The sequence below is a fragment of the Serratia sp. (in: enterobacteria) genome (assembly GCF_051654945.1).
Classification (GTDB): Bacteria; Pseudomonadota; Gammaproteobacteria; order Enterobacterales; family Enterobacteriaceae; genus Chania.
Window position 1 is genome coordinate 1 of sequence record NZ_JBOFZA010000092.1, and the last position, 57,671, is coordinate 57,671.

Genomic DNA, 57,671 nt, shown 5'->3' on the forward strand with positions numbered 1-57,671 from the left:
TCGGAGAAAAATTTCTGGCAAACTGTTTGTAAAGGCACGATGAGGTCTCTTCTGTTTTGTTAGCGCAACCAGTAGATCACACTTTATCGTGCCTTTCACTTTTTTCTGGGGATACCTCAGCCCTGTGGGAGAGGGTTAGAGTGAGGGGTAATTACTTTATTTTCAAGCTGCTACCGTTGCTGTGGATCACATCGCGATACCAATAGAAACTCTTCTTGCGGCGGCGCTCCAGGCTACCGTTACCCGCATCATCGCGATCAACATAGATAAAGCCGTAGCGCTTCGCCATCTCCGCTTTGGAAGCGCTGACCAGATCGATCGGCCCCCAACTGGTGTACCCCATCACTTCAACCCCATCGTCGATCGCTTCCGCAACCTGCACCAGATGGTCGTTGATATAGTCAATGCGGTAATCGTCGTTGATGCTGCCGTCGGCCTCGATGCGGTCTTTCGCCCCCAGCCCGTTCTCGACGATAAACAGGGGTTTCTGATAGCGGTCATAAAGCACGTTGAGCAGATAGCGTAGCCCCACCGGGTCGATCTGCCAGCCCCACTCCGAGCTTGCCAGATGCGGGTTGGGCACCATATTAAGGATATTGGCCCGTGCGGTCTTGTTCTGCTCTTCGTCGGTAGTGACGCAACCGCTCATGTAGTAGCTGAACGAGATGAAGTCGACGGTGGCACGCAGCGCCTGCTTATCTTCCTCGGTGATCGTCACCTGAATGTCGTTCTCACGGAAGTAGCGCTTCATATAGGCCGGGTACGCACCGCGCACCTGTACGTCGCCAAAGAACATCCAGTCGCGGTTCTGGCGCAGAGTTTCCAACAGGTCTTCCGGCTTGCAGCTCAGCGGATACAGAATGCCACCCAGCAACATGTTGCCGATCTTGCCGTCTGGCACGATCTCATGGCAGGCTTTGACCGCCTTGGCGCTGGCTACCAACTGATGGTGGATCGCCTGATAAATCTCGCTCTTTCTGCTGTCTTCCGGCAGGCCCACCCCGGTGAACGGTGCATGCAGCGACATGTTGATCTCATTAAAGGTCAGCCAGTGTTTAACCTTGTGCTTGTAACGCTCGAACACCGTGCGGGCGTAACGCTCGAAGAACTCAATAAGTTGGCGATTACCCCAACCACCATACTTTTGAGTCAGTGCATAGGGCATTTCGTAATGCGACAAGGTGATCAATGGCTGAATGCCGTATTTGGCCATCTCATCGAACAGCCGGTCGTAAAATGCCAGCCCGGCTTCATTGGGTACTTCTTCGTCCCCTTGCGGGAAAATGCGCGTCCAGGCGATTGAGGTACGCAGGCACTTGAAGCCCATCTCGGCAAACAAGGCGATATCTTCAGGGTAACGGTGGTAGAAATCGATCGCCACATCCTTGATACCGCTGTCGCCGGCTACGCGCGGCGTCAGCCCGCCAAAGATCCCTTGAGGTTGCAGGTCTGAGGTCGAAAGGCCTTTGCCATCCTCCAGATATGCCCCTTCTACCTGATTTGCCGCGACCGCGCCGCCCCAAAGAAAATGCTGTGGAAATTTGCAACTCATCGCTTTCTCCTCAATAGATCTGATTAACGTAATAATGTCAGCAACGGTGCCTGTTCCTGCACCGGGCTTTGGCCGCTGGTGAGGACATCAACATAGTCGTCGCTGTTGCTGATAATGATTGGTGTGGTGGTGTCAAAACCGGCGGCGCGGATCGCCTCCTGATCAAACTCGATCAGCAGATCGCCCTGCTTGATGCGATCGCCCTCTTGGATATGAGCGGTAAAATGCAGGCCGTTAAGTTTGACGGTGTCGATGCCCACATGGATGAGCACCTCGGCGCCCTCATCCGATTCAATGCCAATCGCGTGCTTGGTTTTGAACAGCGATGCCACACAACCATCGACCGGGGCAACCACACGGCCCTGGTGCGGCACAATCGCTACTCCTTTACCCAGCAGGCCGCTGGCGAAGGTGGCATCCTGAACCTGATCCAACGGGATGATGTCGCCAGCAATCGGGCTGGTGACCTGCTGCTTGCGGTTGAGAGGTGCCTGTGGAGCTGGGGCTGATGCCGCTTCAGCCGGTTGTTCCGCTGGCGGTACGATGCCGAACAGATAGCTGGCAATGGCCGCAAACACAAACGACACCAAGGTACCGGCAATCGCCCCCAGGACAGTCGCATCAAAACCGCCCGCCGGAATGATCTGGGCAAAGGTGAAAATACTGACCAAACCAAACGAGTAGGTTGCCGTGTGGAAGTAACCGATCACCGCCCCCCCCAAGGCCCCGCCGATACAGCCGAAAATAAATGGCCGTTTGTTTGGCAGCGTGACCCCGTACACTGCAGGCTCGGTAATACCGAAGATACCGGCGGTAACGGCGGAGCCCGCCATCACCCGCAGCTTGGCATCGCGGGTACGCAACATTACCCCCAACGTGGCTCCCACTTGCCCCATCACCGCAGGCAACAGCAGCGGCGACAGGGTATCGCGCCCAAACACGCTCATATTGTTGAGCATCAGCGGTATCAGCCCCCAATGCAGGCCGAAGATCACACAGACCTGCCATGCCGCGCCCATAAAGGCCCCTGCAACGATCGGGTTAAAGGCATAAATGGCCTGATAGCCGTTGGCCAGCATCAGGCTTAGCCAGGTCGCCGCAGGACCAATCAGCAGGAATGTCAGTGGCACGGTGATCACCAGGCACATCAGCGGCGTCACAAAATTACGCAGGGCGCTGTGCAGCACACGGTTAAATAGCGGCTCCAGGCGGCAGGATACCCAGGCGGCAAAAATGATCGGGATGACCGACGAGCTGTAGTTAATAAAGGTGATGGGGATACCGAGGAAATATTCCGGCTGAGCGCCCGCAACCTGGGCCGCCTCAAAAGCTCCCATCATCAACGGGTGCGTCAACGCCCCACCGATGGCCATAGTGACAAAAACGTTACCGCCAAATTTCTTGCCGGCGGTGTAGCCCAACATGATCGGCAGGAAATAGAACAGCGCATCGCTGGACGCAAACAGCAACTTGTAGGTGCCGCTGCTATCCAACAGCCAACCGCAGGCCAGGCTCAACGCCAGGAAACCCTTGAGGATCCCCGACGCCGCCATCACGCCGAGCAGCGGGGTAAATATGCCGGAAACCACGTCAATAAAGCGGCTGAGCAGGTTTTCCTTTTTATCCTCTGATGCATTGGAGGAGGTTTCGTCACCCGAACCCAGCTGCGCATCCAAGGCGTTATAGACATCCCCGACGTGGTTGCCCACCACCACCTGAAACTGGCCGCCGCTTTCCACCACCATGATGACGCCCGGATTCTTCTTCAGCGCCTCCGCATCTGCCTTACTGTGCTCTTGCAGTTTAAAACGCAGACGGGTGGCGCAATGCACCAAGCTTTTCACATTGTCGCGGCCACCGACGCCGGCCAAGATCTCACTGGCTAATTCCTGATATTTCATCGCTGCATCCTTAACGCTTAACCTTGCTGCTCCCCAGCCACGACGATGGCCAATCGTCATGGAGGAATTCAGCGCAAAAAAAAACCTAAACCTCGTTGCCTCTGCTCCCAACGTGGGGAAACAGAAACTCGAGGTTTAGGTTTTGCCTGCCAAAGCAGTGACAACCCTAAATCGGTTGAGCTATGACGGTAACATTCTGTTTTTCGGTGCGGCAAGGCTTTCCGCCACAAAGTTGCCGAAGTGTGATCCGGTATACATTATTCCCACCCTGGGCCAACAGGCTGGTTGTCTATGCGGGGAAAGCCGAACCAGACAAAAAATATTAGAATATCTAATTTATTTTTGAAGTGTAAGTTACCGTAAAGGACTGTTTTGGCAAACGAGGCCCATTACAGGAAATCAATTAAAATACATAAAAAACATTGCATTAAAAATTTTTAGCCCGCATTTTGTTTTCTGGGCATCTAACGCTTTAAGGTGAGGCTATTCTTAAAAATCCTGACTTAAGTCGCCAAAAACACAGGAAACATCCTAATAGGCATATTTAACACATCAGAAATGTTAACTAAACAGTGGACAAAAAAAGCTCAGAGTATTATTACTAGTCTCCAGAAAATTTGTTTTAGGGAAAGCAGTCGCCATGGCATTACGTACAGAACTTGGTCGCGTGTTGATTACCGGTGCCGGTGGCCGGGTGGCGACAGCATTCAGGCACTTCGCAGGCCACCGTTACGACTTTCGCCTGGCAGAAAGAGAAATCGGCTTGCTCACCCATTTACGGCCCAACGATGAGGTGTTGACGTTTGATATCACCGATATCGAAGCTTGTCGTGCGGCCTGTGCCAATATCGATACCGTTCTGCATTTGGCGGCCGATCCGTCTGCGGATGCCGATTTCTGCTCTTCACTGATGAACAACAATATCCTGGGCACATTCAATATGTTCCGGGCAGCGAAAGACGCTGGCTGCCAACGCGTGGTATTTGCCAGCAGCGCGCAAGCGGTGGAAGGCTATCCATTGGATTACCAGGTGCGCCCGGACGATGCGCCGAAGCCAAAGAACATGTATGGGGCCAGCAAGGCGTTTGGCGAAGGTATCGCCGCCTATTTTGCCCATCAGGAGGGGCTTTCTGCCCTGTCGGTGCGGATTGCCAACTTCACGACTCTGGAAGCGGGCCAACAGATCAGCGCACGGGATATGAGCGCCTTTCTGAGCCACCGGGATGCCGCCGATCTGCTCGATCGCTGCATCCGGGTTGCCGACGTGCAGCATGCGGTGGTGCATGGCATCTCTAACAACCGCTATAAACGACTGTCGTTAGAAGAAACCACGCGCCTGCTTGACTACTACCCCGAGGACGATGCGTTCACCCTGCTCGGCTTTAGTTAATGGCGGGGAGGTGGCGCTATTGATGCCACCTCCAACCAAGGCAACATCACGGTTTTTCAGCAATCTTGCGCAGATACTCGTTGTTTTTAAAGGCGATGATCACCATTTCAAAACAGACACGGGTAAGTACACCGCCAAAGATCATCCCCAGCAGGCCGCGGAAAAACTCGCCATAGAACATCGAACCAATCCCACCAACCAGGATACCCAACAGGCAAAGCCAATAAACGCCGGTAATAATTTTTGGCGTCAGCATCGCATCAAAAAAGAAAATGTTTTTCACTGTGTACCCTTTCTTAGTCAAGGTGAACCCTCCTACAGAGGGCAGTGCGCCACTCAAATACCGGGCAGCAGGCAGATAGTAAGCATATCGGCCAATTATTACAAAGAGTAAGCAGTTATGTTTATATGTTGTTTGGATTTGACGCAGGATCCACTTTAAATCGGTGCCAGCTGCAACGCTCGCAAATGCGTGGCAACTCCCCAGCTTTGCAATTGCAGTTGCCCATTCCCCACTTCAATGATTGAGTAACCACAGTTGGGGTGACCATATTGGCTGGTATCCTCGATCCAATTCCCCCCTTTCAAGCACCAAATCAACGCCTGAAGGGCATGCCCGTGGGTGACCACACCAAAAGTGCCGCGGGTAGAAGAGGGAAAACTCAAGAAAAAGGCTAACAAGCGCTGTGCAACGTCAAAGACGGATTCCCCTCCCGGGGCCGAAGCTGCCGGTTCACCCGCAAAAATGCGGGAAATAATATCGTGATGGTTACGCATTGCCTGATGGTAGGGCTGACCTTGAAAGTAACCAAAATGCTGTTCATGCAACCTTGCATCGCTACTGACCGCACATTGGCTATGCGTTGCCAGCGCCTGGGCGGTGGTCATGGCACGTCCAGAAGGCGAACTGAAAACCTGATTGAACGGTGTTTCCTTCACTGCCACCATCAACGCCGCTATCTGCCTGTACCCCTGTTGAGTCACCGGGCTATCCAACTGCCCCTGGATAATCCCTTCCCGATTCCATTGTGATTCAGCATGCCTGATAACAATAAAACGCATCGCGTAGCTCTCCATCCATGACGAGGCATTAACTATAGCCTATGAGTATCGCTATTGCAGAATCGCTTCATGGCAGCACGGTGCGATATCTTGGCCTGACGTTATCACTGAGCTTTACTGGGTTATCACGCCCAATTATCTCGAAATTACGCATCAGTTTACCCACCCTCCCCCGTTGTTTAGTAAACACTCAAGCCTACGCATGATAGTTTTCACAAAAGCAGCATCCGGTTGCCGATCTCGCCCGTTCGAGGCTTGCCTACCCCGTACTTCCCTTATAGATTGCTGGACATCACCTGGCGAAGACACAGCACATTTGACGCCTGGGCCAAGATGAAACAAGGGTAGCAAGACGATGGCAAATATTCGTGATGTGGCTCGGCAGGCTGGCGTTTCCATCAGCAGCGTTTCCAACGTGCTGAACAACCGTAGCGATCGGATGAGCAATGATACTCGGTTACGGATCGAGCAGGCCATGAGCGAGCTGAATTACCACCCGGCCAGAACGGTGGAACCGCCAAGCAATGGGCAAGCTAAGATCATTGGCCTACTGGTACCCTCGATCGTCAATCCCAGCTTTTCCGCTCTGGCGCATGAGGTTGACGCCGCCGCCAAGGCGCATCGCTACCGGGTGTTGCTCAGCAACTCGTATCGCCAGGAAGATGAAGAGTGTGCCTTTATCGAGGATATGTTTGCCCATGGCGTACGCGGCATCATTGTGGCCGCAAGCGATATCAGGAAGACCCACTTTGTGCGCGCCGCAGAGCAGGGAATGATGATTGTCAGCTACGACAACCGTTTCTCTGACAGCATGGCCGCTGATAACCGCCTGTTTGACAGCGTATCGATGGACAACGTGGAGGCTGGCCGCCTGGCCGCCCAGCACCTGATTGAGCAAGGGTGCCGGAATATCCTGTTCGCCACCGAGGCCACGCTGACCCTGAGCCGCAGCCATAAAATCGAGGGGTTTCTGGCGGAACTCAGAAACCAGCGCATGTCGGTAAGCCAGCGGGTCATCGAAGGCAAAGCCAGCAGCGAGTACGGCGATACGGAAATGTTCGAACTGGGATTAAAACTGGCTGCGCAAGTCAGCGCCCTGATGCCAGCCCCAGACGGTATTGTCGCCATCAACGATGCGTTGGGGATTGGCTTAATGGTCGGGTTGCGTACCGCAAGTATCGAGATCCCTGGTGATATCTCGATCGTCGGCATCGATAATATCGCCCTGTCCGGGTTGGCCTGGCCCGGTCTGACATCGGTGATGCCTCCTCTGGCAGAAATGGCGCAGGTGATGGTAGACCGCTTAATCAGCCGGATGGATGATCCCCAGTTGCCGCCGGAAGAGTGGCTTTTTCCACCCACACTGGTCTGCCGGCAATCGGTCAGGCCAAATGTAATTTAGATCTCCTCACCCTAGCCCTCTCCCAAAGGGCGAGGGGTAATTAGTTAGCCGATATTTTTATACAAGGCCTTACCAGGTCCGGGCACCCTATTATTCCAAAAACCTATTGGGAATAGATGATTATGAAAAATAGAACACCGCAGGATATTGAGCGCAGCGCAATAAGAAAGCTCACGCTGCATATTGTCCCTTTAATGATTTTATTATATTTCCTCGCCTTTCTAGATCGAAACAATATGGCGTATGCGGCCATTGCGCTGGAAGATAGCCTGGGTTTAACCGCTTCGGCTTTCGGATTTGCCTCTGGAATATTTTTTATCGGTTATTTCCTGTTTGAAATACCCAGCAATGCGGGCACGATTAAATTTGGCCCCCGGATCTGGTTTGCCAGAATACTGATCTCCTGGGGAATCTTTGCCACTCTGCTCGGCTTTGTCCGCACGCCGCTGGAGTTGTACATCTGCCGCTTTATGCTGGGCGTCTGTGAGGCCGGTTTCTTCCCCTCCGTGGTCTACTATTTTACCGTGTTCTTCCCGGAGAAATACCGTACCAAAATCCTGGGGATGTTTATTATCGTCCAACCGCTGTCTAACGCCATCGGCTCGCCGATCTCAGGCTTTATCCTCAATTTTGATCACGGTTGGTTCGGATTAGAACCCTGGCAATTGCTGTTTATTATTGAGGGGGTGCCGCCGATCCTCATCGGTATGCTGATCCCTTTTATCATTAAAAACTCCCCTAAAGACGTCGGCTATCTGGATACCGAAGAGAAAGCCTGGCTGATGAGCAACGGCGATCGTTCTAAATCGGGTTCGAAAATCACCCTGAGCGACTTCTTCAACGGCATCAAGAACAAAAAGTATCTGCTCTACGCCCTGCTGAACTTCGGCATGGTATGCGGTATTTACGGCTTTGGCATGTGGCTGCCGTCGATTATTGCCGCCATTTCCGGCGATAACATTTTCAAGGTCAGCCTGCTGGCGTTAATTCCTTACGGTCTGGCGGCGCTGCTGGTTTATCCCTGGAGCCTGTGGGCCAGTAAAACCAAACAAATCGGCGTCTTCGCCGGGATCAGTATGGTGGTCGCCGCCATCGGCCTGGTGGGCGCAGTGATCTTCTTTAAGTACAACGTGTTTATCTCGCTGTCTTTCCTGTGCATTGCCTCCATCGGCATCTACACCTCCGTGCCACCGTTCTTGTCCATGCCAGCCAATATTTCAACCGGAGCGGCAGCGGCGGCGGGCCTGGCGGTCGTGAGCTGTATTGGCAACATCGGGGGCTTTGTCGCCCCTTACGTGGTGGGGCTGCTCAACGATCTGACCCGCAGCAGTACGCCGGGGTTGATCTTCTTGTCCTTGTGCTTACTGGCCACCGGGCTGACCTGCATTTTCTACTGCGCCAAGCAGCGTGAAGGCGTGATTCGTTCTTAACTTCTAGAGGAAACAACCATGGGCAAGCTTACAGGCAAAAAAGTGTTTATTACCGGGGCGGAACAGGGGATTGGCCGGGCGACGGCCGAGCAGTTGATCCAGGCCGGTTGCGATATTTATGTGCATTATCACAGCGGCGAAGAAGGCCCCAAGGCGTTAGTCGAACTGGCTCATTCACTGGGGCAAAGAGCCGCCTATGGCTATGCCGATTTAACCCAGACAGCAGAGACGGAACAGTGCGTGTTAGCAGGCGCGGAATTCCTGGGAGGGATCGATATCCTGATTAATAACGTGGGGGGTATCGTCGGCCGTAAATGGCTGGGGGAGATCGACCGTCAATTCTGGCAAACGGTGCTGGATGTCAATATGACCACCATGCTCAACGTGACGCAAAGCGCGCTGCCCTTTCTGAAGTCTGCGCTGCAAGGTGCCAGCATCGTCAACCTTGCCTCGTTGGCTGGCCGTTCAGGGGGCCACTCTGGATCGCTGGTTTACTCCACCACCAAAGGTGCGGTACTCACCTGGACACGCTCGCTGGCCGCAGAGCTGGGGGAACACGGCATCCGCGTCAATGCCGTGGCCCCGGGGCTGATCTTGGGCACTCGCTTTCATAATCGGCACACCACCAAAGAATCCGCAGAGGAAACCATCCACGCCATTCCATTAGGCAGAGCCGGGACGCCAGAAGACGTCGCGCGGGCGATCACCTTCCTCGCGGCGGAATATGATGGCTTTATCTCCGGAGCCACCATTGATATCAACGGCGGTATATACCGCATGTGAACCCCTCGCAGGCGGGCATCCCTTGCCTGTCTGCACTTGCCGAGAACCATTATGATCAAGTCAGACGTTATCCACCCCGAACTGCTAAGTACGCTGGCAAAATGCGGCCATAAAACCCAACTGCTGATTGCCGACAGCAACTACGCCTTTGTGACCAACTCACCACGCCACGCCACGGTGGTGTATTTAAACCTTTCGCCGGGAACCATCGCCGCCCCGCTGATCCTGGAGAAAATCCTGACCTGCATTAACGTAGAACAAGCCACACTGATGGCGTATCCGGATGACTTCAATAATACGATTGAAGCCGAATATCGGGCGATACTCGGCAAAGATTGCCCTATCGAGTACCTTGCCCGTGAGGCGTTTTATGCTCGGGTTAAAGCGGATCAGACGCTGTTGGTGATTGCTTCGGGTGAACAGCGGCGCTTTGCCAATCTGCTGCTGACCGTGGCCCCAGTGATATAGGAGCCACGGCGACAACTTACCCTTTCTGAATGCTGATCTGCCAACGGGCATCGCCAGTCTGTTGGAAATCCGTCACGCTGTGCCCGGCTTCTACGGCCCAGCGCGGCAGGTTTTCCGTTGCTTGAGCACAGTCATATTCAATCACCAGCAGATCGCCAGACCCCAATTGCTCAATATGCTTTTTAGCTTCAATCAGCGGGAACGGACAAAGTTTACCGGTGGTGTCCAGAGTGATCGTTTTCATATTCCTTATGCCTCTTTTGCTTTACTAGATTGATTTGGAAGAATAATAGTGAAATAGCTGACCAGCCAACTCCCTAACAGGATGCAGGGAATAAACAGCCAGCCTTGCCAGGAGAACCAGGCGGTGTTGACGACGGTATTGCCCAGCATACAGCCCCCGGCCAGCCCGCTGCCGATGCCCATCAGCCCGCCCCCGCAAAGGCTTTTAACCAATGTCGGGAGACCGGGTGAACGAAACCGCAGCTCCTGGCTTCCCCAGGCGGCCACCAGCGCACCGGCAAAAATCCCGATCAGCAGATAGCCAGCCCAGCCGAAGAACCCGGTCTTGCCCTCGGTGATTAACGAGAACAACTGTGCACTAGGGCCGCTGATCCCCAAACCGCCGACCCTGCCCGACTCCAGGCTGGAAGGCCATGCCAGTAAAGCAATAATGCCGATCAGCACCGCGCTGACGAAGGGATGCCAGCGTGCTTCGAACAACCAGTGGGCAATGCCCTGCTTACGTGGTTTGGGTTGCGGGATGGGGAAGGATTTGCGTTGCAGATGACGCCAGACCAGCACGCCAGTCAGCACGGTTAATACCACCACCGCAGGCCAGGGAGACATGCCGAAGGTCTGCATCAGCGAAGCGTCCGGTAAGGTAGGGGCGTTGATAGGAGCGAACAACTGCTTGCCACCTGGCTGGCGAATATACCAACTGGCGACCACAAAACCGACCACGGCAATCATGCTGCCAGCCAGCCCCTCGGCAGCGCGGTAGTAAGCGCCGGTAGAGCAGGAACCGGCCAGCCCCATACCGAGGCCGAAGGTGACGCCGCCGATCAACGTGGCCAGCCAGCGGAAATCCCCGCCGGGGAGCTTGGCCCAGCCGAGGGCGACGAAGGCGAACAGACCGATGCTTTGCAAGGTGATAATGATGAGGATAGCGAGGGTCATGCGCCCGTCGCGGAACAGATAGAGGTCTCTCAGACCGCCGGCCATACAAAAGCGCCCGCGTTGCATGATAAATCCAAGAAGGAACCCCAGAAACAGACCTGTCATAAGGGAAAAACTCCTTTTTTATGGCTACGCCATATCCAGATTGTAAAAAGCTTGCCCTTGGTGGGGCGCGGGCATTTTACCCGCTAGCGGTGGAGAGGTCACACAAAAATGAGGGATATTGCGGGGGTGGTCGGGTTTTAGATGTTGCAGGAAAGTGGGTTTTGCTGTCTACCACTGCCAAAAATTCAACCTGCGGGGCAGTTCTGCTATCATCCACAGGTATTGGGGGGAACGCCCGGTGTTGCACAGTAGAGGTATGATTTAGAGATGGATACAGAGGCAAGTCGTACAACGCAAGTTTTGTCGGTTTTTGATTTTGACGGAACGCTGACTCACCATGACAGTTTTATCCCCTTTTTGCGTTTCGCTTTTGGGCGCCGCGTTTTTGCCCGGCGCTTATTGCAGCTGGCACAGCCTGCATTTAAGCATATGCGCAAAAAACTCACCCGTGACGAGTTAAAAGAAACCCTGATTAAAGTGTTCCTGACGGGGGTGGATGAGCACTGGTTCCGTGAGCAGGCGGAGAAGTTTTGTTCGGCCTATTGGACCAAGCTGATGCGGCCTTCCGGGCTGATTGCCGTGGCGATGGAAGTTAGCTCTGGCGCTGAGGTTACAATTTGTTCCGCTTCACCCGCACTGGTGTTGCAGCCATTTGCCGATCGGTTGGGCATCAAGCTGATTGGTACGCAACTGGAAGTGGTGGACGGTAAACTCACCGGGCTGATTACCGGTCATAACTGCCGCTGCGGGCAGAAGGTCGAACGCCTGGAAAGCATCTATGGCCCGATGGGGAATTATCATCTCAGAGCCTGGGGCGACACCCGTGGGGACTACGAACTGTTGGCAGCAGCCCAGGATGCGCACTGGCGGCATTTCCACCCAGCCTGGTCAAAGCGCCGTTCTGCGGTGAAACGGATACGCGTGGCAGAGCCGAATGTTATTGGCAAGACGGACTAATAGCCCCCTCTCCCAAAGGGGGAACCGATCGAGCTAGCGATAAGTGGCAGAACTCTACTTGGCCACCGTATTAAATCTGTGACCACGGCACCTGACAACGACGCTGAGCTAGCTCCCTCGCCCTGTGGGAGAGGGTTGGGGTGAGGGCAACACAACTAAATAATCCGCTCCGCCTTGGCAGCGTCATACCAGTCTTTAAACTCTTCCAGCAGCAGATCGTACAAGCGGTCTTCTTTCATGGTGGCAAAATCGTCAATCGCAAAGAAGTTGGTATTATCCACCCGGCGATCGGTGAAGGTATCCAGATTCTCCAGCACGCCGTAGTTCGAGCCACCCAAACCGACGAACTTCCAGAAAATCGGGTAGTTAGCGGAACGTTTGATCGCCTCTTTGATCTGGCGCGTTTTGCTGATGCCGCCGTCGGTAATAAACACCACATACACCGGCATATCGCTGTGTTTAAACGTCTCGATCAGTTCTTCCATCACCGGCGGTTCATTATTGGTACCGCCCAGCTTTGGCAGGATCTCCCACATTGAGCGCTTACCGCTGCCTTGGATCGCCTTGATATAGCCATCGAGATTATCCAGCGTAACATCGGGATACTTGGCGTGCTTTTCCGCAAAGCCCCAGACATCCATCGAACCGTCATCATCAAACTGCACGGCCAGCACGGCAATGCGGTCCAGCACCGCTTGGACATTACCCTTTTTGAACTGCCCAGACATCGATCCTGAAGCATCCAGCACGAACGCGACCTTGGCCTTAACCGATTGCAGATTGAACTTCGCCAGGCTGACCGTCACGTTCTTCGCCAAACTCACCAAACGTGGGGCTTTGTCCTGAAGCTTTTTCTCCAGGCTGACGGTTGGCGGCGGAATAACAGGTGCCGCAGGCTGAGCCACATCAACGCCATAATTCAAGGCCAGCGGTTCCAGACCACCGTTAAATCCTTGCCCCAATGCGCGCAGCTTCCAGTTGCCGGCATGGCGATAAACCTCAGCCACAATCAGCGCTTTCTCTTGGCGGCCTTGCGTTTCCACGCTGTATTGCGCGACATTCTGTGCATCCATCTTAAGGTGTTGCAACCCAGAGACAGCATCAGAACCGTCGATCACCAGTGTGATGGCAATCTTGCTGACATCGGCGTCAATTTTACTGAGATCTAGTGAGAGGGAGCTGCTTTGATGGGTGGTTTGCAAAACGACGCTGCGGTTGGGGGTAGCGGTTTGATTGAAGAAGATGAAATCGGCATCGCCTCGGACTTTGCCCTCGGTATTCAGCAGGAACACCGCAGTGTCGGGCTCACTGCGAAAACCGGGGTTGGCGGGGTAATGCAGCGTCAGGTTGAGCTGGGTGCCGTTAACCACCAGATTCTGGCCAGACTGTAACATCATCAGGATAACCTCCTGTTAAAATAGCTATTTTCCGTAATGGGGAGAGTGATGGGTGGGGCTGGGCGAGGGAGTTTTATGCCCCCTCACCCCAACCCTCTCCCAAAGGGAGAGGGAGCTAGTGCAGTGCAGCAGTCAAGTAACTGCAACTGGCTAAGCTTAGATATTCACGCCATGCTGCGAAGCCAGCGCGGACAGGCCACCGGCAAAGCCTTGGCCTACTGCCTTGAATTTCCACTCGGCACCGTTGCGATACAGCTCGCCGAAGACCATTGCGGTTTCGGTAGAGGCGTCTTCAGACAGGTCGAAACGCGCGATTTCGGTGCCGTTATCGTTGTTGAAGATACGCATGTAGCTATTGCTGACCATGCCGAAGTTCTGTTTACGCGCTTCGGCATCATAGATGGTAACCGCGAAAACCAGTTTCTTGACTTCAGCCGGCACTTTGCTCAGCTCAATTTTGACCTGCTCATCGTCGCCGTCGCCTTCGCCGGTACGGTTGTCGCCCTGGTGCTCAACGGAGCCACAGGCACTTTTCTTGTTGTTGAAGAAGATAAAGCTGCTGTCACCCAGCACCTTACCATCATCACCAACCATAAATACGGAGGCGTCCAGGTCAAAGCCCTGGCCATCGGTGACGCGTGCATCCCAACCTAAGCCAGCCATGGCAATGTTCATGGTTGGTGCTTCTTTAGTCAGGGATACGTTGCCGCCTTTTACGAGAGAAACTGCCATTTTAAAGCTCCTGCTTGATAGGGGATGATACGGGCAGCGAACTGCCCGTTATATTAGCTAGCTTGCCGATCAGGACGCGTTGATGCCGTACTGAGCACACACGGAGGCCAGGCCACCGGCATAACCCTGACCTACCGCGCGGAATTTCCACTCGGCGTTGTTACGATACAGCTCACCGAACAGCATGGCAGTTTCGGTGGACGCATCTTCCGTCAGGTCATAACGGGCTACTTCGGTCTGGTTGTCATCGTTCACCAAACGGATAAAGGCACCGGATACCTGGCCGAAGCTCTGGCGACGAGCCTGCGCGTCGTGGATGGTGACCACAAACACGATCTTGTCGACATCAGCCGGGATCATATCCAGTTTGATTTTCAGGGACTCGTCGTCGCCGTCGCCTTCACCGGTACGGTTGTCACCGGTATGGGTAACGGAACCGTCCGAAGAGGTCAGGTTGTTATAAAAAATGAAATCAGCATCACCGCGCACTTTCCCGTTGGCGGCCAGCAGGAAGGCAGAGGCATCCAGGTCAAAGTCTTGACCATCGGTGGAGCGTGCATCCCAACCCAGACCAATCAACACATTCTTCATGGTTGGGGCTGCTTTACTCAGGGAAACATTACCGCCTTTAGATAGAGAAACACTCATTGTTCTAACCTCTCAAAAATTAAACTAATTCAAATTGTTTTCAGCTGGACAGGAGATCAGCTCTCCTTTTTCTCCTCAGCGTCGGGCTTGCCGGGGAACATGACGCTCGCGAGAATACCCACCGCAAGAACGCCCAGCACGACAAACAGGCTCGCCGTGGCTGAAATGTTGTACCCATGATGCCAGATATGGTCGGTGGCATTAAGACCCAGTTTCACCGCAATGAAGAACAGCAACACAATAACGGCTTTTTCCAGGTGCGTCAGGTACTGCTTCAGCGCTTCCAGCACAAAATACAACGTACGCAGGCCGAGGATGGCGAACATCATGGCGCTGTAAACAATCAGCGGCTCACGGCTGACCGCGATGATGGCCGGTACCGAGTCAAACGCAAACATCACGTCGGACAGCTCGACCACGGCCACACACAGCATCAGCGGAGTGGCATAGCGCCAGGCTTTGGCACCACGGCCAATAGTCACGTCTTTGTTTTCCGGTTTGGCCAACTCTTCATCGACTTCTTTCTGGCTTAACAGGAAGTCGTGTCCTCTGAGCTTCGGCCAGATCGGGAAGAACCGTTTGACCATGCGGTACGCCAGATGCTGCGAGTAATCTTCAATTTCATCATTGTCATCACCGCTTCTCAACATCATCACGGCCGTCCAGGCAACGATGAGCGCAAAGACAATCTCAACGTATGGCCCGAGGCTGAGCAAGCCGGTACCGATGGCCACGAAGATGCCGCGGAATACGATGGCCCCGACAATGCCCCAGTAGAGCACCCGGTGACGGAAGCGATCCGGTACGGCAAACCAGGAGAAGATCGCCATCATGACAAACAGGTTATCAACCGACAGCACCTTCTCCAAGGCATAACCGGTGACAAACAGGCTGGCCACTTCGGCGCCGTGGTGGATATACAGGAAACCGGCAAACGCCATCGCCACGGCGACCCAGAACACAGACCATAAGGCTGCGCTCTTCAGCGAAATAGGCTTGTCATCGCGGTGCATAAACAAGTCGATAAAAATGGCCCCGACAGCCAATACAATGAAAACAATGACTGTTTCGGTCGGGAAGCCGATGTGCGTGGATACCATAGTTAACCTTTAGACGATATTACATTAAAGACCGAATTCGGCCGCTTCAAAGCCAAGTGCAGCCACAATTTCGCGTACTGCTTTCTGTTCATTCTGATCGAAGTCGCCGTCGCTTTTGGCCACCGCGATACCAACCCGAATGGCCAACTGGGCCGCTTCTGGCTGATCTTTCAACGCCAGGATGTACTTCATGGTTTCGCCCTTGCCGATTTCGATATCGAACTCAAAGCTGGCGATCAGTTTGTTAAAGAACTCGATGACCTCCGTGGTCTCGAACACTTTCAGTTCATCAGATGCCTTGAGGAAGCCAATCATCTTCTGTTTTTCTTCAGAGCTGACGCCGTCACTGGCCACGGCGATACGTGCACACACGGCTACGGTGCCCTGCATGAACTTTTTGTTCTTGAAACGGCTCACCTGCTTGGTCAGCTCGTCGCGGCTGGCACTGAATGCGCCTTTAACCTTGTTGAAAAAACTCATGGTGAAATCCTCTGTGAAATTAGTTACTTTGACCCTGCTCTCCAGCTGAAACCCCAGCCGAATGCCTGATCCATGTCACTGTGTCCGTTAAAGAAGCGGTTAACACGCTCCACCTTGATGCTGCCGTTCTCATTCACCAGACGCGCAATGGCACACATGTTGCGATTGTTCTGGCCTTCCGTCATGCGTGTTTCAATCGGCGGCTGGTCAGGAATATGCAACGTGACGACGCCGTCCGTTTTATCCCAGCTGGCAACCCCTTCGTAGATGAAGGCATACACCAACACTTCGCGGATATGTTTCCATTCGCGCCCGTTGATATGCAGCCATTCGCCATCCGAGACTTCACCGGTGCGGTCATCGCCTTGCAGCTGGACATAGGGTTCACGGCTGTAGTCACCAAAACGCTTACCGAGCGCCTGGATCACCGTTTTTTCCCCGTTGGCCATTTCGACAAACGCACCCAGATCGAGGTCGATGCCCTTGTTCGAACTGAACATGGCCCGTAACCCCGTCGGGCCGCTGCCGCGATGCCAGTTCAGGTTGATACGGATCTCGCCAAAGTTATCCCGCTTGGTCAGGCTGATAGCCGGTTTTTCTTTGGTTAACGACACCTTGCTCAGGCTGATTTTGGCTGGCTCCGGCGTTGGGGCTGGAGCAGGCGCTGGAGCCGCCGCCGGGGCGGGTGCCGGAGCATCTGCCACATCCACACCAAAATGTTCAGCCAGCGGTTTCAGCCCGCCGTTGAAGCCTTGCGCGATAAAGCGGAACTTCCATTCGCTGTTGCGACGGTACAGCTCACCCAGGATCAGGGCGGCCTCCTGGCGGCCATTCAGCTCGACGGTGCCCACCAGCAGCACTTCGTTATCCGCTTCAATCTGGATCAGCAGGCGTTGCAGGCCTGCCACGGTCTGTGCTCCTTCGCAGGTCACCGTAAAGGCCACCTTCTGCACGTCTGGGTGCAGGCGGCTGACGTCTACCGCGAAGTTGGAGTTATGGCCTTCATGGGTCAGCGCAACGGTAGCGTCATCGCTCTTGGGCTGACCATAAAAGATCATGTCCGCGTCGCCCTTCACTTTGCCATCGGCATACAGACGGAAAGCGGAGGCATCAACCGATGCGCCAGACAGCACGCGCACCGTCAGTAATTTGGTTGGAACTGGGGCATTGGCCCCCGGAGTCATATTCATTAGCGCACCACGGTAGCTACGATGTCAGCATGCATGTCATCAATGGTTCTGCCGCTGCACGCTTTGCCATGCGCGGTAAAATCCCATTGGCCGTTGTTACGACGCAGTGAAGCAATCACGATACCGGTGTGAGCGCCCTGCTCTTGCAACTCGTAACGTGCCAGCTCCTTGTTGGCCTGATCGACCACGCGACAAAAGGCGTTTTCCACATCGTTGAACGACTGCCCACGGAAGCTGTTGACGGTAAAGGCCAGGTATTCCACCTGCGCCGGCAGTTTTGGCAGCGCCACCCGGATGACTTCATCATCGCCATCGCCTTCACCGGTCAGGTTGTCACCGCTGTGCACTACCGCGCCGCAGCTGGACTCCAGCTTGCGAAACCAGATGGTGTCGATGGTGTTGCCAGCACTATCGAGCAATACGCAGCCAGCATCGAGATCGATGGCATCACTGCCGCCGCCGAACATCTTGCTCAGCAGACCGCCTTTCTTCTTGATCGGATCCCAACCCAGGCCAAAGTGCAGCTGGTTGATAGAAGAGGACTGCTTGCTGAGCGAAACGGTCTGGTTCTTGGTTAATGAAACCATGGTCTGAGTTCCTTCAAGTTGGTATTGAAAATAGTGATTTTTTTACACCAAAATCCATGAGTAGAAAATCATATCATGATGGTGTTCACGCACAACCCCATTTTTACTGACCCTTGGCTTTAATTTAGTTAACTCTATATTTTCAATGAATTTATTTTTTTCACATTTGGTAACTTTTTGGCTATAAACTGCATTTAACGCCACTTTTTAACGTAAATTTTCACTTCTTGACTGACATCATGTTATGATTGACATCGCAGATCCTTTTAACCAGCAAATCAAGCCCTGAACGGTACAATCAAAAAAATGACTCTAAAAATTTGGCTCATGGAAGGCTTATCTTCCCAGCGGGATATTATTCAGGGCATGGTTTCATTGGCTAACACCAAGCAAACTGCCGTGACCGTCGTTGCCTCACACCGTAATGAACGTAATGAGATCCTCTCCCAGGCAGACGTGGCGCTGCTCGAACCGAAAGAAGACGAGCTGCGATTGCCCTTCATTCTGTCTACGGTGCAGCAGTGCGGCATCAATGCCATCCACACGGGCCGCAACACCCAGTGGTTTGAATCACACCGTCAACAGATCGAGGCTGCCGGCGTCACGCTGACTACCGGAGCCAAAAGCCAGGCCATGTTTGCGCTGGCCGATGACAAAGTGGCCTTTGCCCAGGCTATGGAGCAACAGGGGCTGCCAGTCGTCCCTTCCTTGCGCATTGAGTCGGTGGCAGAGCTGCGCGACCTGGTTAACCATTCGCCTTTTGCTGGCGCGCAACTGTGCGTGAAACCGGTGAAGGGTATTTATGGCATGGGATTTTGGCGTTTTGATGAAAGTGTAGGCCCGATGGCCGCTTTTACCCACCCGGAAAACCGTAAAGTAAACCCGCAGCGCTACCTCAGCGCGCTGGCAGACGCGGGCGAGTTTGAGCCGTTGGTGCTGATGCCTTATCTCCCTGGCCCGGAATATTCCGTCGACATGCTGGTTGATCAAGGCACCGTCCTGGCTGCCGTTGCACGTAGAAAAGAAGGGGCGCTGCAATATCTGGAAAACCACGGCGAGGCGTTTGAACTCGCCAAAGCCTGTGCCAGCGCGATGCAAGCCGACGGCCTGGTCAACGTACAAACCCGCAATGACACCAGCGGGCGTCCGGTGCTGCTGGAAATCAACCTGCGCCCGTCAGGCGGTATCGGCTATACCCGTTTCAGCGGCGTCAACCTGCCCGGCCTGTTCGCCTTGTATAAGCTAGGCGTGATGAGCCAACAGCAAGTTATCGATGAGGCCGAAGCCGCGTTTGCTCCGGCGATCGTCCGTTCCATTACCGATGTCGTCAGATATCATCCCGTGCTCGACAACCTGCTGGTTAAGGACTAACCCATGATGCCAATTTATTCCCGCACGTTGTCCTGCGGTACGCTAACAGTGACCCCCACGGGCGGAACGATCGCGCTGGACGATCTGTTCGACGTGGCCGAACGCCGCAACCCGAAACGCGCCTTTCTGTTCGTCAGCAAAGTGTTGGGCCGCCATATTCCGGTGCAGCCGAGCGCGATGCGTGCCGTCTATCAGCAATTGGCCGCACTGTTCCCGGCCTGTGAGGCAGGCCCGGTGCTGTTTATCGGCATGGCAGAAACCGCCGTCGGATTCGGCGCCGGTGTGTTTGATGAAGTTCGGGGTAGCGTCAGCGACCCGGTGTATCTGACCTCAACCCGTCATCCGGTTGAGGGGGGGGAATTGCTGTGCGAGTTCAAAGAAAACCACAGCCATGCCACCGATCACCTGATTTATCTGCCACAGGATGCCGAACTGCGCCGCCGCGTGCTCACAGCCAAAACCGTGGTGCTGATCGACGATGAAGCCACCACCGGTAACACCTTCATCAACCTGTTGCAGGCCTTGCAGCAGGATGCCGGGTTACACAATATTGCCCGCGCCATCACCGTCACGCTGACGGACTGGAGCGGCGATGCACTCGCCCAGCGTAGCCCGATCCCCATCCAGTATGTCTCACTGGTGCAGGGCGACTGGCACTGGGAAAAAAATCCCCAGGCACCGGTCCCTGTGATGCCAGCCGTCAACGTCACGGCTACCGGCAGCGTGCCGATCGTCGGTCAACAAAGCTGGGGCCGCCTGGGCATGTCAGCACCAAGTGCCGATCTGGGAAGCGATATTCAGGCGTATCCTGGCGAGAACGTGTTGGTGCTGGGCAGCAGCGAATTCGTCTGGGAACCCTTCCTGCTGGCAGAACGGCTGGAAAAACAGGGGGCGGAGGTCAAATTCAGCTCCACCACCCGTTCACCGATTGCCACCGGGTTTGCCATCCAGTCTGCCATTGCCTTTGGCGATAACTATGGGCTGGGCATCCCCAACTATGTCTACAACGTGGCTCATCAACAGTTTGACCGGATCCTGTTGTGCACCGAAACCCCTGCGGCAAGCGTTGACCCCGCGTTAATTGCGGCGCTGCAACTGGTCGCTCCCACCGTTGAGGTCGTTTGCTATGAATAAGCCGGTCATTTTCTCCGATCTGGACGATACCCTGTTCCAGACACGTCGCAAGATGGTCGATGAGCTAGACCTGGCCCCGTATCGCACCGGCGCCCTGGATCGCAGCCTCGAGCCACGCAGCTTCATGACCGAAGAGCAGTCGATGCTGGTGGACTGGATGCTGGAGCATGCCGAGCTTATCCCGGTGACCGCGCGGGGCACGGAAGAGATCGCCCGGGTCAGTATCCCGTTCCAATCATGGGCGGTGACAACGCACGGTGCGGTGATCCTCAACCCGCAGGGGCAAGCAGATGCCGCCTGGCAGTCGCTGATGCTGGCAAAGCTGCAACCCTATGCCGCCGACCTGCTGGCGATGCAGCGCAAGATCACCGAACTGATGGCCGCACGGAATATCAATGGCTGGGCGCGGATCAACTATGAATACGGCGACACGCCGGTCTATCTGGTGATGAAACACCGCGACAGCACCCGCCTGGACGAGCTTTACGCCATCGCCGATGAGATTGAGCAGCTGTTCCCTACCGACGGCTATTACGTCCACCGTAACAGCAACAACGTTGCCTGGCTGCCAACCGTGGTAGAAAAAGGGCTGGCCGTCACCTTCCTGCTGGAAAAACTGCGGCAGGAACGCGGCGTGTTCCCGGTTATCGGCTTGGGCGACAGCCTCAGCGATCATCGTTTTATGAAGCTTTGCACCTGGTTTGGCCTGCCGCGCCAGAGCCAGTTCGCCGAAGCGATCTCCCGCCATATTTTCGGAGAGCAGTAATATGTCTGACTTTGTGCCCTTTTCCGGTTCATACCTGCCCGAGGACGTGCACTTTCTGCTGCAACCGGTAGAAATGGCAATGACGCCGGTCGATCAGAAAGAACAGCTGATCCAGTCCGGTGCCCGTCACTACTCGGAAATGTTGAGCCAGGAACCGGAGCCAACGCCTTCCCACCTCGACCTGTTTTCCCGCGCGCTCGATCAGGGAGCAGGACGCCTGGCAAAAGAAGTTTCTATGCTGGCCATTGCGCTGATTGCACGCTTCGGCGATACGCCAATTGTGCTGACCAGCCTGGTACGAGCGGGTGTTCCTCTGGGCGTAATGCTCCAGCAAACGCTGCGGGCGATGGGCAAAGAGTCGTATCATTACGGCATCAGCATCATCCGTGACCGGGGCATTGATACGGTCGCGCTCGACTGGATTGAGGCACGTCACGGCACCGCAGGGATCGTGTTTGTCGATGGTTGGACGGGCAAAGGGGCCATTACCGGTGAACTGGTTCGCTCCCTGAAAAACCGGCCTGGCTATCCCGCTCAGCCCCGTCTGGTGGTGCTGGCCGACCCTTGCGGGTGTGCATGGCTATCCGCCAGCGACGACGACTGGCTGATCCCGTTTGGCATTATGGGCGCGCCGGTTTCCGGCATGATCTCACGCTCTATCTGGACCAACTCAGGCCTGCACGGCTGCGTACAATGCGATCATCTCGCCCGGTTTGAATGCAGCCGCCTGCTGGTTGATACCGTGGCCGAATATCGCGCCACGCTGAATATGGCATCCATCGAGCCCTGCACTCAGGATGCCGACAGAAAGGCATTCCTGAAGCAGCAAAGCGAACAGGTCGTCCGCAATCTGGCAGAAAAACATCAGATTTCAAGTATTAACCGAATTAAACCAGGGATCGCAGAAGCCACGCGAGCCGTGCTACGCAGAGTACCGGATCATGTTCTGGTCCGTACGGTAGACGATCCCGACGTCGCGCTGCTGGTCTATCTGGCGCGCGAAAAGGGGCTGACCATCACCGAAGTGGGTGATGAGATCGGGCAGTACCGTGCGGTAACCATTATCAAGAAGGTGCTCTGATGAACCAACGACTTTCCCCATGGCGGCTGGGTGCTTCGCTGTATATGCCAGCAACCCGAACGGATATCGCCGAAACGATCCTCAATAACAAGATCGCCGGCTTACGCTCGCTGATCGTGTGCCTGGAAGATGCGGTCAGCGATGCCGATATCCCCCAGGCGCTAGCCAATCTGCGCGAACTTACCCAGACCCTGGCCCAAGCCAAAGAAGCGGATGGCAACGACCACTGGCCGCTGGTGTTCGTCCGGCCCCGGCATAAAGAAATGGGTAAACAGCTGATGGCAAGCATGGATTTCAGCGCGGTGGACGGCTTGGTGCTGCCCAAATTCACGCTGGCTTCGCTGCCTTACTGGTGGAACATGATGCAGAGTTCGCACCTGTGCATGATGCCGACGCTGGAGACCGAAGAAGTGTTTGACGTGGTGCAGATGCGTGAGCTGGCAAACGCCTTGCACCTTCACCCGTGCTATCGGCGTATTATCGCACTGCGTATCGGTGGCAACGACCTGATGAACGTGGTGGCGCTCAGAAGACCGCGCAGCCTGACGCTGTATGACGGCCCGATGGGTTATGTGATAAAAATGCTGGTCGCCGTGTTTTCCCCGCGTGATTTCGCTCTGACGGCACCGGTTTGCGAGCATATTGACGATCATCAGATTATGGATAGAGAATTGGCGCTCGATATCGCCCATGGCCTGGTCGGCAAAACGGCTATCCATCCGAACCAGATCGGCAAGATCGAAAAGGCTTTGATGGTGCAGCCAAACGATCATACCGATGCGCTGCGGATCCTTAACTCCTCGCAGGCAGTGTTTAAATCGCAGGGTACCATGTGCGAACCGGCAACTCATCGCCGCTGGGCGTCAGAGATCCTGGCGCGCGCTCAGGTGTATGGTATTGCCACGGAGTCATCTCAGGAAAACCATCGGTTCAGTAAAAACGCAGGCAGCCATTAATCATGCAACTCAATACGCGACAGGCACGGATCTACAAGCTGGCTATTTTGCTCAGTTCCGGCAAACCCGTGTCTGCAGAGAAGATCATCACCGAGTTGGACTGCTCGGGGCCAACCCTGACACGCGTGCTTAAGGAACTGAGGGATGCCTATGAGGCGGAGATTAAATACCGCAAGGCCACGCATTCCTATCAGCTGACGCAGCCTGGACATCTGGACAAGAAGACCTTTCGCCGCATGCAGGATGCGTTAGCAGCCAACTCGGAGCTGAAAACTGGTGAAGTGGTCAGCCGGGTCTATCTGGATAAAGAGAAGAAGAAAGCCGTTTCGCTGTCGTTGAAAATGTCGGTGTTACGCAAAATTGACCGCTTATCCAGGATCACCGAAACGACCCGCAGCGAAGCGGTGGATATGGTGGTTGAACGCTGTATCGATGAGTTGGTACGCAGCATTCAGGCCAGCAAGCAAAAGCCATAACTCCCCCTCACCCTAACCCTCTCCCAAAAGGAGAGGGAACCGATCGAGTTCGCTGACATTCCCCGTACTTCCCGAAGCAGCACAGGCTAATCCACCACGCCGGACAGCCGCGGAGCCCTGTGGGAGAGGGAACCGATCGAGTTCGCTGACATTCCCTGCACTTCCCGAAGCAGCACAGGCTAATCCACCACGCCGGACAGCTCCCTCGCCCTTTGGGAGAGGGTTGGGGTGAGGGGAAAACAGCCAAATCTCCTACCTTAATCACGGGTATTTCTGTTGAGATAACGACCAGAACAATTATGATGGAGAAACTCGGCACTCAATAAGGGAATACGATGAGAAGACTTCCGGTCTATCTGCTACTTGATACTTCGGGCTCCATGACGGGCGAACCCATTGAAGCGGTCAAAAATGGGGTGCAAACACTGCTCTCTACCCTGCGACAAGATCCCTACGCCCTTGAAACCGCCTATGTTTCCGTGATCACCTTTGATTCCTCCGCACGTCAGGCGGTGCCCCTCACCGATCTGCTGAGCTTCAAGCTGCCAGAACTGGTGGCCAGCGGTACCACTGCGCTAGGTGAGGCTCTCTCATTGGCAGCCACCAGCATCAGCAACGAAGTGCAGAAAACCACCGCCGAGACCAAAGGCGACTGGCGCCCGCTGGTGTTCATCATGACCGATGGCTCGCCAACGGATGACTGGCGTAAAGGCGTCAGCGACTTTAAAGCCGCCCGAACCGGCGTGGTCGTTGCCTGTGCCGCCGGCCACAGCGCCGAAACCAAAGTGCTACAGGAAATCACCGAGATCGTCCTCCAGTTAGACACGGCGGACTCCACCTCGATCAAAGCCTTCTTTAAATGGGTGTCGGCCAGCATTTCCGTCGGCAGCCAGAAAGTCGAGTCAGGTAAAAAGGAAGTTATCGGCCTGGACGATTTACCCCCACCACCACCCGAAGTTAACGTTGTTTTATAAAACCTTTTCAAGGAGATTTTATGTCAGTCAGTTTGCGTAAAGGACAAAGCGTCAGCCTGCGTAAAAACGAACACGACCTTTCCTCAGTCACCATTGGGCTTGGCTGGGATATCAATGAAGAGAAGAAAGGTCTGCTGGGTGGTCTGTTTGGCAAGAAAGAGCCGGAGTATGACCTCGACGTCATCGCCTTCCTGTGTAACGCCAAAGGCAAAGTGGCCGATCTGGGGGATGTGGAAAACGGCAGGCCTTCGCTGGTCAACGGGGACATTATTTTCTTCAACAGCCTGCGCCATAAGTCGGGCAACATCTGGCTGACCGGTGACAACCGCACCGGCGCGGGCGACGGTGATGACGAGCAGATCATCGCCCAGTTGAACTCCCTGGATCCCAAGTATGAAAAAATCGTCTTCATCGTGCAGATTTATAACGGCCAGGAGCTGAAGCAGCACTTTGGCAAGGTGCAAAACGCCTTTATCCGTGCGGTCGATGCCAAAAACGTGGAGATGGCACGTTTCGATCTTTCGGGCGGAGCCGCCTTTGATGGCCAGCGTTCCATGCTGTTTGCCGAGTTGGTACGCGAAAGCACCGGCTGGAAACTGAATGCGATTGGCGAACCTTCCGAGTCCGATTCCTTCGTGTCCCACTTGAAGAACTACCTGCCATGAGAAGGCTACCCGTTTATCTGTTGATTGATACCTCCGGGTCAATGCGCGGGGAATCGATCCATGCCGTTAACGTGGGCATTCAGTCCATGATGAGCGCGCTGCGCCAGGACCCATATGCCCTGGAAAGCGTGCATATCTCCATCATCACCTTTGATAACGAAGCCCGGGAGTTTATCCCGCTCACCTCACTGGAAGAGTTTCAGTTCACCGATATTGTCGTCCCCAGCGCAGGGGGCACCTTCACCGGTGCCGCGCTGGAATGCCTGATCCAGTGCGTGGATCGCGATATCCTTCGTTCCGATGGCGATCAGAAAGGCGACTGGCGGCCACTGGTGTTCCTGATGACCGATGGCACCCCATCCGATAGCTATGCCTATGGCGAGGCGATCAAGGAAGTCAAAAAACGTTCCTTCGGCTCCATTATCGCCTGTGCGGTTGGGCCGAAGGCCAAACATGAACACCTCAAGCAACTGACCTCCCAGGTTGTGGCCCTTGAAACTCTGGATTCAACGGCATTTTCCGGCTTCTTCAAATGGGTGTCCGCCAGCGTGGCGTCGGGCAGTTCCAGTGCCGGTGTCACCGCCGGGCAGGACAATCTGCCGCCGCCGCCACCGGAAATACAGCTGGTTCTGTAGCCAACAAGCAAAGCCTCAATCCGAGACTTTGCCTGTTTTTTCTCGCCCCCACGACGAAGTATCGGCCTGACGAGGTTTTTAACCATGCGAAGACTGCCTATTTTCCTGGTATTGGACTGCTCGGAGTCCATGATCGGGGAAAGCCTGAAGAAAATGAATGATGGCCTGCAAAGGATCGTCAGCGACCTGAAAAAGGACCCCCACGCGCTTGAGACCGCCTGGATATCGGTGATCGCCTTCGCCGGGGTAGCAAAAACCATCGTTCCGCTGGTGGAGGTGGTGTCATTTTATCCCCCGCGCCTGCCGATCGGCGGTGGCACCAATCTGGGGGCCGCTTTGCGGGAACTCACCCGCCAGCTCGACCAGCAGGTCAGAAAAACCACCCAGGAACGCAAAGGCGACTGGAAACCGGTGGTTTACCTGCTCACCGATGGCCGCCCAACGGATGACCCTACCCCCGAAATCAAACGCTGGAAAGAACAGTATGCGAGCAAGGTCAATCTGATCGCCATCGGCCTCGGCCCTTCCGCCGATATGAACATCCTGCGGCAGTTGACCGATAACGTCTTGCTGTTCACCGATAGCCAGGAAGGTGATTTCACCCAGTTCATCAAGTGGATCACCGCTTCGGTTTCCGCGCACAGCCGCAGCGTGGGGGAAGATGCGCCTCCGCTGCTCACCCACACCGATCACATTGTGCGGCTGGCCAAAGATGATATCGCCAGAGCCTACGACGAGAACTGCGTTACCCTGACGGGCCGGTGCAGCAAGTCACGCCGCCCTTACCTGATGAAATACGAACGCCCGGCCGTTAACCTCTCCTCGCTGGATTTTAAGCTCAATATCAACGGCTTTAACCTCAACGGCTGTTTCCCGATCGATGAGGATTATTTTGCCTGGAGCGATGAGTCCGCCTCCGCGATCCAGGTCAACACCAGCGAGCTGCACGGCGTGCCGGGTTGCCCCTACTGCGGCAATGCCAGCGCGTTTGCCATGTGCAGCTGCGGCAAGCTGCTGTGTATCAACGGGCCCGATGACGTTATCTGCCCGTGGTGCGACAAAGGCCTGACGTTCAGGGACAACGGCGGCGACTCTGATTTTGACGTGACGCGGGGGAAAGGCTGATGCAAGACGTGGAGAATCTACACCAGAAAGTGTTGAAGCTGATCCTGGCGGAAACCGGCGCCTCTGCGGACGACGCCGTGCTTGCCAGACTGCATGCCGATGACGAGATCGGCGCGTTGCTTAACGGCCTGATCGAAAAAGTGACGGCCAAGGTTCCTGCAACCGTTGAGACGGCGGAAACTCCGCCAGTGGTTGCCAATGACGATACCTTGGCCGACGAACCTAAAGTGGTGCTCACCAAGGACGATGACCATCCCGTTGCCGCCACAGATAGCGCAGAGCCGCCAACCCCGGATGGCTGGCAGAAAGCCCTGTTTGATCCGCTGGACGAGCAAGGAGATGCCGCATTGCCTAAAGAAACCGCGCAAGAAAATCTGAAACCGGGGCAGGTTCCATCCGGCACCACCGCGCCGCTGAGTACGCCGTTGAACGTTCAGCCACAGGCAAGGATCAACGTGGCCAATGCCCGCAGCGGCGTGCCCTTCCACTCTGAAATCGATATCGTGCTGGATGATGGCACAAGCGCCGCAGTGGTGGCCGTCGAGTTCTCGCAAGATATCGGCATCACTTTCGATCCCGCGACGTCTGCACTAGTGGGAACCGCGACCGAAAGCGGTGACTTTGAAATCACGGTCAGTTGGTCCTGCCCAGCGGCGCCACAAAGCTCTACCAAGATCCCTTTTATCGTCAACCCCGATCCGCGCAGCCTGTGGAAAATTGTTGAGCCACCGGCCGACTCTCGTTATTTCAAACCGCATGTCGCCCATCAGCAGATCCAGGAGCCCGGCGTGAACATCGTGGCAGCCAGCCGCAGAGGGCGTTCGCACGAACATGCCGGCACCTTCCGGGACGATGACTTTTACATCGCCAGCAATAGCGAGACCGGCTGGAACATCATGCTGGTCGCGGACGGCGCAGGCAGCGCGAAAAACTCGCGCGAAGGTTCCCGCATCGTGACGCAAACCGTGGGCAGCTATCTGACGGATCAGTTGAACAGCGACAAAGGCAAAGAGCTAAAACAATGTGTTATTCGCTGGGAAACGGACGATCAGCGGGTGGTGTGGGAGGCGTTTAACCGCCTGTTCCGCCAGGCCTCGATCATGGCCGTCAACACCATCAGCAATGAATCCATCCGCGCGGAAGAGAGCGTTAAATCCTACTCCACCACCTTGCTGGTCACCGTCTCATTCCGCACTGGCGACGAGCTGTTCGCCGCCTCTTTTTGGCTGGGGGACGGCGCTATTGCGGCCTACGGACCGGTCGGCAAGGTGCGCGTGCTGGGTACGCCGGACAGCGGCGAGTATGCGGGCCAAACACGCTTCCTGGATGCCGATGCCGTGAACGATGCCAACTTCAGTAAGCGCATCAGCATCGGTAAATGGACCGGGGTCTCCCATCTGGTCCTGATGACGGACGGCGTCTCCGATCCCCGCTTTGAAACGGATAACGGCCTGCTCAATAGCCAGAAGTGGGACGCACTGATCGCGGAACTGACGCCCTGCCTGAGCGATCCCTCGCAGCCTGCAGAGCGGCTGGCTGAATGGCTGAACTTCTTCTCCCCGGGTAATCACGACGATCGGACCCTGATCGTGGCATGGTGAGTAAAATGGCAAATATTGTTACCTGTACCACCAGGGATGGCGCAACCATCCAGTATGTTGATGAGATCATCGGCTCCGGCTCGATGAAGGACGTCTACTTTTCGCCGGACAAGTCCTACGTAGTGGCATTCTATAAAAAGCCGCAGAACGAGCAGGCGAAAGAACGCATCGAGATGATCACCGGCCGCTACCGGCAGAACATCTTTGAACAATCCGGTGGGGATTACTGGCAAGGGCTGTTTTGTTGGCCGACCAGCATAGTGGAACACGACGGCAAAATCGGCATCGTGGTGCCGACCTACCAGAGCCACTTCTTCTTCAAGTACGGCTCGAAGAACAACGACTTCCTGGGCATTAAAGGCCGCGAGAAGGAAGGCAAATGGTTCGCCAGCGCCAATAACCAGAACAAGTTTCTCGATCCACGTGAACGCGGCAACACCCTGAATTACCTGAAGGTGTGCCTGTTGCTGACCCGGGCTGTCCGGCGTATGCACGCCGCCGGTCTGTGCCACAGCGATCTGAGCTATAAAAACGTGCTGATCGACCCCGAACAGGGCCATGCCTGCATCATTGATGTCGACGGGCTGGTCGTGCCGGGCAAGTATCCACCGGACGTGGTCGGCACACCGGACTTTATCGCTCCGGAAGTAGTGAAAACCAGCCATCTGCCGAAAGAAGACCCGCAGCGTATTCTGCCAAGCATCGCTACCGACCGGCACGCCTTGTCCGTGCTGATCTACATGTATCTGTTCTTCCGCCATCCACTGCGCGGTGGCAAGATCCATGACATGGACGACGAGATGCGCGATGAATCGCTGGCAATGGGCGAAAGAGCGCTGTTTATTGAGCATCCGACCGATCATAGCAATGCGGTCAAACTCAACCAGGTCAGCCCTTCCTCGCTGCCTTGGGCCGATCCGCAGAAAGTGCCCTACACCATTATGGGTCCTTACCTGACGCCGCTGTTTGAAAGGGCGTTTATCGAAGGCCTGCACGAACCGACCAGACGACCAACCGCCGATGAGTGGGAGACGGCGCTGGTGAAAACGGTCGATCTGATCCAGCCATGCCAGAACGCTGCCTGCGAGCAAAAATGGTACGTGTTCTCCGGTAAAAACCGCCCGGCCTGCCCGTATTGCGGTACACCGTTCAAGGGCAAGCTACCAATCCTGAATCTGTACTCATCGCGTAAGGCCGGGAGCTTCCGCCCCGACGATCATCGCCTGATGGTCTGGAGCGGCCAGTCGATTTACGCCTGGCACGTTAACCGCCTGATAGCGCCCAATGAACGCACGCCGGACGCGCAGAAAAAACGCGTGGGCTATTTCGTGTTCCACAATGACCAGTGGTGGCTGGTGAATGAAGGCATCAGCGGGTTGTTGTCCTTACCGGATAAAACCCCGGTGGCGATCGGTGACAAGCTGGCGCTGAACGATGGCGTGCAGTTTGTGCTTTCCACCGAGGAAGGTGGCAGGCTGGTGGTGGTGCAGTTGGTGTCTAACTAGGCTAAGGGGAGCGCGGAAGCTATTCGGTTTTCTGCAGCCAAAGGGGGATACCAAATTGCCCCCACACCCCTATCCAATATCATTAACAGCTAATGTTGCATTCCGTAGGGGCGCTGCTGCGCCCATGTTGCGGTCTTAGCACACCACCTCACCAAACTTATCGCGATATTCTTTGGGCGTCATATCATCATCTTTCTTGAACACCGAGTAGAAATATTGCAGCGAGGGATAGCCGCACATTTGTGATATCTCGTTGATGGATAGTGACGTTGTGGAAAGCAGGATGCGGGCGCGATCGAGCTTTTCTTCATGAATGACATAATGGATGGTCTGGCCGGTTTCATCCTTGAAGCGTTTTTCCAGGTTGGAACGCGACATGCCCACCGCATCCAAGACCTGCTCCACCTTGATGCCCTTGCAGGCGTGATGGCGGATGTAGTGCATCGCCTGGATCACCGCCGGATCGCGCAGCGAGCGGAAATCGGTAGAACGGCGTTCAATCACCTTCACCGGCGGCACCAGAATACGCTGCAACGGCAATTCGCGCTGATTGAGCAACTGATGCAGCAATTTCGCCGCACGATACCCCATCTGGCGGGTGCCCTGCGCCACCGACGACAGCGCCACGCGTGACAGATAACGCGTCAGCTCTTCGTTATCAATGCCAATCACACACAGCTTTTCCGGTACCGCGATATCCAGATGCTCGCACACCTGCAACAGATGCCGCGCCCGCGCATCGGTGACGGCGATAATGCCGGTTTGCTGCGGCAGCGTCTGCACCCAGTCCGCCAGCCGGTTCTGCGCGTACTGCCAGTTCTCCGGTGCGGTCGCCATGCCCTGATAGACCACGCCCTGATATTGCTCTTTCGCCACCAGTTGGCGGAAGGCGTGCTCGCGCTCCTGTGCCCAGCGCTTGCCTCCCTCAACCGGCAAGCCGTAGAAAGCAAAGCGGTTCAAGCCCTTCTCTTTCAGGTGCATAAAGGCCGCTTCTACTAACGCATGGTTGTCGGTGGCGATGTAATGCACCGGCGGGTAATCCGCTTCACGGTGATAAGAGCCGCCTACGCCGACAATCGGCACCTTCACGTTATGCAGCAGTTGCTCAATTTCACGATCGTCGAAATCGGCGATCACCCCGTCCCCTAACCAGTCTTTGATGTTATCGATACGGCAGCGGAAATCCTCTTCGATGAAGATATCCCAATCGCTCTGCGATGCCTGTAAATACTCACCTACGCCTTCCACCACCTGCCGGTCGTAGACTTTGTTGGCGTTGAACAGCAACGTAATACGGAAACGCTTCTCGAACATGCCCTATCCCCGAAAAACCACGTGCTCACTGAATAGCATAGCCTTTCAGTGAGCAGTTAAAATCCGGCCAGAATTGTGAGGTACCGCCAACTAGCCTGGCGTTATTTAGGCCCGGCGCTTGGTGGCCGAGTCCATCCACACCGCCAGCAACAGGATCGCGCCTTTGACGATGTACTGCCAGAACGTCGGTACGTCCAGCATGCTCATGCCGTTATCCAGCGAAGCCATGATAAACGCGCCCATGACCGCACCGGCCACGCTGCCGATCCCTCCCGCCAGACTAGTGCCGCCAATCACGCAGGCGGCGATGGCGTCCAGCTCGGCGATATTGCCCGCCGAAGGTGAACCGGCCCCCAACCGTGAACTGAGGATCAGGCCAGCAATCGCCACCATCAGGCCATTGATGGCAAATACCGCCAGCTTGGTACGCTCGACGTTCACCCCGGAAAGCCGCGCCGCATCGATATTGCCGCCGATGGCGTAAATACGACGGCCAAAAGCGGTGCGGCTGGCCATAAAGATCCCCGCCAGCATTAACGCCGTCAGGATCAGCACCGGCGTAGGTACGCCACGATAGTCATTCAACAAATAGATGGAGCCGAGTACGATCACCGCCATGATGCTTTGCCGGGCAACGTTGCCACCCGCCGCAGGCACCGGCAGGCCTAACCGTACGCGCTTGCTGCGGCTGCGCCATTGCCAGGCCACAAACGCCATCAGCCCCAACGCGCCGATGCCAAAGCCCAGACCGCCCGGTAGATAACTCTGGCCAATCTGCGACATCGCATCGCTGGTAGGGGCCACGGTAGTGCCGTTGGTAATACCGATCAGGATGCCGCGAAACGCCAACATCCCGGCCAACGTGACGATGAACGACGGCACCTTGCGGTACGCCACCCACCAGCCGTTCCACGCGCCAAGCAGCAAACCGGCAAGCAGCGTCACCACGATGGTCAACGGCAGCGGCCAGCCTAGCCAGACATCGAAGATCGCCGCCGCACCACCCAGCAGGCCCATCATCGAGCCAACCGACAGATCGATTTCTGCCGAAATAATCACGAACACCATGCCGACCGCCAGAATGCCGGTGATCGCCGTCTGGCGTAGCAGGTTGGAAATATTGCGGGCGCTGAGATACGCCCCTTCGGTGGTGAAGGTAAAGAACAGCATAATGATGACGATCGCCGCCAGCATCACGAACACTTGCAGATTGAGTGATTTAAGCGGTAATAGCGGCTTTTTCTCTGCCATTGGTGGCATACTTGCTTCAGATTGCGTGTTTTTCGACATGTTTGTCACTCCTCAACGCGGCTTCCATCACCTGTTCCTGGGTCAGATTGCGGTTTTCCAGCGCGGCTTTGATTTTCCCTTCATGCATCACCAAGACCCGATCGCTTAACCCCAACACTTCTGGCAGTTCGGAAGACACGACGATCACCGAGATACCTTGCTGCACCAGCTGATTGATTAACTTGTAGATTTCGTATTTTGCCCCGATGTCGATACCGCGCGTCGGTTCATCCAGGATCAGGATTTTCGGGTTCAGCAACAGGCACTTGGCGAGGATTGCCTTTTGCTGATTCCCCCCGCTCAGGCGGCCAATCGGCAGCTCCGCCGACGCGGTTTTTACCTTCAGCCGCGCCAGCGACTGCTGGATGGTGGCCTGCTCGCGCGCATCGTCCAGCATCGACAGCGGACCGCTGAAATCATCCAGCGCCGCCAGCGTCATGTTGGCGCCGACGCCCATCACCGGCACGATACCGTCACGTTTACGATCTTCCGGCACCATGGCAATGCCGTAACGCATGGCCTGACGACAGTTATTGATCGCCACGGGTTGGCCTTCCAGGGTAATGCTGCCTTGCCAGCGACCAGGATAGGCACCAAACAGGCACTGCATGGTTTCGGTGCGGCCCGAGCCAACCAGCCCGGCGATGCCAAGGATTTCCCCGCGCCGCAGGGTGAACGACACATCGTCGACCCGTCGAATATGCCGGTTGATGGGATGCCAGGCGGTCAGGTTATCGACCTGCAACACGACCTCACCGATGGTGTGCGGTTCCTGCGGATAAAGCTCCGTCAGTTCGCGCCCCACCATCATGGCGATAATGTCTTCCTCGCTCATCTCTGCTGCCAGGCGGGTGCCGATATGCTTGCCATCGCGGATCACGCAGATCACATCCGAGATCGCCTTCACCTCGTTCAACTTATGCGAAATATAAATACAGGCGATGCCGTGATGACGCAGATCCTGCACGATCGCCAGCAGCGTGGCGGTTTCACTTTCGGTCAGCGAGGCGGTCGGCTCATCCAGCACCAGCAAACGCACCTGCTTATTCAAGGCCTTGGCGATTTCTACCAGCTGCTGCTGACCTAGCCCCAACTCTCCGACGCGGGTATTCGGGTCCACCGCCAGCTTGACCTGCGCCAGCATCCGTTGGCAACGCAGGTACATGGCATCAAAATCCATCAGGCCAAAACGGCCCCACTCGGCACCGAGAAACATGTTTTCCAGCACCGTCATCTGTTTAACCAGCGCCAGTTCCTGATGAATGATGGCAATGCCTTTCTGCTCGGTATCGCGAATGGTTTTAGCGCTAATCAACTCACCGAAAAAATAAATTTCCCCTTGGTAACTGCCGTGCGGATATATTCCGCACAGCACCTTCATCAAGGTTGATTTGCCCGATCCATTTTCACCGCATAAAGACATTACCTGGCCGGCTTCGAGCGTCAGGCTGACATTATCAACCGCTTTAACCGCGCCAAATTGTTTGCTGATATTCTTCATTGCCAATAAACAGGGCATAATTCCCTCCGATCGATGGCATCAATTTATTTATCCAGATCGGCTTTTTTATGGAAACCATCGGCAACGATGGTACTGTCGACATTGGATTTATCGACCGAGATCGGCGTCAATAACCAGGCGGGAACCTCTTTACTGCCATTATTTAATGTGGCGTTGGATTTCGGCTGTTCACCACTGCCCAGTTGGACCGCAATATCGGCGGCCTCATCGGCCAGCTTGCTGATCGGTTTGTACACGGTCATGGTCTGGGTACCGGCGATAATGCGCTTCACCGCCGCCAGATCGGCATCCTGCCCGGATATCGCAACCTTGCCCGCCAACCCTTGTGCGGCCAGCGCCTGGATCGCGCCGCCAGCGGTCGCATCGTTGGAGGCCACCACCGCATCAATGTGGTTGTTATTGGCGGTCAGGGCATTCTCCATGATTTTCAACGCATTTTCCGGCAGCCAGGCGTCCACCCACTGGTCGCCGACCACTTTTATCTTGCCGCTGTCGATCAATGGTTGCAGCACGTTCATTTGCCCCTTGCGGAACAGCTTGGCGTTATTATCCACCGGGGAACCGCCCATCAGGAAGTAATTGCCCTGCGGCACGCGCTGCACCAGGCTTTGCGCCTGCAACTCACCCACTTTTTCATTATCAAACGAGATGTAGAAATCGATATCGGCGTTGTTAATCATGCGGTCGTAGGCCAGCACTTTAATGCCTTCGCGCTTGGCTTCGCTAATCACATTGCTCAGCACCTGCCCGTTGTAGGGAATGATCACCAGCACGTCGACGCCGCGATTGATCATGTTTTCAATCTGCGCCATCTGGGTTTCTTCGTTGCCGTTGGCGGATTGGACGAACACTTTCGCACCCAGCGACTCGGCCTTGTTGACGAAGATATCGCGGTCTTTCTGCCAGCGCTCCAGGCGCAGATCGTCGATCGCCATGCCGATCTTAACTTCTTTACTGAATCCCGGTTGGCTGGCCAACACCAGCATGGCGCAAGCGGAGAGTAACAGGTGCTTTAATTTCATCTTATATACCTTGTTTATATAACCCATAATTTTTCAGTGGGTATGCGTTGTAGGGGTAATAATGAAACAGCCGGTTATTGATTAACGACCAACGGATTGTTGTCGCTTATTTGCACTTGGGCAATTACTGATTTTTACCCACCAATTATGATTTTTGGTTTAATGTTGGTTTTATGATAGCGATCATGTTTTAGCCATGTAAAATTCCACCACTGCAAATGAAAATGTCTGTTTCACAGCCGCTTAGCCAATTAATCGCTAATATGAGATCTACCGCACATTTAATAATTCTTTGAATTTGAGTGTGAAATAACGTAATTGTGACCGCCGGTTTGAACTCCTAGGATTAACGCATCCCGTAAAGCCGGGCCCCGCTACCAAGGAGTTGAGAATGCAATCCTATTTTGATCGGCTGGAACAAGTTCGCTACGAAGGCACCAACAGCAATAACCCCCTGGCGTTTCGCCATTACAACCCGGATGAGATCATCCTGGGCAAACGCATGGCCGAGCATTTACGCTTCGCCGCCTGCTACTGGCACACCTTCTGCTGGAACGGCGCAGACATGTTCGGCGTTGGCGCGTTCGACCGCCCTTGGCAACAGCCGGGCGACGCCCTGGGGCTGGCAAAACGCAAGGCTGAGGTGGCATTCGAATTCTTCCACAAGCTGAACGTGCCGTTCTACTGCTTCCACGACGTGGACGTTTCGCCAGAAGGCGCTTCGCTGAAAGAATATCTGAACAACTTTGCGGTGATGACCGACGTGTTGGCTGAACAACAGCAAAACAGCGGCGTGAAACTGCTGTGGGGCACCGCCAACTGCTTTAGCCACCCGCGCTACGGTGCCGGTGCAGCCACCAATCCGGATCCGGAAGTGTTCAGTTGGGCCGCCACCCAGGTTTATACCGCCATGAACGCCACTCAACGGCTGGGCGGGGAAAACTACGTGCTGTGGGGTGGCCGTGAAGGTTACGAAACCCTGCTGAATACCGACCTGCGCCAGGAACGCGAGCAAATCGGCCGCTTTATGCAAATGGTGGTCGAGCACAAACACAAAATCGGCTTCCAGGGCACGCTGCTGATCGAGCCTAAACCGCAAGAACCGACCAAGCATCAGTACGATTACGACGTTGCCACGGTGTACGGCTTCCTGAAACAGTTCGGGCTGGAAAAGGAAATCAAGGTCAACATCGAAGCCAACCACGCCACGCTGGCCGGCCATTCGTTCCACCATGAAATCGCCAGCGCGATTGCGCTCGGTATCTTCGGATCCGTCGATGCCAACCGCGGCGATCCACAGCTGGGCTGGGATACCGACCAGTTCCCGAACAGCGTGGAAGAAAACGCCTTAGTGATGTTCGAAATCCTCAAAGCGGGTGGCTTCACTACCGGCGGCCTGAACTTCGACGCCAAGGTCCGCCGCCAGAGCACGGATAAATACGATCTGTTCTACGGCCACATTGGCGCAATGGACACCATGGCCCTCTCGCTGAAGGTGGCCGCGAAAATGATTGAAGACGGCCAACTGCACCAACAGGTGGCCAAGCGCTATGCCGGTTGGAGCGGCGAACTGGGCCAACAGATTTTGCAGGGCAAACTACCGCTGGAAGCCTTGGCGAAGTATGCCGAACAGCATAATCTGGCACCGCAGCACCACAGCGGGCATCAAGAGAAATATGAAAATCTGGTGAACCGTTACCTGTTCGGTTAATGGGTAAGCAGCGGCGGCTAACCCCGCCGCTCAGCAAAAGGAGCCCCTATGTATATCGGCATCGATCTCGGCACTTCCGGCGTAAAAGTCATCCTGCTCGACGAGCAGGGCCAACTGCTGGCCAGCCACGGTGAAACACTGGACATCTCCCGCCCAAAGCCGCTGTGGTCTGAACAAGATCCGCAGGCCTGGTGGCAGGCGGCCGATAGCGCCATGCTGGCGCTCGGCAAACAACACGCCCTGCAACAGGTGAAGGCCATTGGCCTGACCGGCCAGATGCATGGCGCCACCCTGCTGGACAAACGCCAGCGGGTGCTACGCCCCGCCATCCTGTGGAATGATGGCCGCAGCTTCGAACAGTGCCAGGCGTTGGAACAGGCGGTGCCGAAATCGCGTGAAATCACCGGCAACCTGATGATGCCGGGCTTCACCGCACCCAAACTGCTGTGGGTAAAACAACACGAACCCGAAGTTTTTGGCCAGATCGATAAGGTACTGCTGCCGAAAGACTATCTGCGCTGGTGCATCACTGGTGAGTTCGCCAGCGATATGTCGGATGCGGCAGGCACGATGTGGCTGGACGTCGCTGAACGCGACTGGAGCGACGACATGCTGGCCGCCTGTGGGCTAACGCGCGAGCATATGCCAGCACTGTTTGAAGGCAACCAAATCACCGGCCAGATCCACAACGAACTGGCACTACGCTGGGGCATGCAGCCAGTGCCAGTGGTGGCAGGAGGCGGCGACAACGCAGCCGGTGCGGTGGGCGTCGGGCTGTATCAGGCCGGACAGGCAATGCTATCGCTCGGCACTTCCGGGGTTTATTTCGCCGTCAGCGACGGTTTTCTCAGCAACCCGGCCAGCGCAGTACACAGTTTTTGCCACGCGCTGCCCAATACCTGGCACCTGATGTCGGTGATGCTCAGCGCCGCCTCCTGCCTTGACTGGGTGTGCAAGCTGACCAACGTTGACAGCGTCGCCACGCTGCTACGCAACATCGAGCAGGCAGAGCAGGCAGAGCCGGCGGAAGCCCCGCTGTGGTTCCTGCCCTATCTTTCCGGCGAGCGCACGCCACACAACAATCCGAATGCCAAAGGCGTGTTTTGGGGGCTGACCCATCAGCATGGCCCGAATGATTTGGCCCGTGCAGTGTTGGAGGGCGTAGGCTTCGCATTGGCAGACGGCATGGATGTGTTGCACGCCAGCGGCCTGCAACCAACCAGCATTACGCTGATTGGCGGCGGCGCACGTAGCCCATTCTGGCGGCAGATGCTGGCGGATATCAGCGGCCAGCGGTTGGAATACCGCACTGGCGGGGATGTTGGCCCGGCATTGGGCGCGGCACGGTTGGCGCAGATTGCGTTAAATCCGCAGCGTTCGCTGGCTGAGCTGCTACCCGCGTTGCCGCTGGAACAAGTCCATACGCCGGATGCTGAACGTCATCGGCAGTATGCTGAGCTGCGGGAGACTTTCCGGCAGTTGTATGAGTGTTTGCTGCCGTTGATGTAAGAGTTGTGGTTGGAATAGTGTTTACTGGTGCCCCCGATGATTTGCAGTTTGGGGGCATTTGAGGCTAGTTGTTGGTAGTTGTTTTCCACTGAAGCAAACTGGCGATATCCTTTTCTCCCTCAGCTTCTTTTAAGCGGCGCTGCTGCTCGGCAAACTGGACGTATTCCGCCTGTGCTTTTGCATCTGCCGTTTTCTTGCTGACCGTACCTGCGCCCTGTAACACATCGCGATCGTTGAATTGCAGGAACTGGTCCAGTTTTTCCTGCCAGTCACGCAAAAACACCTGCTGGCGACGCCGGGCCTGATCTTCGGCAAAATCCAGCCACATGTTGACCACGCGGTTGAGTTCGCTGACTTCGCCCCGGTTGAGGTAGTTTTTCGCCACCGTCACATCGCTTTTGCGCACCTCTTCTCCTTTATAGCTGCTCAACCCCATATGGGGCTGGCTGGCATCGGCACGCTGATGGATAAGTTCGGCCGCAGTATGACCGGTGCAGGCAAAATGCAATTTGTTCTGGATGGTTTGAAAGAACAGCGTTGTCTCTTTGAGGGAGGGCTGGTAGTCGGCGGCTAGCGCAAAGATCTCCCGAACCCGCAAATATACCCGGCGCTCGCTGGCGCGGATATCGCGGATGCGCTCCAGCATCTCGTCGAAATAATCTGGCACTGCGGATGAGCCAACAGGCGGGTTTTTAAGCCGTTCATCGTCCATCACGAACCCTTTGATCAGGTATTCCTGGAGCGTTTGGGTGGCCCACTGGCGGAATTGGGTGCCTCGGGTGGAACGGACACGGTAGCCAACGGCGAGTATCATCGGCAAACTAAAATATTGAACCTGATAGTTTTTTCCGTCACTGGCAGTTGTTCGGTAAAACCGAACAACTGAATTTTCGACCAGTTCGCCGTCTTCAAAGATATTTTTGATGTGTTCGCTAATGGTTGCTTTAGCTTTGCCGTACAGCTCACACATCATTGCCTGAGATAGCCAAAGAGTGTCGCTTTCAAAACGGCATTCAACGCGAACACTTCCATCGCCACTAGCGAACATGACAAATTCGCCTGCCGGGGATGATGTTAGGTTCTCATCTGCCATACCGCCTCCGTTTTTAATCTGACTTACAACGCTGTAATGCGCTTAGTATGCCAGATATACATGTTGAAGCTCATTACACGAATGGCGTTTATTTTGTAGGCAGACCTGCCGTTGGTACGGTGTATTCCCTACGTTGCGGAATGACTGCATATAGCGCCTGCCTTGTATATGCATCGGGCGCTGTGCGCCACCTCACTACCATCAACAAATTGGCTTCCGGTTATCGTAGGCTGTTGATAAAGTCTCCGATGGGTAGGTGAAGGGAAACTAGCATGGCCGAACGTATTGATTACCAGATTGAAAAATACAGTTTCGCGGAAGTTAATCAAACACCGCGCATTACGCAGCAGTGGACTGAAGTCATCGAAGAATGCCGCCTGGCACAAGCTGGAAGTATCGAGCGCCTGCGTATCGCTTTGCTGAATGTGGATTATGTCACCAGCTTTGAACTGCCTTTTCGTTTGCTGCTGGTGCGCGCCCCGCAACTGATTGCCGGGCTGCGTGATGAACTGCAACTCAGCCAGAAAAACGTCGTGTTTAACGGCAAGCGCTTTGGCTGTGTTTACAGCGTAAAGGCTGATTTGAGTAAGGTGCCGGATGAATTTCAATACCGTCTGTCTACCCGTATTCGCCGAGAAGGAGCGTCAGGTGATACCGCAGCCCCTTACCGGGAGATTGCCAAGGAAATAAAAATGCCGCGCGAGAGGCTTAAACAGGCGCTGGAGAACGGGCTGGCGGTAACGGCGCTGGATGGCCTGTTTTGGTTTGGTATGCAGCGGATCGCCGCCGATGTGGCAATGCTCAGAAAAAAGGGGATGCGTATTGCGACTTCAGAGGTCCAGGTGTGGGATAGTTTCACTGCTACTCTTCGGCGTGTGCCGGTATACCAATGTGCCTGATGCGCTCATTGCTATTTTCCTTTCCCGGCGTACTTTTTTGAGCCATGCAAGCACTTATGAAGACACGTATTCATTTGTCGCCGCACAAGCCATCGCCGACCCAATACACCCTTGTAACAGTTAGAACGATTACAATAGGGAGAGCAGGTGCTCCCTTCCCAATATCTACACGTCACAACACTAAAGGTGAATAGCGAGATCTGCATCAATGGCCCAGACTGCCCCCAAAGCTTGGTTTCCCTCACATTGCACACAATATTCATTAGTAACGATTACCTTTCTGCTTCTTTCAGCCTAAAACATCCTGTAATCTGATAAGAAAATGCCAAGTATGAAGGATATATGGCAGGGAATGCCGTGATCTTATAAGGTGACAACACCTTCCATGGTGACGTGGTGCTAAAGGGATCGCCAGTCATGTAAGTTCAGGGAAAAAGTGCAGCACTTTTGTGGCATCAGGTGACCTAGTAGCGTCTTTCTCAATTGTGACTATTCAGCCAACTGTACAGATGGCGAGTTGCTTTTGGCCCCTAGAAGGGATGAGAACTGCCTGTCGAACTGATTTTATTAATTCACAACATGAATGTAATGCCTGATAGCTATATCACCAAGTGCTAATCACTTCGCCCGCACGGCAGGGTAGCAAGATAATGGACAGTCCCTTGATGGATTAGGACACAGGGAGCAAGGATTGCAGTGACCACCTCAGACCGCTTTCAACAAAACACATCACTTTCTGCCTGGTTGCGTATACCGCCGAACGGCAGGGAATATGCCGTCAGCTATGCGGATATAGCGCTGTTGTCGCGTATCTTGCCAGAGCAAGGCAGGGGCGCCCTCTCAACATTCTTTTTATTGACCATTTGCTACGGGAGCCAGTTGAGCGCCCAGACATCACTTCTTCTGGCTATTACCGTCAAGTTTATTCGACAGGCCATGGCCAGTTTACGAGCATTTTTTAATCAAGGATAAGATGAATATGCCACACCGCTTACAGGACTGGTTAAGAGACACGGCCGGAACACAGCTGTACGCCATCCTGGCTAATACCAACGGCGCGGAAGGTATCAAAGCTTACTACCGGGAGGATGGCAGCCGCACGCCTTATGGGCTTTACGCCAACACACCGTATGCCAACTGGTTTGAAGTGATGCCAGTGATGGTGCAGCTCAATGAAGGCAGTCCGTTCCTGCGCTGGGTAGCAGAAACCCCTCTGCGTAACTGGGGCTGGCTGGCGCGTTCGCCGCTACCGCAGACCACTATCTCGGACCATCTTGCGGGTTTGACCCAGGTGATCCTGCCGGGAGGTAAAGCGGTGTTTTTCCGCTATTGGGATGGCCAGTATCTGCCAGGCCATCTGGATTATTACGGCGACCAATGGCGCGAAATTTTGCCGGTGTTCTCAGATTACTGGATCAATGGTCGGGCATTCACCTGCCCGGTTATCCCCGATGCGCCGGTTCAGGCATTCCCCTGGTGGCACGTCCCGCAAGGGGTATTGGATGCGTTGCTGGATGAAGAAGTGTTGCCTTTGGTGCTTAACATCCGCCAGACCCTGCAACAGGATTACCCCGATGTGGTTGCCCGTTGGCCCAACGCGATACTGGATAAAAAAATACGCCGCCTGCTGACCCCGCAGCGCCGTCGCGATCCCCAGATCCTGGCAGAGATCCTGCGGACCCTCGAAGAATCATAATTACCAAGGAGAACCGATATCATGGATTACCCTGTTCAACAGGTTCGTACCCAGGAAGAGTATAACCGCCTATTACGCGGGGAGTCGCCGCCGAAACCGACCCCGGCCGACAAAGAACGGGATTTTCAGCGCATCCTGTCTGAATTCAAAGATGTGATAAAGGACTACAAAACTGCCAATGGCCACTGGTTATACGGCTCCATGCTGAACATGAAGCAGCAATTTATTATTGGTGATATGCAGCGTGAATCTGCGCCTCTGGAAAACAAGCCGGTCAATATCGCCATGACCTGTAGCATTGAACCCACAGACATTACCATTACCCACGGTTTTCGTTCCACCAAGTATATTCCGATACCCCAGGCGAAATACACCTTGGTCAAACGCCCGGTGGTGATAACTCAGCAACGTTCCCAAGATTACCCGGCAGCCCTTTCTGGACCCCCTTCCAGATATGGGGATACCAGTAAAGATAAAGTTGTCTCCCAGAACAATTTTGATGCGCAGGGCAAGGCCGTAGTCACCATACCGTCCTGTGAAGCCGGTTATCAGTATCATCTGCTGGTCAATACCGATATTACTGATAAAGACCGGGATGCACTTTATGCGGCCTATCAGGAAACGATTGACAAATATGCAGCCTGGCTGACCACCACATGGAATACGCAGCAGCGAGCGGCCTGGCAAACTTATCTACAGAACGGGGGACTCAGTCTGGCGGAGACGGCTAATGCCTTTCTTGACGGGATGGTGTCACAGCTCAAGCAACTGTATGACACGATCAAACAGGTCTGGTTATGGCTCAGCGATGTGGATAAATATGCCGCTAAATTGGCCGAGTTTATTGGCCCTGAAGGGATTGAGAAACTGAAAGCTCTACCCGGGAAGGGGGCTAAGGCTTTAGGGGATACCCTGACGCTGCTGAGTGATGAAATCCTCGTTTTCATCCTGATCGACGCGCTCTACTGTTATTTCCAACTCCTCACTCCGCAACAAATTGTTAATTTTGTCGCCGATGCCTTTGGCAGCCTGTTGGTGATGATTGTGCTGTATCTGGTACTGCCTCCAGGAATGGGACAGATGGTACTGACGGGTGTGGACAACATCAGCATTATGGTCCCGGCATAATAAGAACAAGGAACGTTAACGATGGCAAAAATATTCAAGAGCGCAAAGGCGGCAGCAGAAGCCAAAGGCATCATGGCAAATGTGAGAGAGTTATTCAGCCTGGCCAAAGTACCCAAGGGGTACGGTGTGTTAGCCAAACCCACGGTGGTCGCCAAGTTTGATCCGAAGTCGCTGCTTACGGTGCGGCAAAATCAGTTGGGCAGGCTTCAGCACCAGACTTCGCTGGAGCTCTCCTATCAGAAGTCGGCCCACAAAGTCGGGATTATCAAAACGGAACCCAACGCCAATGCCAGCGCGGTCACCCCCAATGGCAAACCCACCCAGGCCGTCGGTAATACCAAAGTTGATGGCGAGCCGGTATCCATGTTCTCCGGCGAAGAATTGCTGACACTGACAGATTTCACCCTGCCTGGCGTCCTCCCCTTTGCCTGGCGGCGGCTCTACCGCACCAGCGCCGTGGAGCAACGTAGCGGTATGGGGCCGGGCTGGGCTCATAGTGCCTGCCCTTACCTGTTCTTTGGCCGTGACAGTCAGAGTCAGGAAGAAATTGTCTGGTTCTTCGACGATGAAAACAGCGCCACCCGCTTCCTGCTCCCCACCCAGGAAGCACCGGTAGTCACCAACCGCGCAGGCGGCGGGGTGATGAGACTGAAACTGGATGAGTTCGGCAATGAATACTGCGTCCAATTCACCGAGGGACAGGGGACTTACCATTTCCTGCGTGACGGCGACATGGCCTGGTTGCGCTGTATTCGCGATCGCCACGGCAATTCTGTAGACGTCAGTTACGACAGTGAAGGGCGTCTGGCTACAATCGGGCACGACGAAGCCCGGCTCTGTTTCAGCTATGACGACCCCGCTTACCCTAAAGGGATCAGCCAGGTGCTGTTACAGGCTCGCAATCCCGCCAGAACCAGTGCAGAGACACATTGGCAGCCCGGTACGCTGGTAGCGCACTACCGTTACAACGAACACCAACAGCTGATTAGTGTTGCAAATGCCGCTGGCGACATTGAGCATTATCACTACCGAGAAGACCACGTGATCCTCTGCCGCACACTGGCGGGCGGTGCAGAATTTCATTGGGAGTGGCAAGGTGAAGGCAAAGACGTTCGCTGTCTACGCCAGTACGGCAACTTTGGCCAACTGGATACATATTACGACTGGGACGAGGCCAATCATAGCGTCACGCTAACCCGTCAGGATGGTAGCCAGCAACGTTACCGGCACTCGGCACAGGCACTGCTGTTGCTGGAGAAAAACGCCGACGGTGCGGAAACCCACTACGAGTACAACGATGACGGTGCCTGCATCCGAGTCACCGATGCACTGGGGTATCACACTGACTCGGTATACGATGATGATGGCACATTGCAGTGTGTTATCACGCCCGATGGCCAAGTCACCACATTTGACTGGCTGTATGACAGACTGTTCAGCAAGACGCTGGGGGACGGTGACAAGGCGCAGACCTGGCGTTATACCTACCATCTCAACGGAGCATTAAAGAGCGAAACCGGCCCGGCAGGAACCACCACCCACTACAGCTACACGCCGCGTGGGCAGGTCAGCCATATTCGCTTTCCCGATGGCAGCGAGCAACATTTGCAGTGGGATACGTTGGGGCGTTTGCTCAGTGACAGTTCGCCACAGGGCCGCCTCCAGATGCGCTATCAGGGGCTACAGACTCAGCCCTGCGAAGTGGAAGAGAACGACCAGATCACCCGCTACCAATGGGATGAACTGGACCGGCTGATAAAGATCACCCATCCGGATGGCAGCACCCGGCAATATCAGTACAATGCCTATGGCAAAGTGACGCAGCTCACCGACGAGGCGGGCCGCGTGACTCAATACCACTATGCAGCCCCCCTGCATCTGCTGACCGAGAAACGTCTGCCGGACGGCGGTAGCCTGCGTTATCGCTACGATAACGTACATCTGCAAGTCAGCGAGATTGAGAACCAACACGGTGAAAAATACCGGCTCGGTTACACCGGCAGTGGCCTGCTGAGTGAAGAGATTGGCTTCGACAACGTCAAAACCACCTATCACTACGATGCCTGCGGTCGCCTGAGCGAAAAGCGCGAATACGGCAACGACCACCAAAGCCCGCCCCTCATCACGCAGTACCAACGCGACCCGATGGGCCGCCTGACGCGTAAAATCCTGCCCGATGGCAAAGAGGAAGAATACCGTTACGACGAGGCAGGCCGCCTGAGTGAGGTATTGGACGGTGAAAACCCGTTAGCCTGGCAATATGACGAGGCAGGACGTCTGGAGGCAGAACACCAGTCCTGGGCGACAATGCGTTACCGCTATGACGAAGACACCGGACGCCTGACCGGCATCAAACAACCCAACGGCCAGTGGCAAGAGTTCCACTACCAGCACGGCAAACTGCAAGCTTCCAGCCTGGAAGGTCAGCCGCTGACGGCGTACGGCTACGACCATCACCAACGCCTGCAACAACTGCGCCAGGGCAACCGGCTGGTCAATACCTTCGGGTATGACCCGTTGGGTCGATTGAGCCAACACAGCCTGCTCGAGCCGGGAGCCATGCCGGAAGACGATCGGCTGCACTGGCAGCAACAGTATGCTTATCAGGCGGATGGTGAACTTACCAGCATTGACGGCAACGATGCGCGGCAGTATCACTACAATGCCATCGGGGCGTTGACCTCGGTCAGCTACCTGAACCCGCAGTCAATCATTCCCCCTGCCAGGCAACCCGTTCACCGTTTTCCGCAGTTTCAACCCGCCGCCAAGGCAAAGGAACAGCACCACGCCAACCCGAACGAGAGCTTCCGTTGGGATGGCCGAGGTAACCAGGTCAGCGATGTCCAGCAGCACAGCGCACCGGGCAACCGACTGGCGTTTTATGCCGATCGCCATTTTGAGTATGACCGCTTCGGTAACCTGATTACCGAACGGCGCGGCAAAGACCATAAACTGATCACCCGCTATGAATATGACTGCCGTCATCGCCTAATCCGTCACGAAACCCCAGACGGCAGCGTTAGCACTTATACCTACGACGCCTTTAACCGCCGCTTGAGCAAAATCGTCAACGGCAAGCTGATGGAATTTGTCTGGCGTGGCAATCAACTGGTGGCAGAAACCGATGGCAAGGGCTATTGGCAGAGCTACCTGTATGAGCCGGGCAGCTATCGCCCGATGGCGCTGGTGGTGGGAGAGCCTTCACGGGATCCGCAGGATAAGCCCCCAGCGATTTACTGGTATCAGAACGACCATTTGGGTACCCCGCACGAGCTGACCGACTGGAAGGGTAACCCCGTCTGGAAAGGTCGCTTCAGCGCCTTTGGTCAGATGCGGGAAGAATGGCAGGCAGAAGATGCCAGCGCCATTAACCAACCGCTGCGTTTCCAAGGGCAGTATGCGGACAAGGAGAGCGGGCTTTATTATAACCTGAACCGATATTATGATCCGGGAATTGGACGGTATCTGACGGCGGATCCGGTAAAACTCGATGGCGGGCTTAACTCTTATCAATATGTTGATGGGAATCCGGTTCTAAATATTGACCCATTAGGGCTGAAAGGAATGCCTGGCTCGGAAACTCATCCCACAGGGGACCGAGCGCCTGAACCTATACCTAAAGTTGATACTGCTGAACCAAGTATTATCGAGGTAAATCCCAAGATTCTCGTTCCTACACAAGGTAAGGATGAAATGACTGGTTCGGTTATTAAGAAAGTCAAAAAAAGTATTAAAAATGATGGATTTGACCATAGTAGACCTATTGATGTCTGGAGGAACCCACTGACTAACAGGCTTGAAATACAAGATGGTCATCACCGCACTGCTGCAGCATTGGAGCTAAAATTAGATAAGGTTCCTATTAGAGTATGGGGCGAGGATTAACAATGAGGTATAAGTCTTTCTATATTTTGCCTTCAATGGCTAAAAAAACGTTATCAGAACATGGATGGGATTTTGAGTCTAAATCGAGGCTGCCTGAGCATTTAGAAAGCGATCTTGTTATTGCTTTAAATTTAAACTTCATTGAAAGTTACTCAGGGGTGAATGATTACAAAGGAGATGGGTTTAAGGTGACATTTATAAAGGATGATGACTCTCACATTGAAAGCATTTATTTTAGGGTTTACCATTCCGGACTTAGTGAGTTAGTTGAACTTGTATCTTCGCTACTTGAAAAGTATGATTTCATGGAAGTATTCGTTCCATCATTTAAATAATGGATAACCTGGGAGGATAGTTAATTCCTCCCGGGTTACCCATCAACAGAAGTAACTTAAAATGTCAGCGTGATAATATAGGCTGATTTTTCTCAACAAGCTATTTTTCAGACTTCCAGTCTTAGCGGGTTTACACTCTGATGAAGAAGCGTTAAGTGGTCATTCTGAATGAGCCATAACTACTGGTAGTTCTAAAAATTAACACGAGGAAAACAAAGTAAATATTGATAGGCTTAACATTAACAATGGCGGCACTCCTACCCCCGGGTTTAATGGAGATACTTCATTTTTTTCAAAATTGAAAAGGTCATAGACTTTGAGTTGCCAAGTAATTACATCGAAATGTTACAGAAACATGATGGCGGGCATCCTGAGTTAGATACTTTTTTTCTTACGCTAATTCCCTGGAAGAGTTTATTGATGGCTTAAATATTGACCCTGACTATTTGTGATTTATCTTCTCCTCAACTCTTTAAAATAAGTTGAGGGGGAATTTTCTCATCAGAATTTAATGCTGAAAATTGTCTTAAATAAAGGTCTGGAAACCTAAAGTGCCTCTTTACACGTTGCATCATCATCAGAGTGTAGGCCGTATTCAGTTAGTGCTGACAGAAGTCCATAGTCAAACCACACATATTGATGGTGATAAAATTATTATATGGAAGTAACTATGATTGCTGGATTAAATAAATATAGTTATGATGTTATAGGGTTTGTTATTGCCTGTCTATATAGCGGCGCAATAACTGATGACGATTTGAAAAAATGGTCTGAGAATGTAATTAGAGATAATGATGTTTCTGAAACTCCAGACTATATCTTCGAATTAGTTGATTTTGATGGAGATAGGCTTAATATTTTAAATCTAATCGGTTTTCCATTTGAATGGAAAGCTAGTAAGTCTCAAAGAAATGCTTTGTATGGCATAGCACTTAAAAGAGGCGAGGATTTAGGTGATGACTGCACTCAAAGCGTTGCAATGAAATCTCTCGAGAAACACCCTGAAGTAGAGAATAGGTTTAGAGAAACCTTCCCATTTATTTATTTTTAAATCATGCCCTGCTCTTATTTTATAATCTTAGTTACTATCACTTTTTTATTATCATGGTTAGGCTTCCCATTGGCATTGCTTGAAGAGCAACACGCATTCGACACACAATCCTATGTCTATTATTTACGCTCGCAGAGTGACTGGACGGAAACATCTCTTTACGAAGCTGAATTTATGAACGAGTGGGTCGAGAAATTACGCAAAAAAGCATAGCGCGTTACCGGGTGAACTGTACCACTACGGCCAGGATGGTGGTGGAAATGTGGCACAGTTCATTTATCTTGCCACCCTGTTTCATCAAAAATCCCGACGTTTTTACAAGCTTGTAGAAAGCCATATTTCAGGAAGTTTTCGTTTGAATAAGGAGAGTTATCTGTATGGCGAGCAACAGCACACAGGTAAGCTTCAGGCTTTCGTCCATCCGTACCGCTTGATTCCTCATACCAACGCCATTCATCTAAAACTTGTACGAGCCAATCTTTCGAATCTGCGCTGCAAAGCTTGGCGCGATAGCGTTCTTCGATACCATAAACATCCTCCCAAGTAGCGATCTGCTCACTCAGTTCAACTGGGCCAAAACTGAGATCAATATTTTCTGGCTTCAGGTTTTCATAATCGGCGTGACGCAACGTGACTTGCAGATTAATTCGATAGGATTCAGTTGAAAACGGGTAAAACAACTTTCGGCGAGCCTGTTGACCACAAGGATCTTTGGGGGTTAATGTAACATCCTTTCTACCCTTATAGCTGCTGTTACAGTGGTGGCAAGCCGGAACCAAATTTCTAAAGTTGATTGAGTTGAACGGATAGATCGCTTTCGGTAGATAGTGGTCGTAAGCCTCGCGCTTACTGTGATCTTCACCTAATAAGTCATTAATACCACAGAAAGGACATTTACCTTTATTATTGGTACTTACAAATTTTTTATAATGTTGAGTTATTTGACCTATTTTGACTTTAAGCTCTTTTAGATCCAATAACGGATCACCATAGAGCGCCATGAAGAATGACTTTAATAGTTCGCTCAATACAGGGGTATCTAAAGTCATCTCATCATAGCGTACCAACTGTGTTGTGGGATCATTTTTGCAGATGTTTTCAAGATTATTGTTACCTAAATACCATTGCTTGAACTGATTTATTTTATTCGGTGAGAGCTGCTCGAATTGCTCATAGATGGCGCGAACATCTTGGTAAAATTTTTTCCCTCGATTAGCCACTTTTGCCGAAAAGCCAAACTCAGACATAATTTCCTTGAGCTCTGGTTTAGCATCGAAAAGATCGGGGTGAAACTCTAAACCAATTGGCGCCTGGCACCACACTTCAAAGAAAATGAAGTCGATGAAATCCTGCATCTTTTCCATCTGATGTGGCACATAGATGTAAGGAAACAGCATCAGCCTTGCTCCTCTTCGCTACTGGACTTGTTACGATCTAGCATCGCCTTAACCAACAGTAGTTTTTCTACCGAGTCACCAAGCTCACGATCCAGTTCAGTAATCAATGTTGAAATATCTTCACCTTGCTCAAAGCGTGCCCGTAGCGCGCCAAGCAAGATTTGAGCGTGACCACCGATAGTTTCACGCTTACCGAAAGTGGTCATTGTGATTTTATTGATTGACGCCCCCAGTGTGTTGTACTTGGGGTGGGTAATGCTCACAGTGCGGGTTTCGCTGTTTTTGTCAAACACCAGCACCTTGTCCCGTTTGCTGTCTGAAATCAGGAACGGCGAGTGGGTAGTGATCAACATCTCCTGGCTTGTTTCACTCTCTTGTCCTTGCAAGCAATTACGCAGACTACTGATAAAGCTGGCACGCCATGCCGGGTTGAAATGGGTTTCCGGTTCATCAAGCAAAAACAGACTGTTGGTGCCGCGAAACAGTAAACATACCCCCAAGCTGTGTAATAACTGGTGTTCACCATCCGACAGCTCCTTGAGCAACATGGGTTTTTCTACCCCTTGCTTGGTGAAGTAAAAATGTTTGAAGCGCATAATGCGCTCATCTGAGGCCAGCGTGGGGACAGTTTCACTCACATAATGACTTGTGGAACGATAGATATCGGCCTTTAAGTTGTCGCTCACCGAATACAAATTCAGCATCAGCAAGACCTGCAACGCCTGAAAAAAAGCTAAAGGTGAATTATCAAAGTTGTTGCGAAATGCCTGTCTAGTTGCTTCATTGACCCAATAATCAAGGATCAATGTATCTGTAGTCTCATCCTGATAGCTCAGTGTGGCGCAACGTTTGAGCTTTTCAATGATAGATGAACGTTCATCTCCCTCCAGCAGGTGCAAAAGATTGACGGTATAGGTGGCCGTTTCTTCATTTAAAAATATGGCTGGGTTGTCTACAAAATAGCTATGTGTTGAATATGCCTGCACAGCGTCATCGTCTGAGATTAATTTACTTGCTTGCTGGATTGGCACCTCAATGCTCCGTTTGAGGATAATGCGAAACTCCCTCAGCGCTTCTATGCCCACTTCTTGGCGAAAAGGTCGTAGCGTAGCCTCATCCTGAAACAGCAGATTACACAGCAGGATAGCTTGGCTAAAGCCATTGTCCAGATACGCCAGCCGTGTATCCGGATACCCCGGGTAACCCAACTGTTTGGTCAGCGCATTCCAGTATTCGTCGTACTGCACAAAGCGCAACTTGAAAAACGGCAGGCTGAGGATTTCATTCTCTCCCGACGAGTAACCCAGCACATACTGTGGCAATAATATGTCAGTATGATTACCCTGATCTGCTATAGCGTCAAAGTCACTCTGGTTCTGCCACTGAATATGTATGGGTTCGCCAGAATGTTTCCTAACACACACCTGCGCCCATACCGAACGGTCAGGGAGAAGATATTGCTCTGGCAAGCGGATCAGATAGTCCAGTTCAAACGCGACCGGTGAAAAATCCTGATCTGGATCCTGCAATACCTCAGGCAGAAAGCTGCGGCGGACACGCAAGATTTCGAGCTGGAAAAAGATCGCCGCCAGCACCTCCAGTAAATTGGATTTGCCACTGCCATTAGGACCAGCACACACAAAAGGAGCAAACTCTTCCGGCTGGGCTATTTCATCCTGTAAGTTCCACTCACTACGAAAATGGTGTTCAAAACCGCAGGGCAGGCTGCGAAAACCATCTGGATCAGTGATTTTGAGGCGCAACAGCTTCATGTCGATACAGCCTCGGGTTCAAGCTGAACACAATGACCAGCATCATCCAATACTTGAGTCAGCGTACCTTCTTTAAGCGCTTTGAAAACCCAGCCTTTGATAAAATCGTAGTCGTTAGCGTCTAGCTTGATCTCATCGTTGGGGTACAGTTCATTCAATAGGGCTTTATATTCTACAGAGGTGGTTTCGTCTTCTATAACCACTCGAAGCGTATCCGTTAAGCGGGTTTGCGCTGCTGCCATCAAATGTTGCAATGAAAATGAAGTGCTACCCAGTTGGTCGCTGTAGGCTTTTAGCCATTGGATGAGCACTGTCTTGCGTGCTTCGGTGTTATCCAGGGCAATGGGCAGACTGTCGATATCAGGCAGCCCAAATTCACATTCCTCCTCAGGGGAATCTTGCATCACTTGCACTAACGCTGTTTTTTCCTCTTCAGGTTCTATGCTGGGCAAAGGAATGCGGGATAAATCCAGCTCACCCTTAAACGCTTTTTGGCTCAATACGCCGTAAAGCGCCTCGAGATCGGTAAGGCTTTGCTGGTACGTAGATTTCAAAGCATCTACAGAGGTATGTATTTTTGCAAATTCATCTTGCAGCTCTATTGGAGGTCGCTTGAGCTTAGTTTCTTTGATTAAGCCAAGGTTCAGGCCACTCATAATGGCTCCTCTATTCTTACTTCGGAATTGATTCAAAATAAACGGACTGGAATGGATCGAGTAAGATAGGAACAACGGATTCGCGATTTTTCTGTTCAGAGTAATTGCTGCCAAGTGCTTTGTATTGATAGCTAGCGGAATATCGTCAGGAATTACTGCTGAACGCCCGATAGTTCCCATAATAGTGACAATGACATCCCCAGGGTAAATACGATAACTTTCAAGTTCTTGATATTTTTCATTAGTAATGAATCGAGGCTCACCCCATGCAAAATGATTCCGAACAGCGTTATCAATACCCAAAACAGCTACTTCGCCTTTCTCTGTAAATTCGCTGTGTAAAAGATTTGATCCAAAAGGCCCTGTTCTCATCGCACCTTTGTGTTTAGCAGCAAGCTCTCGGATCTCAACTAAAGGCCAGATGTCGTAATCTTGATTACTTGGCCCAAACATCTCGAAAAACACACTTTTGAGCAGTTCATCAAGCTGTTGTAGATATTGTTTGCGACTTGCAATCAATTGTTCCACTTTGCCGAGTAGATGGGCAATGCGGATTTGATCGTTGAGGGGGGGGACGGGGATTAGATGATTTTCCAACCATCTTGAACTTAAATTTAACTGCGCAATGCCATTGGCATTTTTTATTGCCTGCTTTTCAAAATAATCAGAGTTAACATATTGAAAGATGAAATCATCATCTATTTCTCTAGATTGTGTTCGAATTAAACCAACCCGTTGGTTTAGAACAGCAGGTAAATGTATTTCTTGAATTCTCCCTACTCTACCAACATTTCCTGTCAATGAAATTAATATATCCCCAACCTTAAGCTTAAAATTATTTGCTTCGTCAGCAATTTTTTCAGAAACAAATTTGGGATCATCGTCAACAATAATACCTTTTTGTACATTTGTAATACGAATGACTCGATAACCAGATGATACATAATCATTACTTTTGAAAGCATATCCATTTTTTATTATACAATGCGATGAAAGTTTAACTTTTTTCATCCCAACATCCCCTTTAATTCCAGCAGTTCACGCACAATACCACTTTGTACCTTATCCAGATCGGCTTCGCGAATCTCCCCCACCTCAGCCTGAATCAACCGATCCAGAATTACTCCCGGCGCATCGTAAGTCACTTCCTCGAACACATCCTGTTTGTAGCGGGAAAGCGAAAGATCATAACCTTGTTCTTCGATCTCGGTACGGGGTACGGTAAAGCACTTGGCGGTGCGGTCAGTATCGATGGCCGGATCGCGGGCGTGATACTTATCTATAATGTCTTGCAGATCGCCATAGCCTTCTTCCTTGTCACGCTTGTCGTTTAGTGAATAACCATCCGCGAGCATTTCATAAAACCACACGTGCTCGGTAGCCGGTTTTTTTACATTATCTTTGGCCCCCCACACCTTGGTAAACAAGAGAATAGCGGTACTGACCCCGGCATAAGGTTTAAACACACCGCTAGGGAGAGTAATCACCGCTTTAAGTTCGCAACGATCCACCAGTAACTGGCGTAGCGCCTTGAAAGCAGCACCAGAGCCAAACAGCACCCCCTGCGGTACGATCACACAGGCAGTCCCCCCTTTTTTAAGCAGACGGTAGATGTTCTCTACAAACAGCAGTTCGGTTTTGGTGGTGCCCAGGCGTAGGCTTTCGTTAATGTCCCCCTTATCGATGCTGCCAGTAAAGGGAGGATTAGCCATCACAATGTCATATTTAGCCTCTTCTTTAAAACCCTTACTGAGAGTGTCCTGATAGTCAATTTGTGGCTCGTCGATACCATGCATCATCAGGTTCATTAGCCCTAAGCGCACCATGGTCACATCAATGTCGTAACCCCAAAGCGTGCAGGAGAGAATGGTTTTCCTTTTTAAATCGAGCCCTGCAGCAACCGAGGTACGCACAAAACCATCCTCATCAGGTTTGATGTCAGTAGTGCCGTCTCTGATAGCCAGTTGCGTAACTATATATTGGTAAGCCCCCAGTAAAAAACCGCCGGAGCCACATGCTGGATCGATAATGTGCTGACCCAATTGCGGTTGCACCAGTTCAGTTATCAGCTTGATAATATGACGTGGGGTGCGGAACTGACCGTTTTTGCCTGCGCTGGCAATTTCGGATAGCAACATCTCATAGACATCCCCCTGGATATCCTGAAAGGCTTGGCCATTCACACGCGAGTCACGCTCCATCACCGCAAAGATTTCATCGATGGTCTCCACTGCTTCCGCCAGTAGCTGTGGCTTGGGAATGATAAACACCGCATTTTTCATATGATGGGTAAAATTGCTTTCCGCGCCGTTCAAATCCTTGATGAAGGGGAATACGTTGTTCTGCACATGCTCCAGCATCTCCTCAGCAGGTTTGTGTTTGAAATCCCCCCACCGTAGGCTGCTCTTATCTACAGGGCGCTGTTCCACCTGCGGACGATTACGCTCTTCAGGGCGGATCCAGACTCCTTGGAACTTGGAAGTATATCTTTCACCGGTAAACTCTGCGTCAGCCTGCTGTTTGAGATCCAATTCATCAAGCCGTTTCATAAACAACAGATAAGTGATCTGCTCAATAGCAGTGAGCGGGTTGCTGATGCCACCACTCCAGAATTTGTTCCACAGTTGGTCGATCTTACTTCTGAGTTCAGGATTGTTTTGCAGCATGGGCTGGACTCCTTGATGTTATGTTGTGGCGCTATGCGGCCAGCCGTTCTGTGAGTAGCAAGATTTCATTAATTTCCGCTAGGCTAAATACACCACGTATGCCCTGCGGGTGAATCACGGTAAAAGGCGTACTGATCAGATCTTTTCTCTCTACTTTTTCGCGCTCAACAATGAAGTTCTTCAGCAGGCCGAGAAACTCCAGTTGGCGGCTATTCAAGATGTTGTGAGTGCGGATGAACTGGTCAAATGCGGCGCTAACAGTGTCTGGAAAGCTTTGTAGCACTTCGATGCCTAGTATATGGCGAATAAACTGGATGAAGCGAGCTTTGCGGTTTTTATAAACCTGGCGTAGCAGGGTTTCGGTGATATGAGGGTGTTCTTCCTGCAATAACTCAGACAGTTCATGAGCCTCAAGCGCACTCACCGCTTCGCCATTTTTGATCTTCTGTAGAATCGGGTTGTGCTCAGTCAGCTCGGCAATGAATTCTTCGACCATTTTTCGATAGCGGGTAATACTGACGGCTGCATGTTGTGGGCCAAATTCTACACATTCTTTCTTGTGCAGTTCATCAACCAGATCAAGGTGAGTCTGCTCCTGGTCGTTACTTTGCTCGCGGAATTTCATCAATGAGCCAAGTTTGGCAACCATATCATCAAAGCTTTCTTCATCGGCCAGTGCCCAATAATGGTTGGTTTGCGCGGCGCGGATCAGCGCTTCCTCCTGTTTGACAAAACTTACTGAAAGCGGCAGTTCACCGATCTGCTTGATGATACCTTCCTTGAGTGTTTCAGCCTGTACTTTCTCTTCGATCAGCACAGCCAGCGAGTATTCGAGTAGGTCACGTTCGAAACGCATGGCTTTGAAATCGGCCTCGGAAACAGTACGGAATAAAGGCTTTATTTTGTTGCGCAGGAACTCTAGCTTGTCGTGGTTGAGGCTGATCCAGAAGTTTTCATCGTCCACACGTGTCAATGTTGTGGCAGCTTCTTTAATGACCACTGATTCCTTAGGCAGCATGGCAATCTGCTGGCGCAGCTTAGCTACCTCACGCGCGGCGATGTCAGCATGACCGCCGTCGTTGGCACTCTCTATCTTGTCGAGCCTTATCCCTACCAACCGGACAGGCAGAGGCACTTGTGGTTTGAGTTCTTTACCTTTAGGGTTGAGCTTGAAGTATTCAAAGTTGTCCCAGCAATCTAGGATCAGGAACGCGTCTTTTTCAAGGCACCAGGGTTTAGGTTTATTGGCTTCCAGCAAACGTGTACCGCGCCCGATCATCTGCCAGAATTTGGTGTAGGAATAGACTGGTTTAGCAAACACCAGATTAACAATTTCACGCACATCAATCCCAGTATCGAGCATGTCGACGCTGATAGCGATCCGTGGCATCTCGTTATTGGTGAACTGATCGAGTAATCCGCCTTTGCCGTAAACTCGAGGATCATCGGACACTAGCACTTTTGCCAGTTCCCCCTTGTACTGCGGATAGAGTGCGTCGAAAATCTTCTCCATTCGTCTAGCATGGGCTTTGGTGGCACAGAAGAAAATGGTTTTTCCGGGCAACACACCGTTGGCATCCTTGATGGACTCTTCCATGAACTCACGCACGATTAAGGTATTGGTACCTTTATTGACTACCTGTTTTTCAAGCTGTGAACCTTCGAAATTGATCTCTTCAACCTCTTCCCCCCGAAGAATCAACTTTTTCTGATCTTCCAGAGAAATAGTACGTTTGCTGATACCTTCCATCTGGAACTTAGTCTGGATCTTCATGACTTGGAAGTTACATAGGTAAGGCGGCACATTGTTTACGGCCTCCTCAAAGGTATAGGCAAAGGTAGGTAATCCATCGTCACAGTGAAAGATCTGGAAGGTGTTGTGGTCAATGATATCGGTCGGTGTTGCCGTCAAGCCCAGCGTGATGGTCTTGAAATAGTCGAGCACTTCACCGTAAGTGTTGTAGATGGAGCGGTGGCTCTCATCGACCACGATGAAATCGAAAAAGTGGGGTGATAGATGCTGCACATCGTCCCGGATGATATTGAGCATCGTAGGATAAGTGGCAATGTAGA

51 protein-coding genes (1 of these 51 running past the window's edge) are annotated in these 57,671 nt (G+C 53.2%); 28 read left to right on the forward strand and 23 right to left on the reverse strand.

All coding sequences use genetic code 11. The annotated features are described in order from the left end of the window. Window positions 1-151 precede the first annotated feature (151 nt). Both ACRDCA_RS22805 and bglF read right to left on the reverse strand, forming a co-directional pair. Window positions 152-1,552, reverse strand: a complete 1,401-nt coding sequence (locus tag ACRDCA_RS22805; RefSeq protein ID WP_438691574.1) for a glycoside hydrolase family 1 protein — start codon at window positions 1,550-1,552, stop codon at window positions 152-154. A 23-nt stretch (window positions 1,553-1,575) separates the two neighbouring features. Next, window positions 1,576-3,453, reverse strand: coding sequence for a PTS beta-glucoside transporter subunit IIABC (bglF, locus tag ACRDCA_RS22810; protein ID WP_438691575.1), 1,878 nt, complete (start codon window positions 3,451-3,453; stop codon window positions 1,576-1,578). Between the two features lie 640 nt (window positions 3,454-4,093). Here bglF and ACRDCA_RS22815 point away from each other — a divergent pair. Continuing rightward, window positions 4,094-4,843 (forward strand): NAD-dependent epimerase/dehydratase family protein, encoded by a 750-nt coding sequence (locus ACRDCA_RS22815; protein ID WP_438691576.1) that lies wholly within the window; start codon window positions 4,094-4,096, stop codon window positions 4,841-4,843. Window positions 4,844-4,889: 46 nt separating this feature from the next. Here ACRDCA_RS22815 and ACRDCA_RS22820 read toward each other — a convergent pair whose 3' ends face one another. Continuing rightward, entirely contained in the window at window positions 4,890-5,126 is a 237-nt protein-coding gene (locus ACRDCA_RS22820; RefSeq protein ID WP_025119052.1) for a DUF4282 domain-containing protein, read from the reverse strand. 155 nt (window positions 5,127-5,281) lie between these two features. Beyond that, on the reverse strand, window positions 5,282-5,905 hold the full coding sequence (locus ACRDCA_RS22825; protein ID WP_438691577.1) for a histidine phosphatase family protein: 624 nt from the start codon (window positions 5,903-5,905) through the stop codon (window positions 5,282-5,284). Window positions 5,906-6,260: 355 nt separating this feature from the next. On the opposite strand from ACRDCA_RS22825, the gene ACRDCA_RS22830 reads away from it, so the two are divergent. From ACRDCA_RS22830 to ACRDCA_RS22845, 4 genes are all read left to right on the forward strand, one after another. Further along, window positions 6,261-7,307, forward strand: coding sequence for a LacI family DNA-binding transcriptional regulator (locus ACRDCA_RS22830; protein ID WP_438691578.1), 1,047 nt, complete (start codon window positions 6,261-6,263; stop codon window positions 7,305-7,307). Window positions 7,308-7,429: 122 nt separating this feature from the next. Further along, window positions 7,430-8,737, forward strand: a complete 1,308-nt coding sequence (locus ACRDCA_RS22835) for an MFS transporter (RefSeq protein ID WP_438691579.1) — start codon at window positions 7,430-7,432, stop codon at window positions 8,735-8,737. Window positions 8,738-8,755: 18 nt separating this feature from the next. Further along, window positions 8,756-9,520 (forward strand): SDR family NAD(P)-dependent oxidoreductase, encoded by a 765-nt coding sequence (locus ACRDCA_RS22840; protein WP_438691580.1) that lies wholly within the window; start codon window positions 8,756-8,758, stop codon window positions 9,518-9,520. Between the two features lie 51 nt (window positions 9,521-9,571). Continuing rightward, on the forward strand, window positions 9,572-9,988 hold the full coding sequence (locus tag ACRDCA_RS22845; protein WP_438691581.1) for an RbsD/FucU family protein: 417 nt from the start codon (window positions 9,572-9,574) through the stop codon (window positions 9,986-9,988). Window positions 9,989-10,004: 16 nt separating this feature from the next. On the opposite strand, the gene ACRDCA_RS22850 is transcribed toward ACRDCA_RS22845, so the two are convergent. Continuing rightward, window positions 10,005-10,232: a sulfurtransferase TusA family protein gene (locus ACRDCA_RS22850; RefSeq protein ID WP_059199143.1), complete on the reverse strand. Its 228-nt coding sequence runs from the start codon at window positions 10,230-10,232 to the stop codon at window positions 10,005-10,007. 5 nt (window positions 10,233-10,237) lie between these two features. Then, the gene (locus ACRDCA_RS22855) at window positions 10,238-11,272 is read right to left on the reverse strand and encodes a YeeE/YedE thiosulfate transporter family protein (protein WP_438691582.1); all 1,035 of its coding nucleotides are present in this window, start codon (window positions 11,270-11,272) and stop codon (window positions 10,238-10,240) included. A 267-nt stretch (window positions 11,273-11,539) separates the two neighbouring features. Here ACRDCA_RS22855 and ACRDCA_RS22860 point away from each other — a divergent pair, with 267 nt between their 5' ends. Beyond that, window positions 11,540-12,229, forward strand: coding sequence for an HAD family hydrolase (locus ACRDCA_RS22860; protein ID WP_438691583.1), 690 nt, complete (start codon window positions 11,540-11,542; stop codon window positions 12,227-12,229). Between the two features lie 155 nt (window positions 12,230-12,384). Here ACRDCA_RS22860 and ACRDCA_RS22865 read toward each other — a convergent pair whose 3' ends face one another. From ACRDCA_RS22865 to ACRDCA_RS22895, 7 genes are all read right to left on the reverse strand, one after another. After that, window positions 12,385-13,626, reverse strand: coding sequence for a vWA domain-containing protein (locus ACRDCA_RS22865; protein WP_438691584.1), 1,242 nt, complete (start codon window positions 13,624-13,626; stop codon window positions 12,385-12,387). A 156-nt stretch (window positions 13,627-13,782) separates the two neighbouring features. Next, window positions 13,783-14,358 (reverse strand): TerD family protein, encoded by a 576-nt coding sequence (locus ACRDCA_RS22870; protein WP_021807716.1) that lies wholly within the window; start codon window positions 14,356-14,358, stop codon window positions 13,783-13,785. A 69-nt stretch (window positions 14,359-14,427) separates the two neighbouring features. Then, window positions 14,428-15,006, reverse strand: coding sequence for a tellurium resistance membrane protein TerD (gene terD, locus ACRDCA_RS22875; RefSeq protein ID WP_021807715.1), 579 nt, complete (start codon window positions 15,004-15,006; stop codon window positions 14,428-14,430). Window positions 15,007-15,062: 56 nt separating this feature from the next. Then, a complete protein-coding gene (locus ACRDCA_RS22880; protein ID WP_438691585.1) occupies window positions 15,063-16,106 on the reverse strand; it encodes a TerC/Alx family metal homeostasis membrane protein in 1,044 nt (347 codons plus the stop codon). 24 nt (window positions 16,107-16,130) lie between these two features. Further along, window positions 16,131-16,586, reverse strand: coding sequence for a tellurite resistance TerB family protein (locus tag ACRDCA_RS22885; protein WP_438691586.1), 456 nt, complete (start codon window positions 16,584-16,586; stop codon window positions 16,131-16,133). Window positions 16,587-16,609: 23 nt separating this feature from the next. Next, window positions 16,610-17,776 carry a TerD family protein gene (locus tag ACRDCA_RS22890; RefSeq protein WP_438691587.1) on the reverse strand — a complete coding sequence of 389 codons (1,167 nt, stop codon included), beginning with the start codon at window positions 17,774-17,776 and terminating at the stop codon, window positions 16,610-16,612. Continuing rightward, entirely contained in the window at window positions 17,776-18,363 is a 588-nt protein-coding gene (locus ACRDCA_RS22895) for a TerD family protein (RefSeq protein ID WP_438691588.1), read from the reverse strand. Before ACRDCA_RS22895 ends, ACRDCA_RS22890 begins: the two co-directional genes overlap by 1 nt. Window positions 18,364-18,669: 306 nt before the next feature. Between ACRDCA_RS22895 and ACRDCA_RS22900 the strand changes: the two genes are divergently transcribed. The 12 genes from ACRDCA_RS22900 to ACRDCA_RS22955 all read left to right on the forward strand — a co-directional run bounded on the left by ACRDCA_RS22900 (window position 18,670) and on the right by ACRDCA_RS22955 (window position 30,652). After that, window positions 18,670-19,734: an ATP-grasp domain-containing protein gene (locus ACRDCA_RS22900; protein WP_438691589.1), complete on the forward strand. Its 1,065-nt coding sequence runs from the start codon at window positions 18,670-18,672 to the stop codon at window positions 19,732-19,734. Window positions 19,735-19,737: 3 nt separating this feature from the next. After that, the gene (locus tag ACRDCA_RS22905; RefSeq protein WP_438691590.1) at window positions 19,738-20,868 is read left to right on the forward strand and encodes a phosphoribosyltransferase domain-containing protein; all 1,131 of its coding nucleotides are present in this window, start codon (window positions 19,738-19,740) and stop codon (window positions 20,866-20,868) included. Continuing rightward, entirely contained in the window at window positions 20,861-21,634 is a 774-nt protein-coding gene (locus ACRDCA_RS22910; protein ID WP_438691591.1) for a hypothetical protein, read from the forward strand. Before ACRDCA_RS22905 ends, ACRDCA_RS22910 begins: the two co-directional genes overlap by 8 nt. Window position 21,635: 1 nt before the next feature. After that, a complete protein-coding gene (locus ACRDCA_RS22915) occupies window positions 21,636-22,715 on the forward strand; it encodes a cysteine protease StiP family protein (RefSeq protein WP_438691592.1) in 1,080 nt (359 codons plus the stop codon). Beyond that, the gene (locus ACRDCA_RS22920) at window positions 22,715-23,671 is read left to right on the forward strand and encodes an HpcH/HpaI aldolase/citrate lyase family protein (RefSeq protein WP_438691593.1); all 957 of its coding nucleotides are present in this window, start codon (window positions 22,715-22,717) and stop codon (window positions 23,669-23,671) included. The genes ACRDCA_RS22915 and ACRDCA_RS22920 overlap by 1 nt, the downstream gene beginning before the upstream one ends. A 2-nt stretch (window positions 23,672-23,673) precedes the next feature. Further along, on the forward strand, window positions 23,674-24,147 hold the full coding sequence (locus tag ACRDCA_RS22925) for a tellurium resistance protein TerW (RefSeq protein WP_438691594.1): 474 nt from the start codon (window positions 23,674-23,676) through the stop codon (window positions 24,145-24,147). A gap of 335 nt (window positions 24,148-24,482) precedes the next feature. After that, window positions 24,483-25,121: a vWA domain-containing protein gene (locus ACRDCA_RS22930; protein WP_438691595.1), complete on the forward strand. Its 639-nt coding sequence runs from the start codon at window positions 24,483-24,485 to the stop codon at window positions 25,119-25,121. A 20-nt stretch (window positions 25,122-25,141) separates the two neighbouring features. Continuing rightward, window positions 25,142-25,786 (forward strand): TerD family protein, encoded by a 645-nt coding sequence (locus ACRDCA_RS22935; RefSeq protein WP_438691596.1) that lies wholly within the window; start codon window positions 25,142-25,144, stop codon window positions 25,784-25,786. Beyond that, window positions 25,783-26,421 carry a vWA domain-containing protein gene (locus ACRDCA_RS22940; protein WP_438691597.1) on the forward strand — a complete coding sequence of 213 codons (639 nt, stop codon included), beginning with the start codon at window positions 25,783-25,785 and terminating at the stop codon, window positions 26,419-26,421. Before ACRDCA_RS22935 ends, ACRDCA_RS22940 begins: the two co-directional genes overlap by 4 nt. Window positions 26,422-26,505: 84 nt before the next feature. Next, window positions 26,506-27,546, forward strand: a complete 1,041-nt coding sequence (locus tag ACRDCA_RS22945) for a TerY-C metal binding domain-containing protein (protein WP_438691598.1) — start codon at window positions 26,506-26,508, stop codon at window positions 27,544-27,546. Further along, window positions 27,546-29,147, forward strand: coding sequence for a PP2C family serine/threonine-protein phosphatase (locus tag ACRDCA_RS22950; protein ID WP_438691599.1), 1,602 nt, complete (start codon window positions 27,546-27,548; stop codon window positions 29,145-29,147). Before ACRDCA_RS22945 ends, ACRDCA_RS22950 begins: the two co-directional genes overlap by 1 nt. A 5-nt stretch (window positions 29,148-29,152) precedes the next feature. Next, complete coding sequence (locus ACRDCA_RS22955) at window positions 29,153-30,652, forward strand: helix-hairpin-helix domain-containing protein (protein WP_438691600.1); 1,500 nt, start codon at window positions 29,153-29,155, stop codon at window positions 30,650-30,652. 135 nt (window positions 30,653-30,787) lie between these two features. Here ACRDCA_RS22955 and xylR read toward each other — a convergent pair whose 3' ends face one another. The 4 genes from xylR to xylF all read right to left on the reverse strand — a co-directional run bounded on the left by xylR (window position 30,788) and on the right by xylF (window position 35,800). Continuing rightward, on the reverse strand, window positions 30,788-31,966 hold the full coding sequence (gene xylR, locus ACRDCA_RS22960; protein WP_438691601.1) for a D-xylose utilization transcriptional activator XylR: 1,179 nt from the start codon (window positions 31,964-31,966) through the stop codon (window positions 30,788-30,790). Between the two features lie 105 nt (window positions 31,967-32,071). Continuing rightward, on the reverse strand, window positions 32,072-33,256 hold the full coding sequence (xylH, locus tag ACRDCA_RS22965; protein ID WP_438691602.1) for a xylose ABC transporter permease XylH: 1,185 nt from the start codon (window positions 33,254-33,256) through the stop codon (window positions 32,072-32,074). Then, on the reverse strand, window positions 33,234-34,775 hold the full coding sequence (locus tag ACRDCA_RS22970) for a xylose ABC transporter ATP-binding protein (protein ID WP_438691603.1): 1,542 nt from the start codon (window positions 34,773-34,775) through the stop codon (window positions 33,234-33,236). Before ACRDCA_RS22970 ends, xylH begins: the two co-directional genes overlap by 23 nt. A 26-nt stretch (window positions 34,776-34,801) precedes the next feature. Continuing rightward, window positions 34,802-35,800 carry a D-xylose ABC transporter substrate-binding protein gene (xylF, locus tag ACRDCA_RS22975; protein WP_438691604.1) on the reverse strand — a complete coding sequence of 333 codons (999 nt, stop codon included), beginning with the start codon at window positions 35,798-35,800 and terminating at the stop codon, window positions 34,802-34,804. Between the two features lie 391 nt (window positions 35,801-36,191). Between xylF and xylA the strand changes: the two genes are divergently transcribed. Together xylA and xylB are read left to right on the forward strand one after the other, a co-directional pair. Next, a complete protein-coding gene (gene xylA, locus ACRDCA_RS22980) occupies window positions 36,192-37,511 on the forward strand; it encodes a xylose isomerase (RefSeq protein ID WP_438691605.1) in 1,320 nt (439 codons plus the stop codon). A 48-nt stretch (window positions 37,512-37,559) separates the two neighbouring features. Continuing rightward, window positions 37,560-39,020 (forward strand): xylulokinase, encoded by a 1,461-nt coding sequence (gene xylB / locus ACRDCA_RS22985; RefSeq protein ID WP_438691606.1) that lies wholly within the window; start codon window positions 37,560-37,562, stop codon window positions 39,018-39,020. A 64-nt stretch (window positions 39,021-39,084) separates the two neighbouring features. Here the strand turns inward: xylB and ACRDCA_RS22990 are convergent, their stop codons facing one another. Beyond that, the gene (locus ACRDCA_RS22990) at window positions 39,085-40,113 is read right to left on the reverse strand and encodes a virulence RhuM family protein (RefSeq protein WP_438691607.1); all 1,029 of its coding nucleotides are present in this window, start codon (window positions 40,111-40,113) and stop codon (window positions 39,085-39,087) included. A 272-nt stretch (window positions 40,114-40,385) separates the two neighbouring features. On the opposite strand from ACRDCA_RS22990, the gene ACRDCA_RS22995 reads away from it, so the two are divergent. From ACRDCA_RS22995 to ACRDCA_RS23030, 8 genes are all read left to right on the forward strand, one after another. Beyond that, window positions 40,386-41,012, forward strand: a complete 627-nt coding sequence (locus ACRDCA_RS22995) for a DNA-binding protein (protein WP_438691608.1) — start codon at window positions 40,386-40,388, stop codon at window positions 41,010-41,012. Window positions 41,013-41,708: 696 nt separating this feature from the next. Continuing rightward, window positions 41,709-41,984 (forward strand): hypothetical protein, encoded by a 276-nt coding sequence (locus tag ACRDCA_RS23000; RefSeq protein WP_438691609.1) that lies wholly within the window; start codon window positions 41,709-41,711, stop codon window positions 41,982-41,984. 7 nt (window positions 41,985-41,991) lie between these two features. Further along, entirely contained in the window at window positions 41,992-42,708 is a 717-nt protein-coding gene (locus ACRDCA_RS23005) for a DUF4123 domain-containing protein (protein WP_438691610.1), read from the forward strand. A 21-nt stretch (window positions 42,709-42,729) separates the two neighbouring features. Then, a complete protein-coding gene (locus tag ACRDCA_RS23010; RefSeq protein ID WP_438691611.1) occupies window positions 42,730-43,836 on the forward strand; it encodes a hypothetical protein in 1,107 nt (368 codons plus the stop codon). Between the two features lie 21 nt (window positions 43,837-43,857). Beyond that, complete coding sequence (locus tag ACRDCA_RS23015) at window positions 43,858-47,721, forward strand: RHS repeat-associated core domain-containing protein (RefSeq protein WP_438691612.1); 3,864 nt, start codon at window positions 43,858-43,860, stop codon at window positions 47,719-47,721. Window positions 47,722-47,723: 2 nt separating this feature from the next. Further along, window positions 47,724-48,056 carry a hypothetical protein gene (locus ACRDCA_RS23020; RefSeq protein ID WP_438691613.1) on the forward strand — a complete coding sequence of 111 codons (333 nt, stop codon included), beginning with the start codon at window positions 47,724-47,726 and terminating at the stop codon, window positions 48,054-48,056. Between the two features lie 551 nt (window positions 48,057-48,607). Continuing rightward, window positions 48,608-48,724: an HNH endonuclease gene (locus ACRDCA_RS23025; RefSeq protein ID WP_438691614.1), complete on the forward strand. Its 117-nt coding sequence runs from the start codon at window positions 48,608-48,610 to the stop codon at window positions 48,722-48,724. 2 nt (window positions 48,725-48,726) lie between these two features. Beyond that, a complete protein-coding gene (locus ACRDCA_RS23030) occupies window positions 48,727-49,107 on the forward strand; it encodes a hypothetical protein (protein ID WP_438691615.1) in 381 nt (126 codons plus the stop codon). Between the two features lie 272 nt (window positions 49,108-49,379). Here ACRDCA_RS23030 and ACRDCA_RS23035 read toward each other — a convergent pair whose 3' ends face one another. The 5 genes in view from ACRDCA_RS23035 to ACRDCA_RS23055 are tightly spaced (at most 31 nt apart) and all read right to left on the reverse strand, a layout consistent with a single transcriptional unit that may run on beyond the window. Continuing rightward, on the reverse strand, window positions 49,380-50,504 hold the full coding sequence (locus tag ACRDCA_RS23035; protein ID WP_438691616.1) for an HNH endonuclease: 1,125 nt from the start codon (window positions 50,502-50,504) through the stop codon (window positions 49,380-49,382). After that, complete coding sequence (locus tag ACRDCA_RS23040; RefSeq protein WP_438691617.1) at window positions 50,504-52,276, reverse strand: restriction system-associated AAA family ATPase; 1,773 nt, start codon at window positions 52,274-52,276, stop codon at window positions 50,504-50,506. The genes ACRDCA_RS23035 and ACRDCA_RS23040 overlap by 1 nt, the downstream gene beginning before the upstream one ends. Then, window positions 52,273-53,943 (reverse strand): restriction endonuclease subunit S, encoded by a 1,671-nt coding sequence (locus ACRDCA_RS23045; RefSeq protein ID WP_438691618.1) that lies wholly within the window; start codon window positions 53,941-53,943, stop codon window positions 52,273-52,275. Before ACRDCA_RS23045 ends, ACRDCA_RS23040 begins: the two co-directional genes overlap by 4 nt. After that, window positions 53,940-55,598: a type I restriction-modification system subunit M gene (locus tag ACRDCA_RS23050; protein WP_438691619.1), complete on the reverse strand. Its 1,659-nt coding sequence runs from the start codon at window positions 55,596-55,598 to the stop codon at window positions 53,940-53,942. Before ACRDCA_RS23050 ends, ACRDCA_RS23045 begins: the two co-directional genes overlap by 4 nt. A gap of 31 nt (window positions 55,599-55,629) precedes the next feature. After that, window positions 55,630-57,671: the 3' portion of a type I restriction endonuclease subunit R gene (locus ACRDCA_RS23055; protein ID WP_438691620.1), read on the reverse strand. It continues 757 nt past the right edge of the window; only the last 2,042 of its 2,799 coding nucleotides appear in the window; the start codon falls outside the window, past its right edge; it ends in the stop codon at window positions 55,630-55,632.

Bases quoted from the DNA above. Each gene is read 5' to 3' on its own strand.
- ACRDCA_RS22850 (WP_059199143.1), bottom strand. From the start codon at position 10,232: ATGAAAACGATCACTCTGGACACCACCGGTAAACTTTGTCCGTTCCCG.
- ACRDCA_RS22930 (WP_438691595.1), top strand. From the start codon at position 24,483: ATGAGAAGACTTCCGGTCTATCTGCTACTTGATACTTCGGGCTCCATG.
- ACRDCA_RS22995 (WP_438691608.1), top strand. From the start codon at position 40,386: ATGGCCGAACGTATTGATTACCAGATTGAAAAATACAGTTTCGCGGAA.
- ACRDCA_RS22970 (WP_438691603.1), bottom strand. From the start codon at position 34,775: ATGCCCTGTTTATTGGCAATGAAGAATATCAGCAAACAATTTGGCGCG.
- xylR (WP_438691601.1), bottom strand. From the start codon at position 31,966: ATGTTCGAGAAGCGTTTCCGTATTACGTTGCTGTTCAACGCCAACAAA.
- ACRDCA_RS22870 (WP_021807716.1), bottom strand. From the start codon at position 14,358: ATGGCAGTTTCTCTCGTAAAAGGCGGCAACGTATCCCTGACTAAAGAA.
- ACRDCA_RS22885 (WP_438691586.1), bottom strand. From the start codon at position 16,586: ATGAGTTTTTTCAACAAGGTTAAAGGCGCATTCAGTGCCAGCCGCGAC.
- xylF (WP_438691604.1), bottom strand. From the start codon at position 35,800: ATGAAATTAAAGCACCTGTTACTCTCCGCTTGCGCCATGCTGGTGTTG.
- ACRDCA_RS22910 (WP_438691591.1), top strand. From the start codon at position 20,861: ATGAATAAGCCGGTCATTTTCTCCGATCTGGACGATACCCTGTTCCAG.
- ACRDCA_RS22900 (WP_438691589.1), top strand. From the start codon at position 18,670: ATGACTCTAAAAATTTGGCTCATGGAAGGCTTATCTTCCCAGCGGGAT.
- ACRDCA_RS23050 (WP_438691619.1), bottom strand. From the start codon at position 55,598: ATGCTGCAAAACAATCCTGAACTCAGAAGTAAGATCGACCAACTGTGG.
- ACRDCA_RS22855 (WP_438691582.1), bottom strand. From the start codon at position 11,272: ATGACAGGTCTGTTTCTGGGGTTCCTTCTTGGATTTATCATGCAACGC.
- bglF (WP_438691575.1), bottom strand. From the start codon at position 3,453: ATGAAATATCAGGAATTAGCCAGTGAGATCTTGGCCGGCGTCGGTGGC.
- ACRDCA_RS22890 (WP_438691587.1), bottom strand. From the start codon at position 17,776: ATGAATATGACTCCGGGGGCCAATGCCCCAGTTCCAACCAAATTACTG.
- ACRDCA_RS22905 (WP_438691590.1), top strand. From the start codon at position 19,738: ATGATGCCAATTTATTCCCGCACGTTGTCCTGCGGTACGCTAACAGTG.
- ACRDCA_RS23040 (WP_438691617.1), bottom strand. From the start codon at position 52,276: ATGAAGCTGTTGCGCCTCAAAATCACTGATCCAGATGGTTTTCGCAGC.
- ACRDCA_RS22990 (WP_438691607.1), bottom strand. From the start codon at position 40,113: ATGGCAGATGAGAACCTAACATCATCCCCGGCAGGCGAATTTGTCATG.
- ACRDCA_RS23030 (WP_438691615.1), top strand. From the start codon at position 48,727: ATGATTGCTGGATTAAATAAATATAGTTATGATGTTATAGGGTTTGTT.
- ACRDCA_RS22825 (WP_438691577.1), bottom strand. From the start codon at position 5,905: ATGCGTTTTATTGTTATCAGGCATGCTGAATCACAATGGAATCGGGAA.
- ACRDCA_RS22865 (WP_438691584.1), bottom strand. From the start codon at position 13,626: ATGATGTTACAGTCTGGCCAGAATCTGGTGGTTAACGGCACCCAGCTC.
- ACRDCA_RS23015 (WP_438691612.1), top strand. From the start codon at position 43,858: ATGGCAAAAATATTCAAGAGCGCAAAGGCGGCAGCAGAAGCCAAAGGC.
- xylH (WP_438691602.1), bottom strand. From the start codon at position 33,256: ATGTCGAAAAACACGCAATCTGAAGCAAGTATGCCACCAATGGCAGAG.
- ACRDCA_RS22840 (WP_438691580.1), top strand. From the start codon at position 8,756: ATGGGCAAGCTTACAGGCAAAAAAGTGTTTATTACCGGGGCGGAACAG.
- ACRDCA_RS23010 (WP_438691611.1), top strand. From the start codon at position 42,730: ATGGATTACCCTGTTCAACAGGTTCGTACCCAGGAAGAGTATAACCGC.
- ACRDCA_RS23020 (WP_438691613.1), top strand. From the start codon at position 47,724: ATGAGGTATAAGTCTTTCTATATTTTGCCTTCAATGGCTAAAAAAACG.
- terD (WP_021807715.1), bottom strand. From the start codon at position 15,006: ATGAGTGTTTCTCTATCTAAAGGCGGTAATGTTTCCCTGAGTAAAGCA.
- ACRDCA_RS22830 (WP_438691578.1), top strand. From the start codon at position 6,261: ATGGCAAATATTCGTGATGTGGCTCGGCAGGCTGGCGTTTCCATCAGC.
- ACRDCA_RS22895 (WP_438691588.1), bottom strand. From the start codon at position 18,363: ATGGTTTCATTAACCAAGAACCAGACCGTTTCGCTCAGCAAGCAGTCC.
- ACRDCA_RS23005 (WP_438691610.1), top strand. From the start codon at position 41,992: ATGCCACACCGCTTACAGGACTGGTTAAGAGACACGGCCGGAACACAG.
- ACRDCA_RS23045 (WP_438691618.1), bottom strand. From the start codon at position 53,943: ATGAAAAAAGTTAAACTTTCATCGCATTGTATAATAAAAAATGGATAT.
- xylA (WP_438691605.1), top strand. From the start codon at position 36,192: ATGCAATCCTATTTTGATCGGCTGGAACAAGTTCGCTACGAAGGCACC.
- ACRDCA_RS22880 (WP_438691585.1), bottom strand. From the start codon at position 16,106: ATGGTATCCACGCACATCGGCTTCCCGACCGAAACAGTCATTGTTTTC.
- ACRDCA_RS22915 (WP_438691592.1), top strand. From the start codon at position 21,636: ATGTCTGACTTTGTGCCCTTTTCCGGTTCATACCTGCCCGAGGACGTG.
- ACRDCA_RS22935 (WP_438691596.1), top strand. From the start codon at position 25,142: ATGTCAGTCAGTTTGCGTAAAGGACAAAGCGTCAGCCTGCGTAAAAAC.
- ACRDCA_RS22940 (WP_438691597.1), top strand. From the start codon at position 25,783: ATGAGAAGGCTACCCGTTTATCTGTTGATTGATACCTCCGGGTCAATG.
- ACRDCA_RS22925 (WP_438691594.1), top strand. From the start codon at position 23,674: ATGCAACTCAATACGCGACAGGCACGGATCTACAAGCTGGCTATTTTG.
- ACRDCA_RS22955 (WP_438691600.1), top strand. From the start codon at position 29,153: ATGGCAAATATTGTTACCTGTACCACCAGGGATGGCGCAACCATCCAG.
- ACRDCA_RS23035 (WP_438691616.1), bottom strand. From the start codon at position 50,504: ATGCTGTTTCCTTACATCTATGTGCCACATCAGATGGAAAAGATGCAG.
- ACRDCA_RS22815 (WP_438691576.1), top strand. From the start codon at position 4,094: ATGGCATTACGTACAGAACTTGGTCGCGTGTTGATTACCGGTGCCGGT.
- ACRDCA_RS22805 (WP_438691574.1), bottom strand. From the start codon at position 1,552: ATGAGTTGCAAATTTCCACAGCATTTTCTTTGGGGCGGCGCGGTCGCG.
- ACRDCA_RS22945 (WP_438691598.1), top strand. From the start codon at position 26,506: ATGCGAAGACTGCCTATTTTCCTGGTATTGGACTGCTCGGAGTCCATG.
- xylB (WP_438691606.1), top strand. From the start codon at position 37,560: ATGTATATCGGCATCGATCTCGGCACTTCCGGCGTAAAAGTCATCCTG.
- ACRDCA_RS22835 (WP_438691579.1), top strand. From the start codon at position 7,430: ATGAAAAATAGAACACCGCAGGATATTGAGCGCAGCGCAATAAGAAAG.
- ACRDCA_RS22950 (WP_438691599.1), top strand. From the start codon at position 27,546: ATGCAAGACGTGGAGAATCTACACCAGAAAGTGTTGAAGCTGATCCTG.
- ACRDCA_RS22860 (WP_438691583.1), top strand. From the start codon at position 11,540: ATGGATACAGAGGCAAGTCGTACAACGCAAGTTTTGTCGGTTTTTGAT.
- ACRDCA_RS22920 (WP_438691593.1), top strand. From the start codon at position 22,715: ATGAACCAACGACTTTCCCCATGGCGGCTGGGTGCTTCGCTGTATATG.
- ACRDCA_RS22845 (WP_438691581.1), top strand. From the start codon at position 9,572: ATGATCAAGTCAGACGTTATCCACCCCGAACTGCTAAGTACGCTGGCA.